Here is a 57,671-nt window from a genome sequence, read left to right on the forward strand (position 1 = left end):
TTTCGTATAAAGATATTAAATCCTTTATTTCTTGTTCAGAAAATCGAGCCAAAGATCTCTTTTCTCGATAAAGGTCATGATCTGTATCCACATCAGTTGAATTTTTAACAACTAAAAAAGTAATACTATTAGTTATTAATAATAAGAGTATAAGACTGATTATTAGTGATGATTTTTTCAATAACTCCCCCCCCTTTACCAATCTAATCATACTCTATCTATCTGTACTTTTTGACTGGTAAATATAGGGTGATTTATAGTTAGTCTAATATAATTCTTAATAATTTTTATCAATCTTTTATTAAACAATATGGCCCCATTCATAAATAAAGGCACTTCTCTTATTAAAGAAAAGCGCCAGATCGTATTATGAGATCAGCCAGTCATTTCTGGTTGACCTATTTTTTATAGGTTATTCTTTAAGTAGCCGGGGCAGAACGTAAGCGCCAGTGGGACTTGATCCCGTCCGCAATACTGTTCACCCCCTACTTGTAGAAACATGTTTGAGGCTGGTTGGGACATGGATCATTGATCCCGTATAACAAGCGAAGCTATGAAACTACAAGTTAGGTTAGGGGCTGCCGGCAAATCTATTAAAGGGAAGTGATACGACATGGATCCAGTCATTGGTCTGTTGCAAAAGGAGAAAGCCAAGTTCAAGCCTTTTTAGAAAAGAAAAATCCTTACAAAAAGAGTTTTAAGTTTAAACACGATCGAATGCGTTTACATGATTATTATTTATTTTATCAGGAGGTAGAGCAAAGAGGTGGACAATCTCCGAGTGTTATTTTTGAATCAACGGGACACTATCACGAGCCAGTCTTGCAGTTTTTAGAGGACCATGGTGTAACCTATTATTTAGTCAATCCTGTCATTTCATATGAGGCCAAAAAAGTGAGTCTACGAAAAGTCAAAACAGATGCCATGGATGCCTATCACCTCTGTGAGCTGTATTACAAAGAAGACCTAGAAGCATTTCAAAAGAAAAGTATTCAAACGCTAAACCTTCGCAATCTCAGTAGACAACATGATTCTTTTACTGGAACCTACGTACAAACCAAGTTGCAATTTCATACTATTTTAGATCAGGTTTTCCCTGAATATAAAGGCGTATTTGGAGACTTATTTTCAAAGGTTTCTCTACATACCCTACTCGCTTTTCCAACTCCTAGAGAAGTTGAAGAACGGAGTATATATGAAATTGCACATGAAATTCACCATTTATGTAAAAGTCGTTCAGAGTCCTGGGCCATGAAGAAAGCAGAGGAACTGAAATATGCCGCAAGAAATAATCCATACAAACAAACGCTATACTACAGTCATCTTATTAGTTTAAAGATGTATAGTGAAATGCTTCTACAATACCTAAAACACCTATCCCAGTTAGAGGCGGAGATAGATGCCATGGCTCAAAAGTTTGAATCCTATCATATTATTAGATCAATCCCTGGTATCGGAGGTAAGATTGCAGCCACAATCATCTCCGAGATCGGTGAAATTGATCGATTTAATAACCCTAAGAAACTCGTTGCCTTTGCTGGCATTGATCCTAGTGTCCATGAATCAGGTCAATTCAAGGCTAGAATTAACCGTATTACGAAAAGAGGCTCTACTAGACTGAGGCAGATTTTATATACAGCTGTACAATGTGGCTTGATAAACACTCGGAATCCTAGACTAAAAGAATTCTATGATAGGAAACGAGAGGAAGGTAAGCCACATAAAGTCGCAGTCATTGCTTGTGCTAATAAGCTCATTCACTGGATTTATGCTTTACTAAAACGAAAAGAGACATTTGTAATATATCCCCTACCATAATAATCAATTTAAAGAAAATGTTTCCTATTATATTAAAGGAAGATTATTTGGTATGTTTATTTTTATCTTAAACAACTAAAATAATTTTTTTAGCGTTTATTCTTGACTTCCTATTAGCTGGTATTGTTAAAGAACAGTTCATTTATAAATGATAAAAATTAAATTTATTGCAAGTATCTTGGCTGTGAACCGAATAATTTATCTGCAACTAATTTACCGTCTTCATCAAATCCCCTTACAGTCCAATTTTGCTCAGAGTAACCATTTGTTAAGAAAAAGACATAGTTTCCTTCAACTTCTCTTACTAAGTAACTATCCGGATATTGTTGAACTATATCCAATGATATAGTTTCATTTAAAGGGTCTTCTTGTTCAAGATGTTTTCCTTCTTCAAGATGATTTCCTACAGAAATATATTTAATATTGGAACCAGAAGGGATTTTTACTGCAACCATAAAATCTCCATTTTTTTCTCCATATCCTGCTACACTAAATGGCATACGGTCCTCAATTTCATAATAATCGGTTCCTCCATTATAAAAATAGATTGGACCAAATTTCTTTACTTTTGCTATACCAAAGTAATTACTATTTTTATGCTCAAATAGAATCCACTTACCGTTTTTAATGTTATAAGTTAGTACATTCTCAACATTACCGGGTATAGTTCCTGTAGGGTAAAAATTCACACCAAATAGTTTCATTCCTCCAAAAACCAAAATCAATAGAAATCCAAACGATACAACTAAAAATCGTTTCATTTTAGGAACTCCTGTCTATATAATCTTAAAGTGTTTTATACATGGAAATGGCGCTCTTCTTCAAGGAGTGCGCCAGATTGTTGAAGATCGATTTTGTAAAGGAGTGAAATTCTATCTCTATGTTTCAATTACTTTTCTTTATGAAAAAATTTTATTTTTTTCAGAATTAACAAAAAATTCCTGTTCAAATCCGTTAGTTTCGTAGTGAGCTAAACAGGAGAATAATATTATTCATTTCATCTCTTCCAATCGTTCCCAGATATTCAATTCTACTATCATATCTCAAATGCTAAATAACCCATTAATAAAATATTAGCTATTGGCCATATAATAAGATAAAACATAATATATGTCTCAAATTGTTGCTCTGCATACCAATTATTAACAATGCCTCTCCTAGCAACTATTATTTTTATTAGGAAATTAATGCCTAAAATCAATAAGTTACCCATTACTAGTAAGTAGTCTAAAAAGAACTGTTTAAAGTCGAATACACCGAAATTAACTATATCAAGTGATTTATCAACATGATAATCGGTATATATACTAAATATCAAGCTACATGCTAATAAAATAACATTGATTTTAGATGACCACTTAAGAAGTTTCAAATAGTCATTATCTGTTACTTTAAGTAGTATCATTACTCCAATTATTGATACTATCCATACTAAAAAAACTATTAAAATGATATCCATAAAACTCTCCTAATTAAGGGCAAAAATATATGTTCAAGGTTAAATACGTTTCATCACTTAAACAGTTTCAAACTTATAATTAAAATTACTTTTACGAACACTTCACATTACTTTAGGTGGATATGTTCACAAACTAATGTAGTTTTAAAATAAAGTTGCACCGTTTGTAAAGAAATCGAACTGTTTTGAATTTATCAAGACCTAAAGCGTAAAAAGTCATAAAAAATAAACGATGATACATATTATACATGACTAATATGTATCATCGTTTTACTTCTTGTTAGACAAATGCGCCATATTGTTAAATAAAAAATTTTAAAACTCACTATAAGAATCAGAGATAGTAATTAGCAATCCGAGTTTATTAATCCTTTTATGATTATATGGAATATCAACTAACTTTTTGTAATTTTCATTCCATAGTAAATAAATAAAATATGGTTTGGTTTCTAAAAATTGATTTAGATTTATATTCTCGAAACGATAACACTCATTTGGAAAAACTTCATTACAATTGAATAAATCTAGAATATCTTTTTCAATAGCTATTCCACCAATCTTAAATTGAAAGTTACAATATAGATCAGTAAGAAAGTTAGTGAAGTTAGGGAGATCTTCAACCTTTAAGCCTTTCTGTCCCCACTCTGGTGCATCAAATTCACATCCAAAAAAACAAAAATTAATCAATAGAGCATTTGAGGATACTTGTTCTATAAATAATATTGCTTTTCGTCTACCAGCAACATGAACATATAACTTAACTTTCATAGAATGTATTTGAATTGTATGTGGATCTTCTTCGTCATATGGATAACCCTTAACGAACGACTCGATCATATCATCAAGTTTTTTATCAACAACCTCAATCTGATTATGGGATTTAGACAATTTATTCAGTATTGTTTTTATTACATTTTTCTTTTCGCCTTTAAGTTCCAATAAGAAACTTACTTCAAGAAAAGGGCCACCTCGCAACCATAGTGAGCAGTCCATAAGTAACCTCCAATCCAAATACAATTATTCAATTAGTGCGCCATAGTGTTGAATAAGAACAATTCCTTTTTGAAGAATACTTTAAGCAAATTTTTTATCGATTGTAAGGCCTACTTTAAATTGGCATAGTTACATCTTAAAATACTTGCTTTGCATCAACAGATAATTTTTTTACCTGTTTAAGATATGTTGTCATATTATTATCATCATCAATTGGATATTTAAAATCGAAATGTTTAGAGACATCTTGAGATAGGGTACGAAACAGCTCACAAGCGCTAAAAATAGAATCCCACATATTTTCATAATTACTATCAGAATATGTTTTTTGATACAATTCCCAATACGATTGTGGCAAATACTTGTTAAAATATTTCCCCAGTTTCCCTGTAGACACTTCAAAATCATATCTGATTCCTATCCACCAAGAGACCATTTTATCCAAATTACTTCTTGTTGTATATTCAAACATCAATTTTGCATAAGGAAGCTCATTTCGCCATATCCCTTTAGCAACGTTTTGTGAACACCACCAAAAGTTATTTGTACAACTATTAAATTCACCTTCAGTTGGCTTTTTCACGTGATAGTCCATGTCATTGGGTAAAGGTATTGTAGGTAAGATGTTATCTTTATCCATTAATTTTAAGGTAAGCTTATCTTCACCATATTCTTCAAGCATAGCTTCCCTTGTTTGCAGGAGAAGATCAATTCTATTGCCATCGGTAAACAACATTAAATATGCATATCTACGTTCAAAATCCATATTTATCCCTATACTTTTATCTAGTTTATCTGGTTCTTGAATCATCAGTAAATTTCCAAAGACATTGAACCATTTCTCATCTTTTATGAAAGAAGCAGTTTCTGTAACCACATAAACAATATCATAATCTTGAAAAATATCTTTCGAAGCATTCGGGTTAGTCCTTGAACCATTCATATAAACTGCTCTTACACGATCATCATTTTTAGCTACTTCTTTTATCAAAGCAAACATCTCTTGTTCGTTTCTCATTATCTCACCTCGTATTTTCCATAATATATTATTGGTTCTAGATTGTAAAAGATAGATTACGCGCTGAAATCTGACAATTTTTAATCAAATTTCATTCTGAGAATTTATAATATTCATTATACGAAAATATCAATTAAAATGTTTCATTTTTTAGCTGGTACTTAATGATACTTGTACAAAAATATATGAATATAGTCCAAGTGTAATAATTAATAAGAAGTTTGTTAATTACATATTATGGGTTTCACTAAATAAGATGCTTTACACATTGACTCAGGTTCAATCGTTTATACTTTAATTTCTATACTATTCTATCTCTTATTCAACAATATGGCCCAATTGTAGAATATAAAAATTAAAAAAACTCATGAATCACATTCTGATTCATGAGTTTTGATCAACCTTTTTAACAAATAATCAATCTTTCTTTTAAAACTACAACTGTCTCACCTGCTAACTTTAAAAAAACTGTAAACAAAATATGAAGTCAATTCATAGTAGTAATGGTTTTTTTAATATACTCATCTAAGTATCTTTTAATTGATACCTACGGATGCATAACCATTTGCAACTGCGTTATATTCAGCACTGTTAGTACCATACAAATCTGCAGCAGATTGTAATAAAGCATTCCGTGCATCAATAAATTGTGATTGAGAAGTTAAATATCTCGTAAGCGCACGATAATATATTTTTCCTGATTTTTCTAGACCGATATCTGTTGCAATATTGTAGAATGCTTTATTCGGAATACCACTGTTTATGTGAACTCCTCCCCAATCCCCTTCTCTTGTATTAGGAAGTTGTACAAAGTCATCCATATGAGCAGGCTGTTTTCCATTAAGAGTTGGATCATACATATATCTCATTGCATCTCCATCAATATCTGGAGTAAAAATATCTTCCCCTAGTAACCAATCTACTGAGCCTTCATAGTCTGCCTCTATTAATATTCCAAATATATCTGAGAATGATTCATTTAATGCACCAGGCTGGTTTTCATAGACTAGATTTGCTGAATAATCAGTGACTGCGTGTGTTACCTCGTGTGCTACTACATCTAGAGATTCAGAAAAAGGAGTGTATTCATTACCATTACTAGCTATACCTCCATCTCCATAAATCCATTGTGTACCCACCCATGCAGCATTGATATATGATCCGCCTTCTGGATCTCCAACATGGACACTTGTTATAAAGTCACTTCCTCTATTATCATAACTATTTCGATTATGATTATCTAAAAAATAATCATAGGCAACACCTGCATAATGATGAGCATCTACAGCCGCTTTTTGACGTGTAGAATTAAAATTGTTATTACTATCAATAACTAGAGATCCCCTTTGATATCTATCATTAGCATCATAAGTTTTAATAATACCATCCCTTGTTACATCATATAAGTAATAAGTTCCATTATATAAATACGTATTAATGTCTCTAACTTCTCCTGAAAGTCCTGTACCCTTTCCAATTTGAGCCATATCTTCAATTCGATTATAGGATTTAAGCACATTACCCTTCTTAGCATCAATAAAGAAGAATTCACGACCAATATACGGTTCTAAAAATTGAAGCTCAACGATATATACAGGCATCCATTTCCCTTCATGATGATACATATAAAGATCAGCTGTTTGTTCCGTTGTATACGTATCCTCTTCTGGCGTAAAACTTAGTTCATTTTCAGCTACCTCAATAGCTTTTGAAGAAGAAAGTTTAATTGATTTGCTCCATTTTTTATTAACTAATTTAGGTTCTACTTGTCCATTTATAGAGATTACAACACCATTATTATCCGTGTGTACGCTTAATTCTGCTCCATAAACAGGGATGCCATCAACGGTAAATTGAGTTTTATAATGTGTCATACCAAGTTCATCAGATTCAGTCGAAATAATATCAAAATCTCCGTCTACTATATTAAATAAATCCTTATTCTCTTCTAGAAAACTTGAGATATTCATATTTTCATCTGATAGTTTACCAGAGATATAACGAGGAACACCTTTCTTTTCATCCCATGAAACTTTTAATTTGTCCTTTTTTTCCAAGGATTTCTCTTCCATCTTATTTAACTTTTTCATTTGTTTTTCATTAACATCATTTAAACCTGTTTCTGAAATGAGGGAATTTGCAGAAACATGATCAGCAATCGAAGTTAACAGCACACCAAAAGTCAATAAAGCAGCTAATAGGAATGACACCATTTTCATTTTTTTCATCTTTTGTTTCTCCTTTCAATTTTCCATAAATTAATTTACCTTTTTTAATCATATATCAACATTTTTTCATTTATTTCCTCCTCCCCTAAAATATACTTGAGCAAGTTAAATTATGTAAGTAAGTATGTAAGATCATACCTAAATAATAAATCAAGAATTATAAATATGTCAATAAATCAATGGTCCATTATTTTACTTTTAATTCATTTGATAGGTATTTTTGAAATTTTTGCACTCTGTTACCAAAAAATTCAGTTACATATATATTATCTTGACGATCTACTGCGATTCCAATGGGATTAACAAAAATTCCGGGTTCACCTTGTGTTGAATCTGAGCCAGACCATGATGTCACATACTTACCCTCTTTAGTAAATACTTGAATGCGATTACTAGAAAATTCAGTCACAAACACATTTCCTTGACTGTCTACAACAATGTCATTTGAACCGTCAAATGGCCCAGGCTCCCCCTTTGTAAAATCAGAACCAGACCATGATGTCACATACTTACCATCTTTAGTAAATACTTGTATTCGGTTACCTGAAAATTCGGCCACATATACATTATCTTGACTATCTACAAAGATACCATGAGGGTCCTTAAACCCCCCAGGTTCTCCCTTAGTAGAATCGGAACCCAACCATGATGTAATATATTCACCATCTCTAGTAAATTTTTGTATACGGTTATAGCGACTATCAGTTACATACACATTATCTTGACTGTCTACTGCAATTCCACTAGGTTCTTTAAAATTTCCAGGCTGTCCCTTTGCAGAATCAGAACCCAACCATGATGTCACATATTCACCATCTCTAGTAAATTTTTGTAACCGGTTACTAAAAAATTCAATCACATACACATTATCCTCACTATCGACAGTGACACTGCTGGGACCATCGAAATCTCCAACATCTCCTCCTTGCCAGGATCTCAGATACCCTCCCTCACAATCAAACACTTGTATCCGATTATTCCAAAAATCATTCACATATATATTGTCTCTACTGTCTATCGCGATTCCATCGGGACCATCAAAATTCTCTATACCTCCACCTTTCCATTGGATGGAAAATCTAATCTTCATAGAAAATGTTTGTTTCATCATTATCCCTCACCTTTACGATACAGTTTATCAAAATTATAACAAAAACCTCTCACAAACTTCTCACAAAACACATCAGATTAGATGGATTTATTATGTCAATAAAATCAACATTTAATTTATTTATTTTAAAATCGAAAAGCTTTTCATTTTTTGTTCAATCAATCCTACCCTTATTGTGATTATATTTTAAACAAACTACAATAACTAAAAAAATGAATGGAATATATATTGTATTTTTACTTCATACCCCCCTTTTTTAACTAAAGTTTATATTTAAAAATTAGTAAAATTATAACAGAAGTCACTCACAAATTTCTCACAAAAATATTAAAGATAGGCTTATAACAAAAAAACGGTATATTTTTGTATCCCTTCCCTCCTTAAATCATTTTCATATAAATTGTTGTATAAACTTCTGAGTTTCTATTGGTGGAGTTACTCCTAGTTCTTTCTTCAATAATTTAACATAAAAATCGTAATGACTTTTTAAACGGTTCAAATCATCAGTCAAAGAATATAACTTTAATAGTATAAGATTACTTTGATCGTGTAAGGGATATAAGGATAAAAATGCTTTTAATGTTTTCTCTACAGCCTTTAACTTTCCTCTTCTATTATAAAAATTTGCTATATTCTGAGTTAATGTACTATAATGTTCTACTAACTGTTCCTCAATTCCTATTTTCCATAAATAATCCTTCAATCCGAATAAGGGACCTTTGAAGAGGTTAAAAACTCTTTCACTTTCAACAAAGTTTTCTTTAGATACAATTGAATTGTTATTAAAGTATTCTAGAAACATATCTAAATCACTTTTAATGGTGGACATATTTAAGATATAACCTTCATTTACCTTTTCTAAAGTGACGTTTTTACTGTTTTCTTTTAGTGTTTTTTTTAATCTGTAAATCGTGGTATGTAAATTGTGAATAGCACGATGATCCTCCATCTCTCCCCATAACAATTGGGTTAATTCCCACTTACTAATCACTTGATTAGAATGAATGAGAAAGTAGGCAAACAGTTCTTCCGTTTTTCTTGTTGGCCATTTTATAATCGAGTTTTCACTCCCTCTCATTTCGAGAGTTCCTAAACATAAAATGGATTCCTCCTGTTTTTGAGGTGATCTTTCTTTGTTTATAAACAGTCTCCTGTGGTTTTTCATTAAACGCTTTGTTACTCGTTCAATCTCTTCTGGAGTCACAGGTTTTAAAATATAGTCAATTGCAGAGACTTTAAACGCTTCTAAAGCATAACGCTCATATGCTGTTGTAAAGACGATTTGAATATCCTCATCTACTTGAAGTATTTTTTTTGCTAATTCCAACCCCGTCATTCTTGGCATTTCAATATCCAAAAATGCAACATCTGGTTTTAATAACTGTAACTCGTTTAGTGCTTCAAGAGGATTGTTAAAACATCCTACAATCGATAAATGCTTGTTTTGGTCGATGACCATCTTCATTAAATTTAGAATCGGTTGTTCATCTTCTACAATCATTACTTTTAGCAATCTTATCACTCCTTTTAGCATTATTGTTACATCGCTTTAGGCAACCTTAATGTGACCTTTGAACCTTCATCTTTTACTGAATTGATGTCGATGAAAGATCCAGAAATTGATTCTAAACGTTTCTTTATATTCGTCATACCGATCCCTGCGTTGTCAATTTCACCTTGTGCGAATTGTTCAAGAATATCTTCCGACATCCCCACACCATTATCCTCTATAACTACTTCTATCCTCTCATTTTTTTCATAGATGGTTAACGAAACATAACCCTCTCCCTCTTTTTCAAAAAGACCATGGCGGATGGCATTTTCTACGAAAGGTTGAATACAAAGAGATGGAACAACATAGTTTTTCAGACTTTCTTCCATATAACAACTGAAATTAAATTGATCGAACCTAGCTTTCTCAATTTCAACGTAGGCTTTAATTAAGTCTACTTCTTTATGAAGTGGGACAAACATGGATGTTTGATCGGAACTATAAATCATTCTTAAATATTGACTTAACTTGTTTAATAAGTAGGCTGCTTTTTGTCCATCTGTATAACAATAAGAGATAATGTTACTCATGGCATTATATAAAAAGTGTGGTTTAATTTGGGCTTGTAAAAAAGCCATTTCATGATGAAACGATTCTTCCATAGAGGTTTTCATTGAAAGCAAGGTTTGAATTCTAGCTAAAATCGTATTCGTATCAAAAGGTTTAGTAATATAGTCATTCCCTCCTACATTAAAACATAATTCAATATCTTCAGGTCGATCCATCACCGTTGCAAATAATATGGGAAGTTCAGACATGGAATGAGTTTTCCGTATCACCCTACAGAGATCAATCCCTGACATGATAGGCATCATCACATCCAATATGGCAAGATCAATTTTGTTGTATTTTCCCATCTTGCTCAGTGCTTCCTTCGCAGAAAAAGCGGTGATGAGATTATATCCATACCTAGATAAAAAATGAACCAATACTTTGATGTTGATAGATTCATCATCTACGATGAGAATTGTTTTGTCATGCTCTCTTACTCTATCAAAATCATGTTCTGGCATATTAATAAAATCTATTGGAATGTGAGATTCTTTATAGGAATCATCGCTGGCTTTTTGTCTTGAGTATTCTGCTTTTGGCAGGGTAAAAGCAATTCTCGTTCCTTTTCCGACTTCAGACCAATCTACCCAGATTTCACCCTTCATTTTATCAATAAGCTGTCTACTAATATATAAACCTAATCCCATACTTTGATACTCACCTTGATGAGATAGTTTATCCAATTGTTCAAAATAACCAAAGATCTTCTCCTGCTTATCTTCTGGTATTCCAATTCCTGTATCCTCTATATAGACATACACCTTGTCATCTACTTTTTTTGAAGATACAGTAATTTTCCCATTCTCTGTATGTTTAATTGCATTATCAATCAAGTTATATAAAATTTGCCTAAGTCTATTTTCATCTGCAACAACAAATCTCGATTCGTTTATGTTATTCATTAACTGAATAGGTTTACCTTCAGTTTCAAAGGTTAATACATCACAAACAATTTGAGCAGTTACTTTAATATCAACCGTATTGGTGTATAATCTTAGTTCTCCATTTTTCAAGCATGTAACATCAATTAAATCGTTAACTAGATTGGAAAGTTTTATTGAAGAATCATGGATGAGGGAAAGGCTCTCATTGTATTCCTTTGGTATCTTACCCTTCCCTTCATCAATTAAAAAGGAAGAGATATTCATAATCCCGTGCAATGGTGTTTTTAATTCATGAGAAGTTTTTGCTAAAAATTCATCCTTCACTTGATCAACTTTTAGCAACTCTTGGGATAATTGTTCATTTCTCTTGAATGCATTAGAAAACCGTAAAGACATTAATAGTGCGAACATTAACAATAAAACAAAAGGTTCAAAAGGAATCTGAGTAAAAAAACTATCAACCCTTATGAACTTCGCAATTGAAGTTTTTATCATATGTAAACTCATTGCAAGAACCCCTACAATCAAATATACGCTACCTTCCGTTTTATTAAAAAAAGCCAAAATCATAACATACAAAGCATATAACATTAAAAACAATCTAAAAAAAGTGGTTATACTTATTACCCATAATGGAGTATATTGGAGGAAAAGTAATTCATAAAGCATAATGGTAAAACCTATTGCAACTAAAAACCACATAAACTTCTTTGAAGACAAATGTTTAAATGCTGTATGGATATATAATATTAAGGATAAGCTTGAAACCATAGAAGATCCAAACAAAAACCTTAACATAACCCAATCAGGAGTGTTAGGAAAAACCATGTGCCAGGCTACTCCCTCACCATGTAACGCATTAAATGCCGCATTGGTTAAACAATAGATTGAGAAATACAGTAAAGAATTGTCTTTTTTCCTTTGAGAATATAGTCCAAAAAAATATAGACCCATAATAAGAAAAATACTAATGGCAATCCAATCATTCATTACCGATAGATCCCTAGATTGAGATATTTGCTGTTGAGTGCCAAAATATTGAGAGGTAAAGAGACCACCTGCAATGATAGGAAAATTGTAATTAGCCACCTGCAAGATAATTTCATTCATACCAGTCTTTATAGTGAAATATCGGTTGTACGATTCAGATTCAATACTAGATGAGTAATCATTAGAATCACCACTTGAACCTATCAACTCTCCATTCACAAATAATTTATTGGGTCTAAATATACCAGATGTTCGAATACCAAAAATCTGATTTTCTTCATTTATGTTTATTATTTTCAACCTAAAAGTCGCTTTCCCTAAGGCATTCATGGAGTGATCAACGAGATCATATTTAGCCCAAGATATGTCTGGAACAGAAACCATTTGAGGTTTCTTCTCATTATGTTGACTTTTAACGAAATCAACAGGCTCTAATACTAAATTCGGATAAAACTCCCACTCTCCATCGAGAGGGACTTTTCCTTGCTCATTAAAATCCCATTGCGATAAATCTAATAGTCCTTTTTCTGCTATTGGAGTCTCTTTTTTCTTATGAGATGCAAATAAAAACATTGCTACTAGGATTGCAAATGTTAATAAGATTAGAAATAATATTGTAATCAGTTTAATTTTCATGTTCCACCTCATAAAATCCACTTAATAAAATCTTATTTAATTTAAAGTTTTTAAGCTGAAACGGAATAAAGTAATAAAATAGATGAAAACCCTAGAAAACTTACTACAATAATAAGCTCCCTCCTTTTATAAAAAGATAGTCATGCTTACATGACAGGGATTCAAAGTTTACACTTTGCTTCATTCATGACTACCCTATCGTTTAATTTTTAAATTCTATTCCTCTTACGAATACTTTTACTATTGTTTCAAGATATTGCTCACGTTGTGGAATATTGAATAAACCTTCTTCTTTATGATTTTCATTGAAAAAAAATGATCCTTGCAAACTTGAAAAAAATAAAACAGATAATAAATCATTATCATAAGGAATAACTTTTCCCATCTTTTGCATTTTCAATAAATAATCTTGAAATAAGTCATTTAATTCCTTTCTATTAGGTATAAACTCAAATGAATCCGTTCTCATAAAAAACTTCATAAAGTAATATTTATCTTCATCTATATTGATTAGCATTTTTGTAAGATCGAGCATATCCTTTTCAAGATCATAAATAACAGCATTTTTGAAATAGTTAGTAAGATAAGACTGTATGGTTATCACATTACTCAATGCTGTTTCAAGAATTTTTTCTTTAGATCCAAAATGACGATATATGGTTAACTCATTGATTCCTACATCTGCAGCAATCATCTTTACCGTTGTAATTTGATAACCGTTTTCTGCAAATAGTCTAACACTGGCTCTCATGATCTTTTCCTTTGTGTTACTCATTTTATCGCTCCTAAATATTACTATACTTAGTATAAATAACTTCATATCTTTTACTAATGATGATTTCATAGTACTATTTGATTATAAAATAATTACAATGAAAAGTGTTGTAAAATAAAAACTTTTTATGGAATTAGTTTACTAAATTTTGGTATAAATAATAAAACACCTAAATTAATAGGTGTTTTCATAATAAATTGTTTTTCACTTAAGTTTCCCAAATAAATGCAAATAACTTTATTAAGAATTCCATTATATCCCTCCTCAATTTGTATTTTATTCCTTAAAATTAACTGTAATTACATAAATATTTCTATAAAATTATGTTTTTTTCCTCTCCTTATAAGGCAAATGCTAAACTTGTAATTGTAGTTTATTCTTTAAATCCACCGTATAAGCCTCAGTTTTTTTATTCATGCCCGTTTGAAAACTTACGATAAGTAATGTATAGGGCTCGGTATGAATGATTCCCTCTTTCGTAAAAGCTTCATAGTCAAAAGGCAGAACTTCAAGTACAACATGTTTGAACATATCTTTTTCACTCAAGTGTAATTTGACAAATGAATCAGATACAACTTCAGGTTTTTCTGCAATCCGCTTCATGTAATATGCATGTTGTTTTTTATCTAAAGTTGGTTCCCACCAAATTTTACGCGGTTTATATTTATGGTTTAGAAAATAGTCTAGTTTCATTAGACCTTCAATTACTTTTATACTTCTCATGTTACGATGTTTTAAAAATGACAATAATCTTGTAAATAAGTTCTCTAACTGGTGTCCAATTTTTTGCCAACCCTGCTCTTCCCAATAATCACCGAAGTCTTGAAAAAAATCAAAAGCTGAATCAAATTCATGTTGAATTAAATATTCTAACGTATGATCCATGCGATGTGCATTCCAATATTTTTCTAATACGTCCTCCACCCTTTTAATGCGAACGATGTCTGAAAACGACATCATATCATTTTCTAACATTTCATATGGAGCCCGATCCATGTACTTATATCCATACTTATGCGCTGTATTACGCATTCCTGTTCCACGAAGCATTTTTAAAAATCCTAATTGTAATTCCTCTGGTCTTAATTCAAAAACATCGTTAAACGTTTTTCTAAATGAGGTGTAATCTTCTTTCGGCAATCCTGCAATTAAATCTAAATGCTGATCTATTTTTTTGCTTTCCTTTACCTTTGTTACCGTTCTTGAAAGCTTTTCAAAGTTTTGACGTCTTTGGATTAAATCGTTTGTTTCATCATTTGTAGACTGTACACCAATTTCAAAACGGAAGATGCCTTCAGGTGCATTTTCAGATAAATAATCCAGCACTTCTGGACGCATAATATCTGCTGTAATCTCAAACTGAAAAACACATCCCTGATGATTTTCAATTAGAAACTCGAAAACCTCCATCGCATAGTCTCTTTTAATGTTAAACGTTCTATCCACGAATTTAATCAGTTTCGCACCTGACTCAATTAAAAATAACAAATCTTCCTTTGTTCTCTCTATATCAAAATAACGGACGCCAACTTCAATACTAGATAAACAAAATTGGCAGCTAAAAGGACAACCTCTACTCGTTTCAAAATACACAATGCGATTGGTAACATTATGTAAATCTTCTTGAAATCGATATGGGGTTGGAATGTCATTTAAATTTAGTTTAGGTCGAGGAGGATTAATGATGACTTCCTGTTCTTTTCGATAAGCCATACCGTATATAAAATGATATTTTTGCTCGTTTTGTAATTCCGTTAAGAGATGATGAAAAGTCTCTTCCCCTTCACCCATCACAATAAAATCAACTTCAGGTATTCGTTTCATCCAATAATCTGTATCATAAGAGACTTCAGGTCCACCTAACACAATTTTAAGCTCTGGTTTTATTTTCTTTAACATTTCTATCACTGTAATCGTCTCTTCAATGTTCCATATATAACAGGAGAAACCTATCACATCAGCATCTTTTTGGAAAAGATCAGATACAATATTCATCACTGGATCTTTAATCGTGTATTCAGCCATTTGTATATCAAAATCTTTTTCACTAAATGCTTTTAAATATCGCAAGGCTAGACAAGTATGAATATATTTTGCATTTAACGTAGATACAACCACTTTCATATATATAAATACCTCAATTTCTATTCATTTTTAACATACTTCTTTTTGGGTATATTTTAATATTATTTTCGCCTAAAACATATGGTACCATTCTTTGAAACAAAAGCAATGATTTAGAACATTTTTCAAGAAACCAAAAAAATAGCACAGGTCTTGACATAAAACGTTTTTTCTGATAATTTTGAATGAACGTTCAATCAAAAAACTTTCCGATTGATGAGCCTGTTAGACAATGGCAAGGGGTAGTGGCACTAATACTTTTTTCATTAAAAAATTATATTAAAGTGCAAGAAAGGGGAAATACAATCCATGAAAAATAATGACAGTAATACGAAACAAAAAATAGTAGATGCTGCATATAAAGTATTAGCAGAACAAGGATATGATAAAACATCAATGAAGCAGATTGCCAAAGAAGCTGGCGTTGCTCAAGGCCTCATTAACTATTATTTTGAAAGTAAAGAAGACCTGTTATTTCAATTGTTTCATGAAGAAAGTTGCAGGTATAGTGAAGAGTTATCTAAGCTTTCTAATATTCCTATCTCTGATAAGTTTATTCATCAAGCACTGCAAGTACCTAAAAAATTAGTGATGGATCACCCTGAATGGCATCGTTTAAGATTTGAATTATTTGCGATAGGTCTCCGTTCAAATAGAGGAGCTCAAGAAATAACCCGAAGTTCAAAAATGGATCGTGAACAGACAATAAATGAACTATCAAGACTCGAAATCAATGAACAAATAAACATACAAGGACTGGCTAGAATTATTACCGCAGTGATGGATGGATTATCATTGCAAATGATGGTGGATCCAGAATTCGAAGCTGATTCAGCTTATGAGACTTTTGCTAAAATGATTGAGATATATCTCTCCAAAAAAGAGTAATTTTTTTTATTTTTAAATTGAATGAACGTTCAAACAAAGTTTAGGTTTTAGAATAGTAATAATTAGATAAACCAAATGTACAAAATAAATATATTGGAGCGTGATGGAAATGGTTTCACCTTTATTTGAAAAGTTCACTTTAAAAAATGGTACGATCATAAAAAATCGTTTTATAAAAGCTGCGATGAGTGAAGCACTTGCAAACATTCACTTTCAACCGAATGAGAAAATATTCAAGTTATATGAAACCTGGGCTGATGGAGGTGCAGGGGTTGTAATCACCGGTCATGTGATGGTCGATCGAAAAGCATTAGCAGAACCAAGAAATATCGTTGTAGACAATGAAGAGATCCTTCCCTTATTAGAAAAGTGGGCAAAAAGAGGGACTAAAAATAATACACAACTTTGGATGCAATTAAATCATCCAGGTAAACAAACATTTAAAGGAATGACGAATGAATCCGTAGCCCCTTCAGCCATCCCATTAGAGGGAGACATCGGTCGTTTTGTAGCTCCACCAAGAGAATTACTCCATGAGGAAATACTAGAAATTATACAACGATTTGGTTATAGCGCTAAACTTGCACAAAAAGCAGGTTTTACCGGTGTTCAAATTCATGCTGCACACGGGTATTTGATCAGTCAGTTCTTATCCCCTAGGCATAACCATCGCAAAGATGAATGGGGTGGTGATATTCATGGAAGAATGAAGTTTTTAATTGAAATTTATAGAGAAATACGTAATCAAACTACGGGAGCTTTTCCTATTGCAGTAAAAATGAATTCAGCAGATTTCATGAAAGCAGGCTTTACAGAAGTAGAATCTATCTATGTTGCTGAACATCTTGAAAAAGAAGGTGTTGACCTGTTAGAAATTTCGGGAGGGTCATATGAAAGCCCTCAAATGACAGGTCGTAATGTAAAGGAGAGCACTAAAAAAAGAGAAGCCTATTTTCTGGATTTTGCACAAAAACTTCGTCAAACCGTAAACATACCTTTGTTAGTTACTGGAGGTTTTAGAAGCAAAGAGGGAATGGAAAATGCACTTCAATCTAAAGCAACTGATTTTATAGGTTTAGCTCGTCCATTTGCTGTCAGCCCTCATCTACCGAATTTATTATACCAAAATAAAATACAGAAAATAGATATTATACCTAAACAAACTGGAATTAGACTTATAGATGATATTTCTTTACTGGAAACCACATGGTATGCACAACAACTAGAGAGAATAAGTTTAGGGAAAAAAGTAAAACCCAACTACCCGATCTGGTTCTCATTGCTGCAAGCTATCTTAAAAAATGGGAAGGAAGTTTTTCAGCTGCAAAGAGCGAAATGATCAAACTACATCAACCATAAAAGGCTACAATAATAAACACACAAATATTATTTTACACGAGTGCATAAACTATGTTATATTGGTAATGTTGTTAAAAAATGGTACATTATTCATCTATTTTACCAAAGATTGAATGGTATCATGGCAACAGTCCGTTATAAGAGGGAAATAACGGACTGTTGTTTTTTTTTAAGTATATAAAAATAATTAACCCAACCTTCCTCCATTGTTTTTCCACCTTATCATTGTTATGATGTAAAACAGAATAAATAATAAAGACAAACCCAATTCAAATAAAACGGAGAGAGTTTTCATGGAGAAGAATAAGAAAAAATTCATCACAACCTCTGCAGCTCAAGAATTAAAAACCGGAGAGTTGCTTGTTGTTACTATAAAAAAGATCGGTATTAATGGTGAAGGTGTAGGGTATTACAAACGGAAAGCGGTTTTTGTTGAAGGAGCTCTTCCAGATGAGGTTGTAAAAGCCAAAGTAATACAAATTCAACCGAACTTTATCAGAGCTGAATTAGTAGAAATTGAGCAGAAATCAGAACATCGTATAAAACCTCATTGTTCCATTTATGAAGAATGTGGAGGTTGTCAGCTTCAACATTTAGACTACAAAGAACAGTTACGTGTAAAAGAGGATATTATTCGAGAATCCTTCAATCGTTATACAGATAAAACCAAAATAAATATCCGACCTGTCATCGGCATGGAGGACCCTTGGGGATATCGAAATAAAGCACAATATCAGGTTGGATTTCATAAAGGTTCTGTTCAAACAGGACTCTATTCCGCAAGATCCCACAAGCTTGTTGATATTTCTGGATGTCCTATTCATCATCCAACGATCAATCAAATTGTTGAAAAAACAAAAAGAATAGTGCAAGAGTTACGGATTCCGATTTATGATGAAAAAAATAATAAAGGAATCTTAAAAACAATCGTTGTACGTACAGGATTTAAGTCCAATGAGAATCAATTAACTTTAGTAACAACAAAAGAACAAATCCCAAAAATGGATCAACTTATTCATTTAATTCGAGAAAATATTCCAGAAGTTTCAACGATAGCCCAGAACATTAATTCTGCAAAAACTTCCATTATATTTGGAAGTAAGACCAATATCCTATGGGGCAGAAGACAAATCAAAGAATCGTTGGGAAATGTGAATTTCTCTTTATCACCAAGAGCCTTTTTCCAATTGAATCCTGAGCAAACCATTAAACTATACAACACAGTGAAGAAAGCTGCTGATATCAGAGGACATGAAAAAATTGTGGATGCTTATTGCGGCACAGGAACGATTAGTCTATGGTTAGCTCCTTACGTAAAAGAGGTTCGTGGGATTGAAGAGATTCCTGAAGCCATCAATGATGCTAAAAAAAATGCAAAACTAAGTGGAATTGATAACGCACAATTTTATGTAGGAAAATCTGAAAACTTACTACCAAAATGGATGAATCAAGGATTCCGCCCAGATGTTATTGTCGTTGATCCTCCTCGTACTGGATGTGACTACAAGCTACTTCAGGCTGTAGTAAGAGCAAAGACTAAAAAATTCATTTATGTTTCATGTAACCCATCAACCTTAGCTAAAGACAGTTCATACTTATTAAGGAATGGTTACCATCTGAAATGGATTCAGCCTGTAGATATGTTTCCTAATACATCACAAATTGAGAGTGTAGCTGTGTTTATCAAAAAATAATTCACCATGAGCAAATTAACTATAAAATTAAATTAAGGCTCAAGCATCGTTTTGCTTGAGCTTTATTTTTGATGAAAGTTAAAAAATAATTATATGATTGGTAGGTTTATAGTAAAGATTTATTACATTAACGGAGGATTTAATTATAATGAACCATTCCGTAAACATCATAGCTTTAACGGCAGAAATTATTGCTTGGATTGTTATTGCAAAATTAGTATTTAATAGTTATAAAAAATTAAAAAACAAGCTAAAAATATGGAAAGTTATCTTCGTTACTTTAATTGGGTTATTGTCTTTTACAATACATTTAGAACTATTTGATACAGTCCTAAAAATTCCAATATTACCTCTTGGTGTGTGGATTTTATATGGATTTCTCAAACGAAAAAAAGAGCGCTGGGTAACATATCGTTCTTTTGCTTGGATCGGATTTTTTGCTAATTTTATATTTATTGTATCAACTTTCATTGCTGTTCTTATTCATCCAATTTTATACCCAACAAATCAAATTTCAACATACATTTCAAATGCGGATAAAGCAACGATTATTAAAAGTCATCCTTCAGCAGAGAATATTAGCCTAAATAAAGATAGATTGAAACAAATAAGTAATTTAAAACAAAGTACAATCAATAGTGAACAGTGGTATGAAGATACTATTCTTAACAAAAAAAGAGAAAGATTCCCCTATCTACTAGTTGGAACTTCACCTAAATGGGGAAGCGGTCTCAACACAAGTATTCATATTGAAGCAGATGGGAAAGGGATTTTACTCATGACAGAAAAAGGACAACTTTATTTTCGTTCAGAGCATTCAATTTTAGAGGAGGGAAAATAATGTTGACTGATAAGAAAAAGCTGCTATTTGTTATAGGCATAAGTATCATTCTATTTTTGTTTTATTGGTTCTATTTGGCTAAACCTAATGCTATACCATCCAACGATCAATTAATAGAGAAAATGAACAAATTTCCTGAAACATCTGTAAATAACATACAAGATAAAATCCTTCTTGACGAAACACATCTATTTGTTCCTTTTATTTCTGACAGCAATGATTATGGAGCAAGCTTTTGGGTTTGGCAAAAGCATAAATGGGAAGTTATGTCCATTGACTTAAAAGGACGACCAAGTGTTTGGAAAATAAATAAAAAAGACTTCTCGACGTATTTCTTTGTTTGGAACATACATCCTGAAGATCGTGTGCAACATTTAAAATTCTATCTCATTAAAGATAGGGGATATACAATGGCAAATGGTATAGAAAAATATCATCCAAAAATTCAAATGGAAACAACGATCTCCATGGAAACAACGTCTTATGGAATCAATCCATTACCAACAGAGTGGATTCATGTAATGGATTCATTCACACACATAAAATCAAATAAAGCTATTGAGTTCTTTATTAATCAATTATTTCCAAAACATGACTTGTATTTTGGTTGGAATTCATATGATCAATTTAATAAAAATTCGTTCCCTAATCATTTATTTTATGGAGGTGGATATTCAAACGGTAATTATAATAATATAGATGAACTTTACTATTTAAACGAATCTGAGTTAGAGTTTAAATCTTCAGGATAGTAAACCTCTACACATAGATTTATTCTTTTGATTACTTTAATAAATTTCAAACACTTTTCAAAGAACAATACAAGAAATGAAATAAGTCAAAGAACTACTTTTTACTTATTTCATTTCTCCTGTATTTTATAAGCCCACTTTATTTTAATGCATATTTAACTTTATTCTAAACATTGTCATGATTTGTGACCAACTCTCCACTTATAGTCTAACCCTCTACTAAATACTTTCAATCATATATTCGTTGAATAAAAAAATTATCGCTTTTTGTCGAACTTTATAACTATTATAATTTAATAAATGATATAATATAGTATGAATTCTAAAATCAATATACTAACTGCATAACATTTGATGAATATAGTGAATGATGGAGGTAAAAAATGGAGAAAAGTCAAGTCCATGAATTGATATATAAAGGAGCTGTATTATTATCTCAAAAAAAAGATGAGTTAAATGGAATAAATGTTTATCCAATCCCAGATGGAGACACAGGGAGTAATTTGAGTTATCTTATGAAGCGCTTAAAGGAATGTTATGAAACACAACCTTTTGAAAAAGCGAATGTACCCCAACTAAGTGATTGTATCATACGTCATTCAAGAGGGAATTCTGGGGCGATATTCTCTCAATTTTTATTACGATTACTTGAAGGAATTGAACATGAAAAATTCTCTTATCAATGCTTCCCTAAATTAGTTGAAAAATCTACAAAAGCTGCAGCGGATTCTGTTGCTGAGCCTCAAGAAGGAACAATTTTAACTGTCATGAGAAAATGGGCAGAGAACTTAAATCAATTTTTGCAAGATTCTAAAAATGAATCTTTAGAATATCGAATTCAAAAATCCCTAACCCCTTTATTTCAAGCTGTCCAGGAAACCAAAGAATCTATCTTTCTTTGGACCAAGCAAAACTTTGTAGATGCTGGGGCATTAGCATTTTATTATTTTATAAAAGGCATGACTCAAAAAACTAAACTATTGGAAGTAGTTACATCTGAACAAACATTTGAAGATATTTATGAGAGTGATGATCATTCTAGTTGGAACGAACATGATCATAGATACTGCTCAGAATTTCTAATTCAGCCAAAAGTATCTACTAATATGATAAAAAAGTCTCTATCATCACAATCCAGTTCTTTGATCGTTGTTGGAAACAAGAAAAAAATAAGAATTCATTGTCATACAGATGATCCAGAAGAGATTATGGAATCATTAGAAAATTGCGGAAAAGTGATTGAACATAAAATAGAAGATATGCTTAGACAGTATCAAGCCAAACATCAACGACTGTCACCAATTGCAATTGTAGTGGATTCTGCTTGTGATCTACCTCAAGAGTGGATGGACAAGCATCATATCCATGTCCTGCCTATTCAAATTGATTTAAATGACACGATCTATTTTGACAAACAAACTATAACGCCTGAAACATTTTATAATAAACTGGAGAACTTGAATTATCAGCCAAAAACATCTATGCCTTCATCTGGGCAAATACAATTTCTATATGAGCAATTACTTACACAATATGACCAAATCATTTCACTCCATGTATCACAGGCACTCAGCGGAACTTATCAATCTTGTAAAAATATAGCGAGTTCAATAGATTCTAAGAGGATTCATGTTGTTGATTCTAAAAACTTATCTGGAACATACGGATTATTAACACATCGACTAGTAAATCTGATTCAATCAGAAACAGACATGACAAACATATTAGATCAATTAAATCAGTGGATGGATAATACGGAGATCTTGGTGTCTGTTCCAACCTTAAAACATATGGTTGCAGGAGGACGGGTTAGTCCTCTTAAAGGAAAAATAGCATCATTGTTGAATATAAAACCTATCATTTCATTGAATGACAAGGGAGGTTCTAAATTATATAGTGCTACTTTTTTTCGTAAAAGCAATTTAAAAAAGATGTTTAAACTAATTCAAAAAATGAACAAAAATTATGAAATTCAAGATTATGTTCTATTACATGCAAATAGTCCCGTATTGATTCAGGACATGCAATCTTTTATGGAAAAAACAACTGGAAAAACAGCCTTATTTACATCGAACGTATCACCTGTTATTGGAGCACATGCTGGAAAAGGCGCTGTTAGTATTGCAATGATGTTTAATAAAAAAAATACAAGGGAGTTGAATGTTACACATGGGAGAACTATATCTCATTAATAGCTTAGTTATTTTTGTTTATATGGTGATGTTATTCCTTATTGCTCTAAAGATTAAGGATAATTCTATTATTGATATTAATTGGGGGTTAGGTTTCGTTATCATAAGCTGGTCAAGTATGATCATAACTAACAATATCTCGATTACTGCTATCATCGTTAACAGTTTAATTACATTGTGGGGTATTCGATTAGCCACCCATTTATGGATTCGTTCAATAGGAACAGGAGAAGATTTTCGTTATGTAAACATGCGTAAAGCATGGGGTAAAAACGTTGTCTTCATTAGTTTTTTTCGCATCTTCATGTTTCAAGGCGCAATTATGTTACTATTATCGTATCCAATAATGAGAGCAAATCTATCTGGTATTGACTCTATAAACTTCTTCATGATTGCAGGAATTGTTGTCTGGTTCATAGGATTTATATTTCAAGTTGTTGGAGACTATCAATTATCGCAGTTTAAGAAAAATCGAATCAATAAAGAGCAAGTATTAAATACAGGACTTTGGAGATATACACGCCATCCGAATTATTTTGGAGAAGCTACCATGTGGTGGGGAATTTTCTTAATCATAGTTACACTAGATTATGGATGGATTGGTTTGTTTAGTGCTTTATTTATTAACTTCTTACTGCTCAGAGTATCCGGCGTTCCTTTTTTAGATCGTCGTTATAAAAACAATGTAGAATATCAAAAATACAAACAAGAGACAAGTCGATTTATTCCCTTGCCTCCAAAAAAAATATCATCGCAGTCATAATTGACAATTAAAGAACAGAGAATTGAATAAATTAATTCCACTTTAGAAATGATGGGTAATATACCATATAATATCAAAAGGATGTGAAGTAGGTATTGGAGACAAATATGAGTCCAGAAGAAGTGCTTACTCAAATTGTAGAATTGCATAATAATGGTGAAAAATTAGCCAAAAAAAGTGTAAAAAAAGCGCATCCCGATTTAATGAAAAATGCTCTGTACTACTTTCCTAATTGGGAACAAGCCATGGAAAAAGCTGGGCTGCAATAAAGTTTAGGATAATTGAGAAAAAACGCCCAATACTGAGTTTTAATATACTCCCCTAAAGGTAGATAGATTAAATCTAACTACTTGAAGGGGAAATTTTTTGTTTCTTATCACTCTTTGGACTTCATTTTTCTTAGATGAGTTCATATCTTATGTAAAAATAATTTCCATAGTTTTTATTATCTTTATTCACTATCGTATTGAAATCCCAAATAATGCCATGTAAAGCTAACATCAGATAATTCATGAATGTCATCAAAAGAAAGCATCCAAGCACCACCACCTACATTAGGCATTTTAACATTTTGTTGCACTCCATCTTTAGTATAATGCATAATCACATAATCAGCTTGATAACCTTGGCTTACCCAATATGCACCTGCATCTGGATCTACTTTACTCCAACCAATATAAATATTTCCAGGATTTGTATAGTTTCCTGCATTAAATGTTGCTATATTTGAAGGTTCTGACTCGTTTCCGTTTACATCCACTGCGGTTACATAATAATATCGAGTTGTATTTGCATAAACACCTTGAGGGTCAATGAATTCAGTCGTTGTAGGATACGCTGCATGTAATCTAATTGCATTTAAATCAACACTAGAGTAAACATTAAAATGGTCAATGTTTGATAAATCTGAATAATCCCAGTTTAAAACAACTTTTGAATATTCTAAGTCCGTTGATATGCTAGTTTGTAAATTTGTAGGAGCTTGTATTTCTATTGTTTCAGTAGCTAATGAAGGAGAAATATTAACAACAATTATCATAAAAGATGTCAGGAATATTACCATTTTTTTCTTAAATAAAGATGTAAACATATAAATCCTCCTAATTTTTGTCTGAAAGTTGGCCATACTTTCTATTCTATGTCATTATAGTTTACATAGTTAAATATAGTAAAATTGAATATACAGCTGTATAAATTGAATGAAGCGTATACATTTATGATTTAGAACTATTTTCCTTTAATTATCTTATATTTCCTTATAGTTATAAATTTTTATGTATAATGCCGAAACTACCAATTCACTAATAAATATTTTTTTAAAATATATAACAAAAGAGGGACCTTAAAAGATCCCTCTTTTTTGTCACCACTATTTCATATTAATGTAATGTGTGCATTAATTACGTCAATATAACATTTTCTATCTTTTACCTAAGATAATTTCCTATCTGTTGTTTAATGATCATATCCATATGACGGAGTATCATAGGCTGGAGTTCCAATTGTAAATGTATAGAAAAAGTCTACGTGACTCCCTGGATTTAAACCATTCACTGTGTACTCCCATGTACCGCCATTGTTAGAAGTCGCAACATTAAGTTGGCCCCCATTATCCACAATATAATGTAAGTCCACAAAGTTAGAACCTGTATTGGGTGTAAACATAAACAGTGCACTTGTTGAATTTAAGCTTTGAATTTCAATTGTATAATCATCCGTAACAATAATCGTATTTCCTGATGGAGCATCCGTTGTTACAGTTACTATATTACTTGAGCCTGATTCATTTCCAGCAGCATCCAAAGCTCTCACATTGTAATTATACGTCGTAGAAGAAGAAAGTCCTGTATCTTGGAAAGAAGTTGTGGATGTTGAACCTACTTCTGATCCGTTTCGATATACTTTGTATCCTGTAACCCCAACATTATCCGTTGATGCTGACCAAGAAAGATCTACTGTTGTATCTGATTGACCAGTTGAGCTTAATGATGGTGTTGTAGGAGGTGTTGTATCTGGCTGACCACCACCTCCAGAACCAAATGTAAATTGATAATCAGGTGAATTATATGCTGGTGTTCCAATGGTATAAGTGTACCAGAAGTCAATCACATCTCCTTGACTCAGTCCAGGTATCGTATATTCCCATACACCACCATTATAAACTGTCCCTACATTAATTTGTCCGCCATTGTTCACTTTATAATGGAAATCAACAAAATTGGATGTTCCTGATGTAGGAGTGAATTTAAATAAAGCCGAATTAGCGTTTGTTTCTACCATCTCAATTGTGTAATCGTTCTCAATAATGACGTTTCCAGATCCAACATCACTTGTAGTCGCTTGAACAGCACTACTTGCAGTAGAGGAATTTCCTGCTGCATCCTTGGCAACTATTGTATAACTATATGTTGTATTGGCTGTTAAACCAGTATCCGTATAACTCGGAGTAGCTGATGTTCCTGCTAAGCTACCATCTCGATACACTTCATAACCTGTAACTCCCTCATTATCTGTGGACGCACTCCAAGACAAACTTATACTATCTGAAGTCGCTCCCGTTACAGCTACATTTTCAGGTTGGCTAGGAGGAGTCTGGTCATTGGATTGATCAGTTGTCCCTTGAACAGAACTACTAGGAATAGACGTATTCCCTGCTCCATCCTTGGCAACTACAGTGTAAGTATATGTTGTGCTTGCCAAAAGACCATTATCAATAAAAGATGTTGTACTGGATGACCCTGCTAAACTTCCATCTCGATAAACATCATATCCTGTCACACCTACATTATCTGTGGAAGCATTCCAAGATAAACTTACACTACTTGAAGTAGTTCCTGTAACCGTGACATTCGTTGGTTGACTCGGAGGGATAGTATCAGCTTGCCCATTACCAATATTAAAGCTATTTGGTTGAACAACGATGGAAGTCCCATCGGAGAAGTTTACGGTTTTCACACTATTAGACATATTATAAGCAATATACGTCATTGTATTTCCTTTTTTAAACACAGCATATAAAGGATAATCAGCTGTAATTGAAATATCTATTGTTCCTATTGCATTTAGATTATGAATCCAATGATACATATTAGCTTTAGAATTCCCTGCTTCTGGTGTAAATACATTGGCTCGTGCATTATATTGACTTAGTGCATCAGCTGGGTCTTCTATCGCTCGATACATCCAAATGAGATCTTCCCATGCATCCCAGTTTGTGCCTCCGTTTTCACTAATCAAAGCGTTATAGTTTAATTCAGTATAAGCTGGAAATTGTGTTAAATATAAAGATCCTGACTGGAAAGGAAGCCAATTAATACCGTGGATTTCTTCAGGATTCCCTGTCCACCAAACACCATCACCAACGGTTTTCCCCCCCCATAACATACTCGCTGTCTCTCGGTTAAAACCATCATGATGATTTTCACCTGACACATCAAACCAGTATTCATTAATGGCATTCATCTCCGTTGTATAAAGATAAATTCCTAAATCACGGAGAGCTGTATCACCCGTAGCCTCACCCCATAATATCATTCCTGTCCAAGCGTTCATGCCCTCAGAAGAAGATTCGTTATTATTGCCATCTCCAAAGTTTGCATTACCTGAAGCCCAAGAATGACCAGCATAAATATCAAAATTTCTCAAGAAAGGAAACATGTTATCGTTCCGATCATCACTTGCGATATCACGAATTAATAAATCTACCATACCACCCCAATTGGATGTTGATGACCAGTTTGAATCCAACCTTGCAATTTCCGCAGCAGAACGAATAAAATAACCGTAATGAAAATGATGATCATTTAAATCTGTTACAGATCCATAACTATCTGGATAACCAAACATCGTACCCCAATTATCGTTATAATAAAATACTTCAGTACTTCCTAAATTGCCACCTGGTTCACTTGCTGTAAACCAATCTTCTAATCTATCTTTAATTTCATTTCTAAACTGATTCGCTGCGCTTGTATCCCCTACTTGGTCGGCAATCGTTGCAAGAGTAGTAATTTTACCCAAGCGTTTACCTACCCAATACGTATCAATGAGACCAGAGTAAACCTCACCTTCAGCTTCATTCACGTATCCAGCTAAAACATTCATATCATAAGTCCCTAAATCAGGTATAGCCGGTATCACCCCATTAAACGTCATATTCGTTTGGAATGAATCTCCTTCTGCTACCTTCATCATGCCACGCACTGAATCGTAAGTATAACTCAGCAATGATTTTGAAGTATTCTTCCATTGATGTGGATATAAAGCAAAAATAGTACCTGTTTGAGATCCTTCCTTTTGATTTGTTGTATAAGTATAAGTTGTTGTGACCTGGCTCGTATTTTCGTTATAAGACCAAGTTACCAATGTATCTGTAACATGCGAATATGCGTATTGAGTATATTTATTTAGAGTTGCCACTGAATTATCTGGAAGAGCGGCAACTGAAAAGTAATCGCTTCCATTTAAGTTGTTCGTCAATGTAGAACTTCCAATTCCTGACCAAGTGGAGCCAGAAGGACCAAATAAAGCATAATGTCTATTGTTAATTGTAATCCCTAAGACAGGACTATTAGCATTTCCAGACCAAACCGAGGGAGTAGCAGGGAATGTTAATCTAGGATTTCCACCTGAATAAGTAAAATAAACATATGGTGATCCATGACCATAAGATACTTTCATCGTATTGGAACCACTTGCAAATAAATTAGTGACAAACCAATCACTGTAACTATCTACTCTGGTATCTGGGAACGCACCAACATTACTATGTCCAACTGTAAAATCATTCCCATCCGTTTCTCCCATCCAGCCTTTAATAAAACCATTTAAACCTTCAATTTCTGGGGATGGATTAAAAATTCTTAGACCATTCGATCGATTCCATACAGCTAATGGATGCGGGTATTGTCTTTCGGAATAGGCTTGAAAAGCAGTGGAGCTCCACCAGTCGTTTGTTGGCATAGGTCCCGTCACATTCGAAGTTTTATATATCGCTGATTGTATATTCGTTGCGCCTGGGGGTAGTACTTCAGAATAACTCCCCTGACCTACATTCACTTCACCATTAAAACCTAAAGATGTTAATGGAAAAACAACAAGAATAAGGGACAATGACAATAAAATCATACTAATTTTTTTCAAATGTATACCTCCCAAAAAATTTGAATTTGAACACACAATATTGAAATCGATTTCAATATTGTGGTAAAGCTACATTCACCTCTTTCTTATCAAATTCTTAGCAGGTTTCTCAATGACTTGATGTATAACGATTACGCAAAAATTGTAATCGCTTACAACATGTTTTATTTTTAGTATACAGTAACTTATAGTAGCTGTATAGGAAAAATATGCAAAAAAATTGAAATATATTAAATTAATTAATCATAGAGTATCCACGCTTTTTTTATATATTGTTTGAGATATAGCAGGGTCCTGTCTGAAAGAAGCTACTGCTATCAATAGTAAAAATAAAACAAAGGCAACGATGTGAAAAAAACTGATTGATTTAAAATATTGTATGATAATACCACCAAAATAAGGTCCTGCTAAACTACCTACACTATAAGCTACACCGCATAATAAATTCCCCGCTGGCAATAAATTTTTTGGCAATAAATCAGTCATATAACTAATCCCTAATGAAAAAGTTGATCCAACAACCATTCCTGCAATGAACAAACAAATCGTAAGAGCCAATAATGAATGTTCTAGTAAACTAGCAATTAGAAAACTAATCATCCCTAAAAATAAAATCGTAATTAATACACTTCTTCTACCAAGCTTGTCGCTTATCATTCCTAGAGGAAGTTGTAATACGATCGCACCCAAAGCAAATGCAAAAAGCAGAAGTGATATATTTTCTATATTAAACCCAATGCGTAGTCCATATACTGGAAAACTTCCATTTAATGAGGCCTCTAAAAAACCGTATCCAAGAGGAGGTAGAATGGCTACCCATCCATATTTCCATGCTTTTGAAAATCGATTCATCATTTCTCTAAATGAATCCGAATCATTCGTTTTCTCTGGATATTCATTCCTTAATATAAAAATCAACATCCAAGTTATAAAACATAATAAAGAAGACAACATAAATGGTAATGCCTCACTGATTTGAACGAGAGGTGTCATTAAAGGGCCTGCGGCTAACCCAATGCCAAAGGATAGTCCATATATTGAGATATTTCGACCACGTTTATTTGCTTCTGAGGTTGTAGTAATCCATGTTTGTGTTGAAAAATGAAGAGCATGATCTCCAATGCCAATGATGAATCGCAACACAAACCAAAACCAAAAAGTTTTCCATAAAGGAAATAACATTAAAGATATGATAATGAGCAAACCTCCAAAAATAATGATCGGTTTGTATCCATATTTCCTTAATTGAGGTTCCATAAATGGTGTAATAAATAAAATTCCAATATATAATGCAGCTGCGTTCAGTCCATTAACAGAAGAAGGAACTCCATCATTTTCAAAAATAATTGCAATTAAAGGAAGAAGTAATCCTTGATTAAATCCAGATATGGCTACAATGCCAATGAGTATCCAAAATCGAAAGTTCATAAGTTTGCCCTCGTTTATGTTCATTTCATACTTCTTATATATACAATGAAATATTTACTTTATTACTAATAGTACCGATGTTACTGTCCATATTACTATTAAAAAATCCTGCAGATTAAGAAGCCGTGGAAGACGAAACATTTTAAATCCTTATAGTGTTAAGTAGGCTTACCAAGTCTACTCTATTATTTCATGGATAGAGTGATCAATATATAACTGTTCACCTTTAGCAACATTCCCTTGACCTTGTGTAAAATCAATCATATTTGCAATAAACTGTTCAGCTTCAACAGCTAATGGTAAACATACAAGCGTTACTTTATCTGTAAACAGAATCTCCTTTATCATCATATCACGATTACGTAATTCATTCTCCACTTTTCCATGCCAAGTATAATCCACCTCTACATTAACTTCCTGGTGAAGCTTCTTAAAAATGGGTTGTGATGCTTCAATTCCAACAACCGCTCCTTCTGTATAAGCTCGAATAAGCCCCCCAGCTCCAAGCATGATTCCACCATAATATCTTGTAACTACAACAGCGATATTTTTCAACCCTTGATTTTTTATCACTTCCAAAATGGGTTTACCAGCAGTTCCACTTGGTTCTCCATCATCTGACTGTTTCTGAAATTGATCTCTATCTCCTATGATATAAGCAAAGCAGTTATGTGTTGCAGCAGAATGCTCTTTTCGAATTTTAGTAATAAACTCGAGTGCTTCTTCTTCAGTTGTTGCGGGTGCTGCATGTCCAATAAACCTAGATTTTTTGATGACAATTTCTGCTGATCCTGATTGTTTCAATGTTTTATATGAATCTAACTCCATCTCACAACCTCCAAACGAATTTTCCCATCAAAAAGCAGTCCACAACAGTGAACCGCTTTATAAATTTATAACATTTATTAAGTAACTCCATCAAACCTTTATTCAATTAAACGGGATTCTAATTCTTCTTTTTCTTTTTCAAATCCTGGTTTTCCTAAAAGGGCAAACATATTTTTCTTATATGCTTCTACTCCAGGTTGATCAAAAGGATTTACCCCCATTAGATATCCGCTAATACCACACGCTTTTTCAAAGAAGTATGCTAAATAACCAAACCAATAAGGAGAAATCTCAGGAATCGTTATGATTAAGTTAGGCACGCCACCATCTGTATGTGCTAACATCGTACCTTGAAATGCCTTTTTGTTTACAAAGTCCATTGTTTTACCAGTTAAGAAGTTTAACCCATCTAAGTTGTCTTTATCTGATTTGATTTCGATTTCAACAGTCGGCTTTTCAACTTGAATGACGGTTTCAAACAGGTTTCTAGTTCCTTCTTGAATAAATTGCCCCATAGAGTGAAGGTCGGCAGAGAAATCTACAGATGCTGGGTAAATGCCTTTATGGTCTTTTCCTTCACTTTCCCCGTACAACTGTTTCCACCATTCAGAAACATAATGTAGTGAAGGTTCATAATTTACCAAAATTTCAATCGCTTTACCTTTACGATATAAAGCGTTTCTTACTACTGCATACTGATAGCTTACATTTTCTTTTAAATTTGGATTGCTAAATTCTTTCTGTGCTTCAGCGGCACCATTCATCATATCTTCAATATCAATACCCGCTGTTGCAATTGGTAATAGTCCCACTGCCGTTAACACGGAATATCTTCCACCAACATCATCAGGAATCACAAAGGTCTCATAACCTTCTTCTGTAGATAGCTTTTTCAAAGCTCCTTTTTCCTTATCTGTTGTTGCATAAATGCGTTTTCGTGCTTCCTCTTTACCATATTTATTTTCTAATACTTCCCGAAAAATACGGAATGCAATTGCCGGTTCAGTTGTAGTTCCTGATTTAGAAATCACATTGACTGAAAAATCACGATCACCGATAAGCTCCAATAAATGTGTTATATATGTAGAGCTGATATTGTTCCCTGCAAAGTAAACCTCTGGCGTTTTACGAGTGTCCTTTGTCAGGTTGTTATAAAAATGATGTGAAAGCATTTCTATAGCTGCTCTCGCACCTAAATAAGAACCACCGATACCAATAACGACTAGTACTTCAGAATCAGATTGGATCTTTGCTGCCGCTTTCCCAATTCGTATAAATTCTTCTTTATCATAGTTTGTGGGTAGGTCTATCCAACCTAAGTAATCAGATCCAGCGCCTGTTTTTTCATGTAACTGGTTGTGTGCTAATTGAACAGCATTTTCTAAATAATCCACTTCGTGCTGCTGTAAGTATGGTTGTGCATTACTGTAATCAAATTGAAGCTTTTTCAAATGATTCTCCTCCTACTCAATCTAATTTCTTTTTCTCTACCTTTAAGCATACTTTAAGTAACAGGTTTATTGCAAACTTAATTAAACTATTCTCTAAAAGGTTTAAGTTTTTCATTTAAATCCTTTGTCTGAGGATAAATATTTTTATATACTTCATATAATTGTTTATATTTGTTAACATGATCGTCAATAGGTTGGAATGTTTTGGAAACCTGAATGAACTGATTTGAACAAACTTCTAATGAAGAAAACCACTCACAACCTAAAGCCGCTAACATTGCTGCTCCCATACCCGGTCCTTGCTCATTTTCTAACTTAAGTATTTCGGTATTAAAAATATCGGCTTGCATCTGCAGCCAAACATCGTTTTTAGCTCCCCCACCTATAGATATCATCTTATCTACTTTTTTTCCAGCATTTCTAAACAATGTTATCGATTCATTTAAAGAGAAAGTAATGCCTTCCATTATGGAGCGCACAAAAGCATCTCTATTATGTGAACTATCCATTCCAATAAAACTCCCTCGAATCACAGCATCTGCATGAGGTGTACGTTCACCTACTAAATAAGGTGTAAATAAAAGTCCATTAGCTCCTATAGGTACATGATTCACATCTTCCACGATATCTTCAAAACTTTCAGAATGAGCAAATGTATCCTTAAACCAACTTAAGCTGTGTCCTGCTGAAAGAGTAACACCCATCACATAATATGCATCTTCTTTACCGTGATTAAAAAAATGAATCTTTCCTTTAAAATCCCTGTTCCGATCTTCTTCATAAGATAAAATCACGCCGGATGTTCCAATGCTGCATAACCCTACACCTGGTGTTAAAATTCCAGCACCAATTGCTCCACAAGCATTATCTGCCCCACCAGCGAAGATTTTTGTTTCCTCTTTTAAACCTGTTTGTTCAGCGATTTCAGATAATAAATTCCCTACTAAATCATGAGACTCTACTAATGGAGGACCTAAACTAATATTAACATTTAATAATTCACAAATTTCCTTACTCCACTCTTTATTCACAACATCTAATAATAACGTACCCGCTGCATCAGAATAATCCATATGAATTTGTCCCGTTAATCGATACCTCAAATAATCTTTGGGTAATAAAAATACAGCCGTCTTTTCATAAAGCTCAGCTTCGTTTTCTTGTACCCATAAAATTTTAGGCAATGTAAAACCCTCTAATGCGGGATTTTTAGTAATCTTAAACAACTTTTGCCCAAGTTTTGTTTTAATTACATTACACTGTTTAGTCGTGCGGGTATCGTTCCAAAGGATTGCATTTCGAATCACTTCATAATTCTCATCTAGTAATACCAATCCATGCATTTGCCCCGAAAAACTAATTCCTTCAATATCTTCAGGATTAACATTCCCATGATCAACTAATTCTTTTAATGCTAAAATGGTTTGTTCCACCCAATCTTCAGGATTTTGCTCGCTATACCCTGACTTTTCATGTATCAAAGGATATTCCTTCGCGCATTCAATACAAACTTCTCCTTCTTTATTCACTAATAAAACCTTCACAGCACTTGTACCTAAATCAATACCAATGACATACTTCATCATTTTATTCCTCCTTACATATCAAATAGAGATTCGCAGTAACTATAAAACTCCCTCTGTTAACAAAGGGAGTTGCTGCTCATCAGTGATAGTTCTCATTTGAGAATGACTTAAAAAATATATTCATTTAAGATTGAGCGAAGTTGTTCTAATCTACCTGATTTATTTCTAATTTCATTATTTTGCAATGCATATTGTTCTAATGTGTGAAAATTGGCTTTGCCTGAAATAATCTCTAAACCAATGCCACTTTTAAAACTGTCATAACGATTCTCAATCACCTCATCCAATACACGATCTTCTATTAATTTCCCAGCTGACCTGAGACCTCTTGCAAAACTGTCCATACCTGCAATATGTGCATAAAATAAATCCTCTGGATCCATTGAAGCTCTTCTTACTTTAGCATCAAAATTCACACCACCTGATCCTAATCCACCATTTTTAAGAATTTCAAACATCGCTAAAGTGACAGAATATAAATCTGTAGGAAATTCATCTGTATCCCATCCTAGTAATAAGTCCCCCTGATTCGCATCAATCGAACCAAGCATGCCATTAATACGGGCCACTCTTAACTCATGTTCAAACGTATGACCAGCTAAAGTTGCATGATTCGCTTCTAAGTTTAATTTAAAATGATGGTGTAAATCATATTTTTGTAAAAAGGCAATTGTAGTAGCCGCATCAAAATCATATTGATGTTTTGTAGGTTCTTTTGGTTTTGGTTCAATTAGAAATTGTCCTTTAAATCCGATTTCCTTAGCATAGTCAATCGCCATATGATAAAACCTTGCTAAATTATCTAACTCAAATTCCATGTCCGTATATAACAAAGATTCATATCCTTCACGTCCACCCCAGAACACATAGTTTTCTGATTCAAGTTGAACTGCTGTTTCAAGACCTTTCTTCACTTGTGCTGCAGCATAAGCATATACATCTGCATTGTTTGTGGTTGCAGCCCCGTGGACAAATCTTGGGTTTGTAAACATGTTCGCTGTATTCCATAATAACTTCACTTTGCTTGTTTTCATTTGATCTTGTATTTGATTTACGATTTGATCTAAAATTTCGTTTGTTTCCTTTAAGCTATTTCCTTCAGGTGCAATATCTCGGTCATGAAAACAGAAATAAGGCATCCCTAATTTTTCAAAAAACTCAAATGCTGCTTCTACTCTTGCCTTTGCCAAACTCACTCCACTTTGAGTATCCCAAGGACGAAGCATGGTTTCTGAACCAAATGGATCTGCTCCTGTTCCTGTAAATGTATGCCAATAGGAGCATGCAAACCTTAGATGCTCTTCCATTGTTTTTCCCAGCACAACTTCAGAAGCATTATAGTGTTTAAAAGCAAATGGATTTTTTGAATCTTTTCCTTCAAACTGAATTTTGCCTACGTTATTAAATATACTCATAATCAAAATCCCTCTTTCACAATTTGTAATATGTTTATTAGTACTAGACTGTATGATGGTTTAGATCGACTTTGTTTAATTTATTTTAACATTAATCTGTTACTTTGTACATTCAATAAACAAAGTCGTATATTTTTCTTCCATTTCATGTTAATATTAATGAATATCTAACTTTGAGGTGTATTATGAAGATTACAGGCGATCAAAATTTAATCAAAAAAATGAACAAAACCATTGTTTTAGATGAAGTTGTCAATCATAAAATGATTTCCAGAGCTGAGATTTCGGAAAAAACAGGATTAAATAAAGGGACTGTATCAACACTTGTTAATGAACTATTAGAAAACCATTTAGTGTATGAAGCAGGTCCTGGAAAATCAAGCGGTGGCAGAAAACCAGTAATGTTATTATTTAATAAACAAGCAGGTTATGCAATCGGAATAGACCTTGGTGTAAATTATATATTATCTATGATTACAGATTTATCTGGAAATATTATTGTTCAACAAAAAAGCTCTCTTCATTCACTTTCAACAGATGACGTTATATTTACTCTAATTGAAAGTATTCATAATTTAATTCAAAAAGCTCCAAAAAGTTCTTATGGAATAATTGGAATTGGCATTGGTGTTCCAGGTATCGTAAATGATAAAGGTACCATTCTACATGCTCCCAATTTAGGATGGAGGGATGTTCAGCTCAAGCAAATTTTATTTGAAGAATTTAAAGTACCCATCGTGATAGATAACGAAGCCAACGCGGGTGCATTAGGAGAAAAAGAGTATGGAATAGGTAAAAACATAAAAAACATAATATATATTAGCGCTGGGATTGGCATTGGAACCGGAATGATATTGACGAATGAAATTTATCGTGGTTACTCAGGTTATGCAGGTGAACTAGGTCATATGACGATTGAAGCAAGCGGTGAACAATGCAGTTGTGGTAATACAGGTTGTTGGGAATTATATGCTTCAGAAAAAGCGCTATTAAATCAAAATCAATCTTTCTCTCATGATGAGCATAAACTCCAACAATATGTTCAGCAAGCTTCTCAAGGAGATCAACAAGTAATTGAAAAATTCAATAAAGTAGGGACTTATTTAGGCATTGGAGTTTCTAATATTATAAATACCTTTAATCCAGAATTAATCATTGTTGGGGGTCGGTTAAGTACTGCTGAACCATGGATGAAGGACACTCTACTATCCACGGTAGAAAAACGAGCGTTAACTTACCATAGGCAAACCACAAAAATCATCTTCTCAGATCTTGGAACAAAATCTGCAGCTCTAGGTGCCGCTTCATTAGCAATTTCTAGTTTCTTTGCAGAACATGAAGAACTGATTTAATCCACCACCAACCAGTTATTAGGTGCAGTAACACCAATGGTTTCATACAATAGCCGCTTTAGAGCGGTAGGGATCAAAGTCTTACAAAAATAGACCGTTTAACCTTTGGGCAGAAGGCGGTCTGTTTTTGTGCTTAAAAGACAGAAAAGTCACTATAAGCAACCCAAAGGTTATCATTAAGTAAATGGATTCAAACTGTCATGGCATCCCCTCTCCATAAAAATGAGGGATCAGCCTACCGCCTTGTCAACTATTGTACATAGCCTCAATCAGTTAAATGTAAAATGATTTAACATGGATTTCAATATTTCACAAATGCATTATCCAGAATGACCTTGTATTGAGACTAACAAATTGTTGGGGTTATATGAATAATATCAATATTTGACATAAAGAATATTCATTTTATTTATCATAATTTATCTAGTATGATTTTAGCAAAGAGAAACAATCTTAGACAAAATTAATATAACAAACTTATATATTGTTGAACCAAGCATCGTAACTTATAACTTCTTTGAAAACGCATACATTAACAGCTCAGATTCTAAATTGTTTTTCTTCATTTACATAATCTATAAAATAAAGGAGGTTTTTATAAAAAATAACACTCATTTAGTGTAATTAACACTTTTACCAAAAACATTACTTATTTGGGAGGAAACAATCATTATGAATAACAAACTGTCTAAAAAACTATTGATTGCTCTATTAGCATTTACTATGATTTTTTCAGTTAGTCCAGTATTTGCTCATGAATCTGACCTTGATGATGAAACACATACCCTCTTGCATCTGCTTGAACCAAATATTCCATCTCCAAGTTTTCCTTATTGCGGACAAGAACCACCCGGCTATGAAGGACCTTGCGAATGGTTTGTCTCCCCTTTTCCAATACCTTTACCCCCTTTACCACAACCACCTTCACCAATAATACCAATACCATCCCCAGAATCACCATTGCCTCCTCTACCTTACTAATATAGTAAATAATAGACACCTGTATGGGTGTCTATTATTTACTTTAAATTTTTGTATAATAGCAAAAAATAATTATTTGAATTATCAGAAATATAAAAGTATAATATTTTAAAAGAATTTAGATCTACTCTGCTTCAATTAAGATAGATCCTAGAAAACGTTCCATCACTTTTGGAGGTTGGACAACATGACATATATACAACTTGAAATTTTTCTTAAAGTTGTTGAATTAGGAACATTTACAAAGGCTGCAAAAGCTCTTCATTTAACACAGTCTAATATAAGCCATTCAATTGCAGGATTAGAGGAAGAATTAGGGTTTACTTTATTAACGAGAGGACGTAATGGCGTTTATTTAACAGATATAGGTAAGCGGTTACTCCCCCATATCCAAGAGAGCCTTCATCATCTGGAATGTGTTAAACAAGAAGTAGCAGATATAAGAGGATTAAAAATTGGAACTTTAAAAGTAGGCTGCTTTCCTAGCTGTCCTACTAATTTGCCCCCTAAGATTATAGGTGCCTTTCATAGTTTATATCCAGGAATAGAACTCGACATCCAACAAGGGTCATGTGAAGAAATTAAACATTGGCTAGTCTCAGGAACCATTGATACGGGGTTTATCACCCTCCCTAATCATAATTTTGATACTGTACCTCTCATAACAGATTATTTTAGTGCACTGTTTCCTATTAAACATCCATTGTCTTCAGAAACAACCGTTTGCGCTGAGAAGCTTAGTCTTGAACCCATTATTATGCCAAGAGGGGGATGTGAAATCTACATCAAAGACTTCTTTAAAAGCAGTGGTTCTGTCCCAAATACGAAGTTTGAAATATGGGATATCAACACGATTATTTCTATGGTTCAAGAGGGAATGGGAATTACAATCTTGCCAGAAATGGCTTTACCCAAAAATTTAACTGGAATCCACGTTATTCCACTGAGCCCACAGATGCAACTTCAAATTGGTTTAGCCGTTCGATCCTTTAAACACATGTCTCCAGCTGTTAAAATTTTTATTGAGGAAGCCAATAAAGCTAAAGTTAAATGATAATTTTAATACTCCTATATTTTCTTAGTAAGATTAATAAAGTTATTTCCAGAATGATGCCACTAATAGATGCCACTAAAACATATGTAAATAATAAGTCTCTTGTCATATTCATCATAAATGTTTGAAATAAGATTAGAATCAGAGACACAGACACATAAACAGTAAACGTTTTAGAAGTTCTTCTAATTAATGCTTCTTCACCCGACTTGTTTACAATGTCCATCATCAACTGAAAAGTATAATAAACTAAAATTAAGTTTAGCAACCCTAAAGAAGTATTATAAATTGACCATATCAATAAATTGGGAACTTGACTTAAGGTATTAAATATATCATTTTGATAAAACGTTGTTGGAAGAGTTGCAATGCTTAGCAGAATGGCGACATTTTTCACTCTTTGACTAGACGGAACATATACAGGTAACAACTTTACACCTGCATATATAAAATAATAACCTAGTGGATCAGGAAAGATATCTATTATAATGATATGGATATCAATAAAAGTTAATAAAACTCCCCAGAATATTTTGTTAAAAGCTTGGCTCATTCTGATACCACTCCTTGCTTTGCTTCTATAATTTCATTAATATTCTTTTGACTTAAATGTGGATAATCGTTAATAAGGACTCGTTCTACAAAAGGTTCCCCATTTTCTGTAACACCTTCAATGCGAATCCCGAATTGAAAGTAACTTTTATGATTCGGATTGAAAGCCATTTGCAATTGCATCCAATCCCCCGCCCTTATTTTTAAAGGAAACAACTGCTCTTTAGTAGATACACCTTCCAATTCATTCCAATCTTTTTTTCTTTCATCATCAAACCAAGCAGGAGAATCCCCTCCATATTTGAGAACCTTTAGTTGCTTCAATTTTTCTTGATTTAGATTTACTTTAATTTCTACTTCATCTATCAGTTCTTCAAAAGGAACAGAGATGTTGCTTATGTTCAACGACTGTAATGCAGTCATAATTTTATATTCTCTATGCTGGTTACTGCTTCCGCTAACTTGAAAATCAAAAATCTTGTCCGTTGATGGTTTAGTGTAAATATTTATTTTACCAATCTCGGCATTGATATCTTTATGATCATAAAAGGATACAATCATGTTTTCAATGGACCATACTTCTTCTAAGCTTTCAAAAGATGATATAGAGCTATACGGTATTGAGAAAGTTACAGACTTTAAGTAATGATGTGTAAACTCTTGTTCATACTGTTGTGTATTATTTGGTAACATTGAGAAACCACCATATGAGACTGGATATACTTCAACACCATTAATTAAAGCATTTTTGATCTTAAAAGTATCATTTTTATTGGTTAAATAATAAAATGTAAGGTCAATATCATTGTTATTATAATTCTCAAAATCATAATAGTGATCTAAAAAAATAGGTTCTTTAAGTTGTTCTGATTGAAAAAATAAATAATTACCTATGAAACTTAAAATACAAATCGCAATACCTACCCAAAAAATACTCTTTTTCAAATTCGTTGCCCCCACTAATCCAGCTGTATTGAATATTTTATATTTTTGTAAAATCACTCTCATTTTTTTATCTAGATATTAATACCACTCACCACAAATAAAGTTTCTTTTTAATTGTTGAAAGTTAAGGTTGATTCATTATTAAATAATAGTAACAATTAAAGCCATCACGGAATCCATGATGGCTTTAAACTAATTTAACCAAATCACTTTTTTGTCTTATATGGGATAACTCCTTAATTTTAAAATTCCAATAGTGTAACATCCCATAACAATATATTTGAATCATTAAACGTTATTTTAAGCTCGTTTGCATTCTCTAAACCAATTGTAAAATATCCTGGAGGTGAAGGAGGTATATCTTTACTATAGGATTGATTCATCCTTTCTTTCCCATCAACAGAAATAACTACACTACCTTGATAGTCATTAATATCATCAGGGATACCAACAAAACCAGAAAGTTGTGTATACTTACCCTCTAGTTGATATGTATACTGATTGAAATTTTCACCTTTACTACTATACACATTTAATTTAGGATTAATATTTTCATCCGCTACTTCAAAACTAGAGAAATTATTGTCTTCTACTAAATTGCTTTGACTTTCAGTTAATTTATGCAGTGCTATAACACTCGGTGATGGGTTGAATACATCTGCAACAACGAGTACACCAATGGATAAGATAACTGTTGTTACACCTGTGATAACAATTTTTTTTAAAATGTTGTTTGAACGAATCCCAATTTTATAAGCAAAAAAACCTACGGTAGCCCCTAGTGTATTTACAATGACATCGTTTATATCAAAACTTCCAAGAAAAGTTAACGTTTGTAAGGTTTCCAGTATAAAAATAGAAGAGCAAAATAATACGATAAATTGAATAAAGTTATAACGAAAGAACAATGGAATGAATATTCCGAAAGGGATGAAAGCTGCAAAATTTCCAAAATCAAAAAGCCATAATGTAAAGTTAAAAGTCTCTTGGGGGAGTCCGAAATAAGGAAGTTGCAAAGGAATACCAGTAGGAATTAAATTAAAAATATATTCTTGTCTTCCATCTATGGTAGATCTTCCGAATCCAAAAAACATAAAGAAAATGATTAAAGATGTATAAGTTACTAATATTGTTAGAATGATGTTACGATGTTTTCTTTGAATAATAAAACTTCCTTTCTTATTATGCTAATTCTATGTTGTATTATTTCCTACTTTACCACATTAAATATAATGAATAAAACTTAAAACGTAATAATTAGCAATAATGAAAGCCATCATATTATATCATGATGGCTTTCAATTTAACTATCATTCAAACTGAAGTTATTATTAGATATACAATTCCTTATATCACTTTCTTATACAGGATAAACTGGATGTTTTCGATTTGTGAACACCATATATTTTGACATATAGGTTTCAAATCGATTGACTAGCTCACCACGTAATGAATTTGCAGGAACAATACCATCTATAATCATTTCCGATGCTAATCTATATATGTCTATATCTTCACGATATTCTTCTCGTTTTTCCTCTATAAAAGCAGCTCTTTCTTCCTCTGGTAATGCAGCTATTTTGTTTGCATATACGGCATTCACAGCTGCCTCAGGTCCCATAACAGCAATCTGAGCAGTTGGAAGTGCAAGACAACAATCAGGTTCGAAAGATGGTCCTGCCATTGCATATAAACCAGCTCCATACGCTTTTCTAACAATGATAGATATCTTTGGAACGGTGGCTTCAGACATTGCAGCAATCAATTTGGCACCATGTCGAATAATCCCTGCTCTTTCAACTTTTGTACCGATCATAAATCCGGGTACATCAGCCAGGAATAAAAGGGGTATATTGAAAGCATCAGCTAATGTAATAAATTTTGCTGCTTTATCAGAAGAGTCATGAAATAGAACCCCACCTTTTACACTCGGTTGATTTGCAATGATGGCAATAGATTGTCCATTCATTCGAGCAAACCCAGTAATTAATTCAGGAGCAAATAATTTTTTAATTTCAAAGAAACTGTCCTCATCAATAATTCTATGAATGAGCTCATACATATTAAAAGGAACATTCTGGTTTTTAGGAATAATTTCTTCAAGTGTTTTTTCAAACTGCTTTGGCGAAATTGCCTCTTTAACGGATGGCTTTTCTGAATAATTTGCAGGAAAGTATGTAATATAATCCCTCGTTAAACTGATGGCCTCTTCTTCAGATTTAGCAAGTATATCTCCAACACCAGAAACAGAGCAGTGCATTCTAGCTCCACCCATTTCTTCTAATGTTGTTTTTTCACCAATCACCATCTCTGCCATTCTTGGAGAGCCTAGATACATTGAGGCATTGCCTTCCACCATAATGACGATGTCACAAAAAGCTGGAATATACGCACCACCAGCAGCTGACGGGCCAAACATGATACATATTTGCGGGATCTTCCCTGAACATTTTACTTGATTATAAAAAATCCTCCCTGCTCCACGACGTCCTGGAAACATTTCCACCTGATCAGTAATTCTAGCACCTGCTGAATCCACCAAATAGATAAGCGGTACTTGCAGTTTTTCAGCTGTTTCTTGTATTCTTAATATCTTCTCTACCGTTCTAGCACCCCATGAACCAGCTTTGACAGTAGAGTCGTTAGCCATAACACAAACGACTTGACCATGAATTTTCCCTACAGCAGTTACAACTCCGTCTGCTGGTAAATCATTTGCCATATTATTCGCAAACAAAGCATCTTCTAGTTCAATACCATCATCAAATAACAATTCTAAACGATGTCTAACAAATAGTTTCCCTTGTTTAGCATTTTTCTCATGATATTTGCTCGCTCCACCTTTTTGTATTTGTTCAACTCGCTCTTGCAACTTCTCTTCTAATGACATTGTCCCTACCTCCCTGTGCTTCTTTTTCCTATTAAGATTTTATGAATCGATTTATTCACCTTTATATACAGGTTTTCTCTTTTCCTTAAATGCCTGAAGACCTTCTATTCTATCTTTTGTAGGAATCGTAATTTCATAAGCATTCTGCTCAATGGCTAAAGCTGTGCTTAATTCAACATCATAACCTTTGTCTATTGCTTTTTTAGCTTGAGATAATGCTATTGGCGCATTTTTTACAATCTCTATAGCTACTTCATTTGCTTTATCTATTAAATTCTCTAATGGAACTACATACTCTACTAAACCTATCTTCTCTGCTTCTATTGAATCCACTTTTCTAGCTGTAAAAATAAGTTCTTTCGCTCGTCCTTTTCCGATCAATCGAGGTAGGCGCTGTGTTCCGCCTGCTCCTGGAATGATTCCTAGTGAGGTTTCTGTTAAACCAAATTTTGCATTCTCTGAAGCAATTCGAATATCACATGCTAAGGCTAGTTCCGTACCTCCCCCAAGAGCGATACCATTAACAGCTGCAATAACAGGTTGGGGTAACTCTTCTAAATCATTTATATTTTTTCTAATCAAGGATACAGTCTTACGTACTTGTATAGGGTCCATAGTTGCGCGTTCTTTAAGATCAGCGCCAGCACAAAACACCTTTTCACCTGCACCAGATATAATGACACATCGAACAGATCTATCATATTTTATATCCATAATGATTTCTTGAAGTTCATTTAACATCTGAAGAGACAATGCATTTGCTGCTGTTTGACGATTTAAACAAATATTGACTATGCCCTCTTGAGATTTTGAAACAACGACTTGTTTATCCATGTGTTTCCTCCTGGTTTATCACTGATTATCATTTTGTTAATCTAGCTTGTAGATTATGACTTGGTAACAAGCGATCAAGTTTTTCTTGAATAAATTTCGCTGCTAAAAAGAGTTTTGCTTGATCTACCCCAGTTTTAATATCCATACCATCAAGCATATACGCTAAATCATCAGTAGCTAAATTGCCTGATGCACCTGGAGCATAAGGGCACCCTCCAAGTCCAGCAACAGCACTATCAAAGTTTGTTATCCCCATTTCTAAGGAAGCTAAAATATTAGCCAAAGCAGTTCCACGTGTATCGTGAAAATGCATTGCTAATTTCCCTGGAGGGAAACGTCGAAGCAACATTTCTAAAAGCTTCTGAACTTGTTTAGGATTAGCCACTCCAATGGTATCACCAAGTGATAGTTCACTAATACCCATATCAAATAAAGCCTCTGATATCCACAAGACTGAATCAATATCTACACTATCCTCGTACGGGCATCCAAATACTGTAGAAACATACCCTCTCACTGTTTTTCCAGCAGAAAGTGAATCTTGAACTACCTCTCTTAAAATAGGAATCGTATCTTGGATAGATTTATTAATATTTTTTTGATTATGAGTTTCACTTGCTGACATAAATACAGCGATTTCATCAATGTTTGCTTCTATTGCACGTTCAAGTCCTTTCTGATTAGGAACAAGTGCGGCATATGTAACTCCCTCAACACGTTGAATGCCATTAGCTACTTCTAAAGCATCCGCTAGAGCAGGAATCCATTTAGGATTAACAAAAGAAGTAATTTCAATATACTTAAGCCCTGATACAGATAATTGATTAATCCAGTTGATTTTATCTTCTGTTGATATAAACGACTTTTCATTTTGTAATCCATCACGAGGCCCGACTTCTTTTATTGTAACCTTCTCCGGCCATTTCATCATTCTAATCCTCCTAACCCTCTACTCTATAATGAAATGACTATTCTAATTCTACTAAAACATCACCCTCATTAACAAAATCACCTTCATTGACTTTAATTTCCTTCACTACTCCACTTGATTCAGCTGCTAATGAGATTTCCATTTTCATAGATTCTAAAATGATTAAATCCTGACCCTGTTCTACTTTGTCTCCTAGTTTAACTACTATTTTCCATACACTTCCTGCCATGTTTGATACAAGTTTACTCATTTTAATTCCCCTTTTAGATAATATATTGAACTTTTTATTTGTTTTGAAGATACTTGGAAACAAAATTCGTTGTTGTGTCTCCATCTTTGTAAGCTTGATGAGATATTACTTCTCTCAACATCGGAATATTTGTTTTTATACCTTCTATTTCATATTCAGATAGTGCATGTTCAAGATGAGTAATCGCCTCAGCACGATTCTTTCCCTTAACGATTAACTTACCAATCATTGGATCATAAAAAGGTGTAACAACGGATTGTTCCTCAATCCCCAATTCATGACGCACTTCTGATCCTGTAGGTAAAGATAACTTTGTAATCTTCCCTGGTGAAGGGAAAAATGTTTTAGGGTCTTCAGCATAAATACGAACTTCAATTGAATGTCCATCACGTTTGATATCTGATTGTGTAAATTTTAATACTTCATCAGCAGCGATCCTAATCTGCTGTTCAACTAAGTCAATGCCTGTAATCTCTTCTGTTACCGGATGTTCAACTTGCAAGCGTGTGTTCATTTCTAAGAAGTAAAAATTTTTATTTGAATCTACTAAAAATTCAATGGTGCCAGCATTACTATATCCAATTGATTTAGCTGCTTTTACAGCTGCAGCACCCATCTTAGAACGAGTTTGTTCATCTAAAATGACTGAAGGAGCTTCTTCTACAACTTTCTGATGACGACGTTGAATTGAACACTCACGTTCCCATAAGTAAATCGTATTACCTAATTTATCAGCTAGAATCTGAATTTCAACATGCCTAGGATTCTCAATATATTTTTCAACATACATTGCTCCATCTCCAAAAAAGTCAGTTGCACGTTTTTGATTGCCTGCAAAAGCTTTTTGAAGCTCTTCACGATCTTGAGCAATTTGCATCCCTATACCACCGCCGCCAGCAGAAGCTTTTAACATAACGGGATAACCCATACTACTTGCAATTTTAACTGCTTCATCAGCATTAGCTAATGGATAAGTTATGCCGGGTACAACGGGTATACCTACTTCCTCCATTGCTTTACGAGATTCTATTTTGCTTCCCATACGAGTGATCACTTCAGGTGAAGGACCAATAAATATAATTCCTGCCTCTTCACATTTTTGTGCGAACACTGCGTTTTCTGATACAAGACCATATCCAGGATGGATAGCTTCAGAACCTGTTTCCTGTGCGATCTCAATAATTTTATCTATGTTTAAATAACTTTCATTCACTCTTGCTCCTCCAACAAGAAAAGCTTGATCCGCTTTTTTCACATGTGGAGAATCTTCATCGGCTTCTGAATAAATAGCAACGGTATGAATATTCATTAGCTTACAAGTACGAATGATACGAAGTGCAATTTCTCCCCGGTTAGCGATAAGAATTTTCTTAAACATCTGTATTACTCACCATCCTTATGCAATTAAATCTTCTATTTACAGTCCCAATTGTCTAGATAGTACTAGTCTCTGAATCTCAGAAGTCCCTTCACCGATTTCTGTTAATTTTGCATCGCGTAAATATCTTTCAACGGCATATTCTCTCATATAACCATAACCACCATGTATTTGTATGGCTTGATTCGTAATTCTTGAAGATGCTTCTGAAGCATATAATTTTGCCATTGCAGCTTCTTTAGCAAATGAACGATCATTATCCTTTAACCATGCTGCTTTATAAATCATGTTTCTTGCTAATTCAAGCTCCATAGCCATATCAGCAAACTTAAACTGAATCGATTGAAATTTGGAAATACTTGTTCCAAATTGTTTTCTTTCCTTTGCATATGCAAAAGCGGCATCATAAGCTGCTTGAGCGATACCAAGTGCTAAAGCTGCGATGGAAATGCGACCACCATCTAAAGTATACAAAAATTGTTTAAATCCTTTATTGGGATCTCCAAGTATATTCTCTTTTGGCACTCTAACATTTTCGAAAACTAATTGTGATGTATTAGAACCTCGAACACCCATCTTGTCATAGTTGTTAGTGATTTGAAAACCTGGTATACCTGTAGGAACAATAAGTGCAGAAATGATGTTTTTACCCCTCTCATCTTTTCCCGTGACAGCGGTTACAATTACGGTCTTAGCAAAGCCAGCATTCGTAATAAAGGTTTTCTCTCCATTAATTACATATTCATCACCATCTAAAACCGCTTTCGTCTTCGTACCTCCTGCATCAGAACCAGCGTTAGGTTCGGTCAAACCAAAAGCTCCTAAAGCCTCTCCTGATGCTAAAGGAACTAAAAATTTTTGTTTTTGCTCTTCTGTTCCAAAATAGTATATTGGTGCTGCCCCTAGAGAAATTGCAGCTGCATAACTTAGGCCAGTACTTCCACAAGCTCGACCTATTTCTTCTACTGCTATGGCATAGGATATTGTATCTCCACCAGATCCACCATATTTTTCAGAAAAAGGGATACCTAATAACCCTAGTTCACCCATTTTCTTAAATGTATCAATTGGAAATTCACCAGTTTTATCAACATGTTCAGCTTTTGGTGCAATTTCATTTTCTGCGAACTTCCTAACCATCTCTTTAATCATTAATTGCTCTTTCGTTAAATCAAAATCCATTTTTTGCTCACTCCTGTCATGTGAAACGAATTTTAGGAAATTTATACAGTACAATATTGATTATAATAAAAATTGTTAAATATACATAGAGTTATTTTTTAATATTTTGAAAATTTCAAATAAAAAACATCTCTTTATCCTCCTTTTAATAAGCAAGGACTAAGAGATGTTGTTTTAAATTAAAAGACAGATTATTTAGTTATTTAGTACATTTTCTTCAAAGTATTTTCCCCAGTCAGGTTGTCTACCATCGATATCTTTAAAACCATACTCCCTTGAAAGCTCCCAAGAACTTAACGCTTTGCCATTTTTCTCATAAACATTTGGATCACTTGCTAAAGCTGCAGCGGCTCTTCCAACAAAAAATGGGGTTTCTGAAGCAATAAAGTGAGGATCTTTTTTTGCACCTTCTTGCCAATTTTCCTCTGTAACTTCAAACAAGTCCAGCATAGCCTCTGAACGTAAAAATCCAGGAGTCAGCGCAACGGATGTTATATCATATGCTTTTAATTCAGCAGCCATAGACTGAGCTAAGTGAATTGCCGATATTTTAGCTAAACTATAAAATAAGTTACCTCTATAATCATAACTAATGCCGTCCGTTATTTCGATAATAAGACCTTTTTTGTTTTTTACCATAAGTGGAGCTCCATAGTAACTCGTTTTAATATGAGAATGTACTGCTCTTTCCTGCATAAGTAATCCGTTTTCCAAATTGTGTTCCCAAAATGGAATCTCCCATTGTGTAAGAGGATCCCCACCCCATACATCATTCACTAATATGTCTAACTGTCCATCCTGATCTTTTTTTACTTTATCAAACAATGCCACAATATCTTTATCAACCGTATGATCCACTCGTAAAGGAATTCCTAAACCGCCTGATTCAGTTACAAGCTCAGCAGTTTCTTCAATCGTTTCCTTTCTCCCCATAGAAGATAAATTTCCTCTAGTACTTCTACCGGTCACATAAACCGTTGCACCTGATTCACCCAACATTCTTGCAATTCCACGTCCTGCTCCACGAGTAGCACCCGCAACTACAGCAACTTTACCGCTTAATGGTTTCAATTCAAACCCACCCTTTCTTATATACTCGAAAAGTATACAAGACTAATATGTCACTTTCTGACGTAATTCATGAATTTCTTTGCAACTTTGTTATAAACACATCTTTCACTACTTCTATGTCTGCCACTTCGGTAAAACCAAATTTTTGATATAGTTTTTTGGCAGGTTCATTATCCCTACCTGTGGATACTATCATTTTTTTCACCTCTAAATTTAAGTCAAGAAGGTAATTTAATAATGCAGATGCGATACCTCTACGAAAATAATCAGGATGAACAATCATGCGACATATTGTAAGGATTGAAGCTTCAATTTCATATGAAATTGCACCAGCTAATTGTTCACCCACATAATATCCTAAAAAAATCTCATCACATTTTTGTAATGTTTGTACGTTATCCTTTAGGGGTGGAATATCATAAAAATCGATCATTTCTGCTTCTATTTTGTAGGAAGGCAACTGTATTTTTAATACTTCTCTTGCAACTTCTTCTCTCGTAATATCGAGCTTTTTGATCATTCAATATTCACCTCAATTACCGGTATTCTACTTTTATTTATTATTTTCTATTTTAAAATCAAACTACTATTAGCTAATTGAAAAATCTTAATTATAATCTATTGCTCTAGCTTATCATAGTCAAGTTTTAATCTTTTGATATGTATATATAAAAAGGGAAATATGCTATCTTTAATAATGAAGGAGGGAATCAATGAACTACATCACTCGTTGGATTTTTTTAATGATTCTAATCTTATTTACAGTTTTATTAGCTTATAAAGGAATTACATTATGGTCTATAGGGACCGATGTTGATGGCGCTGGTATTGGAATATACTTTTTAGGTTTAGAAATAAATGATAAAGTTCTAGAGGAACGTATTCCTCCGTATGCCTATGGTTTTCTTATAACAAGTTTAATTACTCTGTTAATTAGCATTATTCTTTTGATAAAAAATCTTAAGATACACCAACCTAAATAGCATAAAAACTTTATTGTTTCATTGATACGATATTCAAGAACAAATATATATAAATTCGGATGTTGTAAAAAACAGGCAGCTAGGAATGTTAGTTCCAGTCTGCCTGTTTTTAATTTAATTTAACTAGTTTAAATTCTTTTAATTCAACAATGCTTTCACTTTTGAAACCACATTCTCTACTGTAAAACCATATTCCTCAATCACTTTTGGACCTGGAGCAGAAGCACCAAAGATATCTATGCCAAGAATGTCTCCTTGATCGCCTGTATAACGTTCCCATCCAAGCGGTTGTGCCATTTCAATTGCTAAACGAGCTTTTACATTTGGTAAGATGACAGAATCTTTATAAACTTGATCCTGCTTCTCAAATAACTCCCAGCTTGGCATGCTGATCACACGAACTTGAATTCCTTGTTCCGCCAATGCTTTTTGAGATTGTATTGCTAAAGCAACTTCTGATCCAGTAGCAATTAATTGAGCCTGTGGTTTACCATCTGCTGCATCAGATATAACGTATGCTCCACGAGTTAAATTTCCATTTGCATTATTCGTTCCTGCTAATTGAGGAAGATTTTGACGAGTTAATACTAATGCCACTGGTTCAGCTGTATTTTCAACTGCATAACGCCAAGCAGCACTTGTTTCATTTCCATCCGCTGGACGAATCACAGTTAAATTAGGAATTACTCTTAAAGCAGGTAATTGCTCAATAGGTTCATGAGTAGGGCCATCCTCACCTACTGCTATACTGTCATGTGTTAACACATAAATAGCAGGTAAATTCATCAATGCTGCTAAACGAACAGCAGGACGCAGGTAATCTGAGAATACAAAGAAGGTACCACCGTAAGGTCTAACTCCACCATGCAATAAAATTCCGTTCATTGCTGCTGCCATGGCAAATTCACGAACACCAAAGTAAATGTTTCTTCCGCTATAATCAGCTGGTGTATATACTCCTAGATCTTTCATATGCGTATTAGTAGAAGACTCTAAATCAGCTGAACCACCAAATATAGTCGGTACTTTGTTAGCTAGTGCATTTAAAGCATTTCCAGAGGCTACTCGTGTAGCAATGGCTTTATCTTCAGGGATATAGGAAGGTAAATCTGCATCCCATCCTTCAGGAAGCTCATTGCTCACTGCCTGTTCAAACTGCTGTGCTAACTGTGGGAATTGTTGCTTATAGCTATCAAACATACTGTGCCAAGCTTTTTCTGCTTCAACTCCATTATTTTTAATAGTTGCAAAATGTTCTCTTACTTCGTCTGGCACATGGAAATTAGGTTCATTAGGCCAGCCGTAAGCTTCTTTCGTAAGTACTACTTCATCTGTACCTAATGGAGAACCATGTGGACCAACCTTACCACCTTTACCTTGTTTGTTTGGACTACCGTAACCAATCACTGTTTTTACCTCAATGATCGTTGGTTTATTTAACTCCGCTTTAGCTTGATTAATTGCTTGATTTATTTCTGCTAAATTATTTCCATCCTCAACACGCAACACCTGCCAACCATGACCTTCAAAACGAGCTGTTACGCCTTCTGAAAAGGAAAGATCAAGGTCTCCATCTAAAGAAATATCGTTGGAATCATACAACATAATAAGCTTTCCTAATTTTAAATGTCCTGCTAAGGAAGCTGCTTCACTAGAGATGCCTTCCATTAAGTCTCCATCACCACATATGGAATACGTAAAATGATCGATCACATTAAAATCCTCTTTGTTATATGTAGCTGCAAGATGAGATTCTGCAATCGCCATCCCTACTGCCATCGCTACACCTTGTCCAAGTGGACCCGTTGTGGCATCTACACCTGCTGTATGTCCAAACTCTGGATGTCCAGGTGTTTTACTCCCCCACTGACGGAAATTTTTAATTTCCTCCATGGGAAGGTCATATCCGCACAAATGAAGCAAGCTGTATAATAACATGGACCCATGTCCTGCAGACAATACAAATCGATCTCGATTGATCCATTTTGGATTATCTGGATTATGCTGCATAAATTTTGCCCACAATTCATACGCCATCGGTGCCGCTCCCATTGGCATGCCTGGATGACCTGAATTTGCTTTTTCAATTGCATCAATCGCTAAAGTACGAATTGTATTTACACTTAATGTTTCTATACTTGGTGTTTGACTCATCATAAAAACCTCCTAGTTTCAATTTCTATTGTATATTTGTAATATTGCTAACTACTGCCATATAAGGATGGATTCCGGGCAAATGCCTGATGTTTATGTACGATTTTCAGTTCATGGATAAACTGATGTACACGTTAATCACATGGATATGGTTGAACTTAGTGGACCAACATTGCTTTACGTCAGCCAACTCTTTTATATTCATCCAATGCTGTTTGAAAAACTTGTTTAAAAGATACTCCTGCACGAGCAGCACATTTGATTCCCACATCAATTTCAGAAACTTTCTGAGTTTGAATCATAAACTACTATGGAATTCCTCAAAATAAACAAATGGAGTTACATTCGTTATTAATCCCCATTTTTCAGTACAAATAACAATTATTACATCATGTTTTAATCATTGTATTGGTAATGAAGTTGTTGCGACCTTTTGTCACCCAAGAGAAGTTACTTCTTTTTCTGAGAAGAACACCCTCTAACTGATGATTCTGCAAAAAAAGTTTTATTTTCATTGGATTTTCAATCAGGAAACTTCACCTACCTTTCATGAACCATTCTTATAATGAAATACAAACTTCATTAAAATTAACACTAATTGTAACACTTGAAAACTATCTTTTCTACTTTAAATGAATAAAGTAGGGTATTTAAATTTTAAAAAATGAAATATGATTTAAAAAAAGTGTAGCTAGTTAAATACAACTGTTTTATTTTCATGAACTAAAATTCGATCTTCTACATGCCAAGATACAGCTCTTGCTAAAACAATTCTTTCAATATGTCTACCAATTCGTTTCAGCTCATGCACGGAATCCCTATGACTTACTCTTTGTACATCTTGCTCAATAATTGGACCTCCGTCAAGCTCTTCTGTCACATAATGAGCAGTAGCACCTATGATCTTTACTCCTCTATTAAAAGCCTGTGTATAAGGCTTTCCTCCTACGAAAGCTGGCAAAAAGGAGTGATGTATGTTAATCATTCTATTTTTAAAAAATTGAAGGAACTTTGGTGAAATGATTTGCATATATCTCGCTAAAATAATCGTATCTACTTTTCCTGCTGTTACTTCAAGGTGTTTCGCTTCAGCTTCAGCTTTCTTATCAGCTGTCACAGGAATATGATAATATGGAATTCCAAAAGATTCTACCAATTCCCTCATGTCAGAGTGGTTACTTACCACCATCTCAATATCCGCATATAAATCTCCTGCTTGCCATTGCCATAACAATTCAAGTAAACAATGGTCTTCTTTTGAAACGAAAATAGCTAACTTTTGTTTCTTGTGTGCCAAACTTATTCTCCAATTCATTTGAAATTCATCTGCAACATTAGCAAAATCTTTTTCTAACGACTCAAGTTTAGACTCTAAATTAGGCAAATCAAATTCAATTCGAATAAAAAACATACCGCCTTCAGGATCCATCGTGTATTGATCAGATTGAACGATATTTGCTTCATGTTGATGTAAAAACTTGGAGACGGTTGCTACAATACCAGGTTGATCTGGACATGAGATTAACATTCGAGCTCGATGTTCACTTGTTTTATCTGACCATTTATTCAAATTAGGTGTCAGTGGTTTCATGTTTTAAGATAACGCTCCTTCTTTAGCAAAACTAACTGTTAAACGTTGATTGATCTGCTCTTCAGATAAATCTGAAAGCAATTCTGCTTCCATCACTTGATCATACAACCTTTCCATCGGCTCACGAGGGTCTTGTTTTCTTAATTTTGCATCACTTTTTAACGTTTCCCATGTATTTAGTATAAATTCCCTTTGATCAATTAAATTTTTATTAAAAAAATGATTTAATTTTTCAACGTCTTCAATAAATTCAGAACCAAATCGTTGTTCTATATTTCCTCTAAGCAAAGCAATCTCTGCTTCGTACATCGGTCTTTGAGATTTTTTATCTTTACCGATCCATGGTGTTTCTAAAATCATAGGAAGATGTTTTAACTTTTCATGATGAACGATGTTGTTCATAGCATTAAATCCAATAAACCCAGAACCTACCGGGGCATGACGATCTTTCCCTGCTCCGCGGGGGTTTTTACTATCGTTTAAATGAAGGACTGCGATGCGATCTAATCCAACGATCTTATCAAATTGATCTAAGACACCATCAAGATCATTTACAAGGTCATAACCTGCATCATGAACGTGACATGTGTCAAAGCAAACGGTTAACCGCTCATTACTTTGTACTTTATCTATAATGGAGGCAAGTTCTTCAAAACTTCTTCCGATTTCAGTTCCTTTGCCTGCCATCGTTTCTAGTGCGATATTTACATTTGTTCCTTTTGTTCCTTCTAGAACTTCATTCAACCCTTCGGCAATACGTGCAATTCCATATTCAGCATCTTTATCGGTATATGCGCCAGGATGAAGTACGATATTTTTTACACCTAAATAATCTGTTCTATTCATTTCTTGCTGTAGAAAGTCAACAGCTAATTGAAACGTATTGGATTTATATGAACCTAAATTAATAATATAAGGGGCATGTACAACAATTTCATGTATATCGTTTTTCTCCATCACTTGCTTGCCTTCTTCAATAAACTGCTCTTCAATCGGTTTTCTTCTTGTATTTTGAGGAGCTCCCGTATAGATCATAAAAGTGGATGAACCGTAAGTTTCAGCTTCCTCTGCTGCATTCAACAATCCTTTACTAGAAAATGAAACATGTGAGCCTATTTTTAACATATTTATCTTCTCCTAAATCTATTTTTTATAAAAATAATGTAAAAAAATCTGCTTTTTTTTTGCACTCTACTAAACATATCTTTATGATCATGTAAATCTATCAATAATTCAGTACATACTATATTATTGTACTCCTAATATCCCTTTGCCGCAATTGGTGCAATTCATCCAAATATTGAGGATTTAACAATTCAATAAATTCTTTTAGAGCAGGCGACATCCATTTTTTCTTGTGCACAACAAGTTGAACATAGACTTCGATACTAGGTTCATCTAAAGGAATCAAAGATAGAGATTCCTCCTCCAACTCTTTTTCTACTGTAATCTTAGGTAATATAGCGATTCCAAGTCCAGAAATGACACATCGTTTTATCACTTCAATCCCATTGAATTCCAATGATGAACCGCAACTTACACCTTCTCTTTTTAATGCTTGCTCCAACATTGTACGATATGTACAGCCTTTTTCTGTACATATCACCGTCTCTCCTTGCAAATCTTTCACAGTTACTCTTTTCCTTGTTGCTAATGGATGGTTTTTAAATCCAACTAGAACCATTTCTTCTTTTCTTATAATTAATTTATTCAGGTCCTCATGATGTAGGGTTTGATCCATTACCAGTGCGATGTCATAGGTTCCATCTAAAACTTTTAGATACATATCGGAGCAAATATTAGATTCAATTGATAATTTAATTTGAGGGTGTTTGATATTAAATTGTTGGAAATATTTAACTAATTCAAATGTAGCAAATGATTCTACTGTTCCAATGGATAATGATCCATTTAATTCCATTTTAGAAGTTAGACGTTCTTTGGCTTCATCTTCCAATGAGACTAATTTTAAAGCATATTGATACAAATGCTCTCCTGATTGTGTGAGTTGCATCTTTCGTCCCATTCTTTCAAAAATTTTAACCCCATAGTCACCTTCCATCTTTTTAATTTGTGTAGTCACACTAGACTGTGCATATCCTAACTGTTCCGCTGCTTTCGTATAATTTTTCCATTTTACAACTTCTATAAAAGTACGATAAACATCTGTATCCACTTTTAATCATCACCTTTTCCGATAGTAACTATCAATAATTATAGCTAACGTTGATAGTTGTGTCTATGGTATTGTATATTTCACAAAGTGATTTTTAGGCAAATAAAAATATAGGGTCATAAGCTCAAATTAAATACATCAATTTTATTTGATTAATACTTGTGCATTTTAGGAGAGATGACATTGATTAACAGAAAACTAAATGCTGTACAATTAAGCGGTCTAATTATTGGCCCGATCTTAGGTTCAGGTATTATCCTACTCCCTCCGATTATTTATGATGTTGCAGGAGATTATGCCATATTCTCATGGATTATCATTATGTTGATCAACTTTTTTTTTGCTTTTTTATTTGGTCAATTGAGCATTAAATTCCCCGGTGAAGCTGGAGTGACGCAAGCCGTTGAGGTTGTGTTTGGTAAATATATAAAGTACTTAACCTCCTTCTTTCTAATAGGAGCTGTATGTTTTGGTCCTATCGCTGTACTAATGACTGCTGCTCAATTTCTTCAGATTGACGGATTTTCAACAAAGTGGATGGCTGTTCTATTAATGGGTATTACGATTCTAATTTTGCTACTAAATGTTTCTTTTATCGGTAAAATTGCTTTTGTTTTGTCTTCAGTATCAGCAATATTGTTGTTTTCAGGAGGGTTGACCTCTTTAATCCAATATCCAAAAACAGATCTATTTACTACAAGCTTTGATTTTTCAACATTTGGATATAGTTTGTTATTGTTGTTTTGGACGATCGTAGGCTGGGAAGTAATTGGAAATTACAGTAATGAAGTTAAAGATGTACGCAAAACGATTCCAAAAGCGATTGGTTTCAGTGCTCTGATCATTACAATTGTTTGTTTATTAGTAG

Annotated in this window: 47 protein-coding genes and 1 pseudogene (1 of these 48 running past the window's edge); 14 read left to right on the plus strand and 34 right to left on the minus strand. The window is 33.5% G+C overall.

The annotated features are described in order from the left end of the window. Nucleotides 1–181, minus strand: a 181-nt coding sequence (locus ERL59_RS20925) for a hypothetical protein (protein ID WP_210767454.1), incomplete at its 3' end; no start/stop codon positions are given. Nucleotides 182–606: 425 nt separating this feature from the next. Between ERL59_RS20925 and ERL59_RS08850 the strand changes: the two genes are divergently transcribed. Beyond that, nucleotides 607–1,818, plus strand: coding sequence for an IS110 family RNA-guided transposase (locus ERL59_RS08850; RefSeq protein WP_407925699.1), 1,212 nt, complete (start codon nt 607–609; stop codon nt 1,816–1,818). Nucleotides 1,819–1,982: 164 nt separating this feature from the next. On the opposite strand, the gene ERL59_RS08855 is transcribed toward ERL59_RS08850, so the two are convergent. The 10 genes from ERL59_RS08855 to ERL59_RS08900 all read right to left on the minus strand — a co-directional run bounded on the left by ERL59_RS08855 (nt 1,983) and on the right by ERL59_RS08900 (nt 16,140). Continuing rightward, nucleotides 1,983–2,579 (minus strand): hypothetical protein, encoded by a 597-nt coding sequence (locus tag ERL59_RS08855; RefSeq protein ID WP_160645850.1) that lies wholly within the window; start codon nt 2,577–2,579, stop codon nt 1,983–1,985. Between the two features lie 275 nt (nt 2,580–2,854). Then, nucleotides 2,855–3,277, minus strand: coding sequence for a hypothetical protein (locus tag ERL59_RS08860; protein WP_160645851.1), 423 nt, complete (start codon nt 3,275–3,277; stop codon nt 2,855–2,857). Between the two features lie 315 nt (nt 3,278–3,592). Then, nucleotides 3,593–4,270, minus strand: coding sequence for a hypothetical protein (locus tag ERL59_RS08865; protein WP_160645852.1), 678 nt, complete (start codon nt 4,268–4,270; stop codon nt 3,593–3,595). A gap of 136 nt (nt 4,271–4,406) precedes the next feature. Beyond that, entirely contained in the window at nt 4,407–5,288 is an 882-nt protein-coding gene (locus tag ERL59_RS08870) for an aminoglycoside 6-adenylyltransferase (protein WP_160645853.1), read from the minus strand. Between the two features lie 536 nt (nt 5,289–5,824). Beyond that, nucleotides 5,825–7,516, minus strand: coding sequence for a M4 family metallopeptidase (locus tag ERL59_RS08875; RefSeq protein ID WP_160645854.1), 1,692 nt, complete (start codon nt 7,514–7,516; stop codon nt 5,825–5,827). 187 nt (nt 7,517–7,703) lie between these two features. Next, nucleotides 7,704–8,624: an NHL repeat-containing protein gene (locus ERL59_RS08880; protein WP_160645855.1), complete on the minus strand. Its 921-nt coding sequence runs from the start codon at nt 8,622–8,624 to the stop codon at nt 7,704–7,706. Between the two features lie 394 nt (nt 8,625–9,018). Next, complete coding sequence (locus ERL59_RS08885; protein WP_160645856.1) at nt 9,019–10,140, minus strand: response regulator; 1,122 nt, start codon at nt 10,138–10,140, stop codon at nt 9,019–9,021. Between the two features lie 26 nt (nt 10,141–10,166). Continuing rightward, nucleotides 10,167–13,241 carry an ATP-binding protein gene (locus ERL59_RS08890; protein WP_160645857.1) on the minus strand — a complete coding sequence of 1,025 codons (3,075 nt, stop codon included), beginning with the start codon at nt 13,239–13,241 and terminating at the stop codon, nt 10,167–10,169. A gap of 202 nt (nt 13,242–13,443) precedes the next feature. Then, nucleotides 13,444–14,016, minus strand: coding sequence for a TetR/AcrR family transcriptional regulator (locus ERL59_RS08895; protein ID WP_160645858.1), 573 nt, complete (start codon nt 14,014–14,016; stop codon nt 13,444–13,446). Between the two features lie 354 nt (nt 14,017–14,370). Continuing rightward, nucleotides 14,371–16,140, minus strand: a complete 1,770-nt coding sequence (locus ERL59_RS08900) for a B12-binding domain-containing radical SAM protein (RefSeq protein WP_160645859.1) — start codon at nt 16,138–16,140, stop codon at nt 14,371–14,373. 309 nt (nt 16,141–16,449) lie between these two features. Between ERL59_RS08900 and ERL59_RS08905 the strand changes: the two genes are divergently transcribed. The 8 genes from ERL59_RS08905 to ERL59_RS20745 all read left to right on the plus strand — a co-directional run bounded on the left by ERL59_RS08905 (nt 16,450) and on the right by ERL59_RS20745 (nt 24,898). Continuing rightward, nucleotides 16,450–17,028: a TetR/AcrR family transcriptional regulator gene (locus tag ERL59_RS08905; protein ID WP_160645860.1), complete on the plus strand. Its 579-nt coding sequence runs from the start codon at nt 16,450–16,452 to the stop codon at nt 17,026–17,028. 109 nt (nt 17,029–17,137) lie between these two features. After that, entirely contained in the window at nt 17,138–18,367 is a 1,230-nt protein-coding gene (locus tag ERL59_RS08910; protein WP_160645861.1) for an NADH:flavin oxidoreductase/NADH oxidase family protein, read from the plus strand. A gap of 313 nt (nt 18,368–18,680) precedes the next feature. Further along, nucleotides 18,681–20,081, plus strand: a complete 1,401-nt coding sequence (gene rlmD, locus ERL59_RS08915; RefSeq protein WP_160645862.1) for a 23S rRNA (uracil(1939)-C(5))-methyltransferase RlmD — start codon at nt 18,681–18,683, stop codon at nt 20,079–20,081. 148 nt (nt 20,082–20,229) lie between these two features. Further along, complete coding sequence (locus tag ERL59_RS08920) at nt 20,230–20,922, plus strand: hypothetical protein (RefSeq protein ID WP_160645863.1); 693 nt, start codon at nt 20,230–20,232, stop codon at nt 20,920–20,922. Beyond that, nucleotides 20,922–21,674, plus strand: a complete 753-nt coding sequence (locus ERL59_RS08925; RefSeq protein WP_160645864.1) for a hypothetical protein — start codon at nt 20,922–20,924, stop codon at nt 21,672–21,674. The genes ERL59_RS08920 and ERL59_RS08925 overlap by 1 nt, the downstream gene beginning before the upstream one ends. A 383-nt stretch (nt 21,675–22,057) precedes the next feature. After that, a complete protein-coding gene (locus tag ERL59_RS08930; RefSeq protein ID WP_160645865.1) occupies nt 22,058–23,866 on the plus strand; it encodes a DegV family protein in 1,809 nt (602 codons plus the stop codon). After that, nucleotides 23,844–24,629, plus strand: coding sequence for a DUF1295 domain-containing protein (locus ERL59_RS08935; protein ID WP_160645866.1), 786 nt, complete (start codon nt 23,844–23,846; stop codon nt 24,627–24,629). Before ERL59_RS08930 ends, ERL59_RS08935 begins: the two co-directional genes overlap by 23 nt. Before the next feature lie 107 nt (nt 24,630–24,736). After that, entirely contained in the window at nt 24,737–24,898 is a 162-nt protein-coding gene (locus tag ERL59_RS20745) for a hypothetical protein (protein WP_201763517.1), read from the plus strand. A 182-nt stretch (nt 24,899–25,080) separates the two neighbouring features. Here the strand turns inward: ERL59_RS20745 and ERL59_RS08940 are convergent, their stop codons facing one another. The 7 genes from ERL59_RS08940 to xylA all read right to left on the minus strand — a co-directional run bounded on the left by ERL59_RS08940 (nt 25,081) and on the right by xylA (nt 36,479). Beyond that, nucleotides 25,081–25,719, minus strand: coding sequence for a fibronectin type III domain-containing protein (locus ERL59_RS08940; RefSeq protein WP_160645867.1), 639 nt, complete (start codon nt 25,717–25,719; stop codon nt 25,081–25,083). Nucleotides 25,720–26,084: 365 nt separating this feature from the next. After that, nucleotides 26,085–29,771: a glycosyl hydrolase gene (locus tag ERL59_RS08945; protein ID WP_160645868.1), complete on the minus strand. Its 3,687-nt coding sequence runs from the start codon at nt 29,769–29,771 to the stop codon at nt 26,085–26,087. 243 nt (nt 29,772–30,014) lie between these two features. Continuing rightward, nucleotides 30,015–31,199: an MFS transporter gene (locus ERL59_RS08950; protein WP_160645869.1), complete on the minus strand. Its 1,185-nt coding sequence runs from the start codon at nt 31,197–31,199 to the stop codon at nt 30,015–30,017. Nucleotides 31,200–31,376: 177 nt separating this feature from the next. Next, a complete protein-coding gene (locus ERL59_RS08955; protein ID WP_160645870.1) occupies nt 31,377–32,027 on the minus strand; it encodes a YigZ family protein in 651 nt (216 codons plus the stop codon). 98 nt (nt 32,028–32,125) lie between these two features. Beyond that, nucleotides 32,126–33,478 (minus strand): glucose-6-phosphate isomerase, encoded by a 1,353-nt coding sequence (locus ERL59_RS08960; RefSeq protein WP_160645871.1) that lies wholly within the window; start codon nt 33,476–33,478, stop codon nt 32,126–32,128. Between the two features lie 86 nt (nt 33,479–33,564). After that, nucleotides 33,565–35,061, minus strand: coding sequence for a xylulokinase (xylB, locus tag ERL59_RS08965; protein WP_160645901.1), 1,497 nt, complete (start codon nt 35,059–35,061; stop codon nt 33,565–33,567). A gap of 110 nt (nt 35,062–35,171) precedes the next feature. After that, entirely contained in the window at nt 35,172–36,479 is a 1,308-nt protein-coding gene (gene xylA / locus ERL59_RS08970) for a xylose isomerase (protein ID WP_160645872.1), read from the minus strand. A gap of 185 nt (nt 36,480–36,664) precedes the next feature. On the opposite strand from xylA, the gene ERL59_RS08975 reads away from it, so the two are divergent. After that, on the plus strand, nt 36,665–37,831 hold the full coding sequence (locus ERL59_RS08975) for an ROK family transcriptional regulator (RefSeq protein WP_160645873.1): 1,167 nt from the start codon (nt 36,665–36,667) through the stop codon (nt 37,829–37,831). 81 nt (nt 37,832–37,912) lie between these two features. Here the strand turns inward: ERL59_RS08975 and ERL59_RS21595 are convergent. Continuing rightward, nucleotides 37,913–38,023, minus strand: a pseudogene (locus ERL59_RS21595) (putative holin-like toxin); the annotation flags it as partial. A gap of 480 nt (nt 38,024–38,503) precedes the next feature. Here ERL59_RS21595 and ERL59_RS08980 point away from each other — a divergent pair. Together ERL59_RS08980 and ERL59_RS08985 are read left to right on the plus strand one after the other, a co-directional pair. Next, nucleotides 38,504–38,812, plus strand: coding sequence for a hypothetical protein (locus tag ERL59_RS08980; protein WP_160645874.1), 309 nt, complete (start codon nt 38,504–38,506; stop codon nt 38,810–38,812). Nucleotides 38,813–38,999: 187 nt separating this feature from the next. Beyond that, on the plus strand, nt 39,000–39,866 hold the full coding sequence (locus ERL59_RS08985; RefSeq protein ID WP_160645875.1) for a LysR family transcriptional regulator: 867 nt from the start codon (nt 39,000–39,002) through the stop codon (nt 39,864–39,866). Here ERL59_RS08985 and ERL59_RS08990 read toward each other — a convergent pair. The 11 genes from ERL59_RS08990 to ERL59_RS09040 all read right to left on the minus strand — a co-directional run bounded on the left by ERL59_RS08990 (nt 39,859) and on the right by ERL59_RS09040 (nt 50,419). Next, nucleotides 39,859–40,419 (minus strand): hypothetical protein, encoded by a 561-nt coding sequence (locus ERL59_RS08990; RefSeq protein ID WP_160645876.1) that lies wholly within the window; start codon nt 40,417–40,419, stop codon nt 39,859–39,861. The genes ERL59_RS08985 and ERL59_RS08990 overlap by 8 nt on opposite strands. After that, a complete protein-coding gene (locus ERL59_RS08995; protein WP_160645877.1) occupies nt 40,416–41,363 on the minus strand; it encodes a hypothetical protein in 948 nt (315 codons plus the stop codon). The genes ERL59_RS08990 and ERL59_RS08995 overlap by 4 nt, the downstream gene beginning before the upstream one ends. Nucleotides 41,364–41,605: 242 nt before the next feature. Further along, on the minus strand, nt 41,606–42,529 hold the full coding sequence (locus tag ERL59_RS09000) for a VanZ family protein (RefSeq protein ID WP_328699924.1): 924 nt from the start codon (nt 42,527–42,529) through the stop codon (nt 41,606–41,608). A gap of 194 nt (nt 42,530–42,723) precedes the next feature. Beyond that, nucleotides 42,724–44,253, minus strand: coding sequence for an acyl-CoA carboxylase subunit beta (locus ERL59_RS09005; protein ID WP_160645879.1), 1,530 nt, complete (start codon nt 44,251–44,253; stop codon nt 42,724–42,726). Between the two features lie 51 nt (nt 44,254–44,304). Beyond that, nucleotides 44,305–45,087 carry an enoyl-CoA hydratase gene (locus tag ERL59_RS09010; protein WP_160645880.1) on the minus strand — a complete coding sequence of 261 codons (783 nt, stop codon included), beginning with the start codon at nt 45,085–45,087 and terminating at the stop codon, nt 44,305–44,307. Between the two features lie 28 nt (nt 45,088–45,115). After that, nucleotides 45,116–46,015 (minus strand): hydroxymethylglutaryl-CoA lyase, encoded by a 900-nt coding sequence (locus ERL59_RS09015; protein ID WP_160645902.1) that lies wholly within the window; start codon nt 46,013–46,015, stop codon nt 45,116–45,118. 40 nt (nt 46,016–46,055) lie between these two features. Next, a complete protein-coding gene (locus tag ERL59_RS09020; RefSeq protein ID WP_160645881.1) occupies nt 46,056–46,268 on the minus strand; it encodes an acetyl-CoA carboxylase biotin carboxyl carrier protein subunit in 213 nt (70 codons plus the stop codon). Between the two features lie 34 nt (nt 46,269–46,302). Beyond that, nucleotides 46,303–47,646 (minus strand): acetyl-CoA carboxylase biotin carboxylase subunit, encoded by a 1,344-nt coding sequence (locus ERL59_RS09025; RefSeq protein WP_160645882.1) that lies wholly within the window; start codon nt 47,644–47,646, stop codon nt 46,303–46,305. Nucleotides 47,647–47,685: 39 nt separating this feature from the next. Continuing rightward, on the minus strand, nt 47,686–48,828 hold the full coding sequence (locus tag ERL59_RS09030; RefSeq protein WP_160645883.1) for an acyl-CoA dehydrogenase family protein: 1,143 nt from the start codon (nt 48,826–48,828) through the stop codon (nt 47,686–47,688). Between the two features lie 195 nt (nt 48,829–49,023). Next, nucleotides 49,024–49,899 (minus strand): SDR family oxidoreductase, encoded by an 876-nt coding sequence (locus tag ERL59_RS09035; protein ID WP_160645884.1) that lies wholly within the window; start codon nt 49,897–49,899, stop codon nt 49,024–49,026. A 67-nt stretch (nt 49,900–49,966) separates the two neighbouring features. Then, entirely contained in the window at nt 49,967–50,419 is a 453-nt protein-coding gene (locus ERL59_RS09040) for a GNAT family N-acetyltransferase (protein WP_160645885.1), read from the minus strand. 193 nt (nt 50,420–50,612) lie between these two features. Between ERL59_RS09040 and ERL59_RS09045 the strand changes: the two genes are divergently transcribed. Continuing rightward, on the plus strand, nt 50,613–50,882 hold the full coding sequence (locus tag ERL59_RS09045; RefSeq protein ID WP_160645886.1) for a hypothetical protein: 270 nt from the start codon (nt 50,613–50,615) through the stop codon (nt 50,880–50,882). A 138-nt stretch (nt 50,883–51,020) separates the two neighbouring features. On the opposite strand, the gene tkt is transcribed toward ERL59_RS09045, so the two are convergent. The 4 genes from tkt to ERL59_RS09065 all read right to left on the minus strand — a co-directional run bounded on the left by tkt (nt 51,021) and on the right by ERL59_RS09065 (nt 56,803). Then, complete coding sequence (tkt, locus tag ERL59_RS09050) at nt 51,021–53,036, minus strand: transketolase (protein ID WP_160645887.1); 2,016 nt, start codon at nt 53,034–53,036, stop codon at nt 51,021–51,023. Between the two features lie 691 nt (nt 53,037–53,727). Continuing rightward, entirely contained in the window at nt 53,728–54,627 is a 900-nt protein-coding gene (gene purU, locus ERL59_RS09055) for a formyltetrahydrofolate deformylase (RefSeq protein ID WP_160645888.1), read from the minus strand. A gap of 3 nt (nt 54,628–54,630) precedes the next feature. Next, the gene (locus tag ERL59_RS09060; protein WP_160645889.1) at nt 54,631–55,752 is read right to left on the minus strand and encodes a deoxyribonuclease IV; all 1,122 of its coding nucleotides are present in this window, start codon (nt 55,750–55,752) and stop codon (nt 54,631–54,633) included. 118 nt (nt 55,753–55,870) lie between these two features. Further along, complete coding sequence (locus ERL59_RS09065) at nt 55,871–56,803, minus strand: LysR family transcriptional regulator (protein ID WP_160645890.1); 933 nt, start codon at nt 56,801–56,803, stop codon at nt 55,871–55,873. Nucleotides 56,804–56,986: 183 nt separating this feature from the next. Here ERL59_RS09065 and ERL59_RS09070 point away from each other — a divergent pair, with 183 nt between their 5' ends. Next, nucleotides 56,987–57,671 carry the 5' portion of an APC family permease gene (locus ERL59_RS09070; protein WP_160645891.1) on the plus strand. The gene runs 584 nt beyond the window's last position, so the window shows 685 of its 1,269 coding nt (coding positions 1–685); its start codon is at nt 56,987–56,989; the stop codon falls past the right edge of the window.

This window comes from Chengkuizengella marina (genome assembly GCF_009910845.1).
Lineage (GTDB): Bacteria > Bacillota > Bacilli > Paenibacillales > KCTC-33759 > Chengkuizengella > Chengkuizengella marina.

Excerpts from the sequence above, each read along its gene's own strand:
- ERL59_RS08855 (WP_160645850.1), bottom strand. The coding sequence starts at position 2,579 with ATGAAACGATTTTTAGTTGTATCGTTTGGATTTCTATTGATTTTGGTT.
- ERL59_RS08860 (WP_160645851.1), bottom strand. The coding sequence starts at position 3,277 with ATGGATATCATTTTAATAGTTTTTTTAGTATGGATAGTATCAATAATT.
- ERL59_RS08865 (WP_160645852.1), bottom strand. The coding sequence starts at position 4,270 with ATGGACTGCTCACTATGGTTGCGAGGTGGCCCTTTTCTTGAAGTAAGT.
- ERL59_RS08870 (WP_160645853.1), bottom strand. The coding sequence starts at position 5,288 with ATGAGAAACGAACAAGAGATGTTTGCTTTGATAAAAGAAGTAGCTAAA.
- ERL59_RS08875 (WP_160645854.1), bottom strand. The coding sequence starts at position 7,516 with ATGAAAAAAATGAAAATGGTGTCATTCCTATTAGCTGCTTTATTGACT.
- ERL59_RS08880 (WP_160645855.1), bottom strand. The coding sequence starts at position 8,624 with ATGAAACAAACATTTTCTATGAAGATTAGATTTTCCATCCAATGGAAA.
- ERL59_RS08890 (WP_160645857.1), bottom strand. The coding sequence starts at position 13,241 with ATGAAAATTAAACTGATTACAATATTATTTCTAATCTTATTAACATTT.
- ERL59_RS08895 (WP_160645858.1), bottom strand. The coding sequence starts at position 14,016 with ATGAGTAACACAAAGGAAAAGATCATGAGAGCCAGTGTTAGACTATTT.
- ERL59_RS08900 (WP_160645859.1), bottom strand. The coding sequence starts at position 16,140 with ATGAAAGTGGTTGTATCTACGTTAAATGCAAAATATATTCATACTTGT.
- ERL59_RS08905 (WP_160645860.1), top strand. The coding sequence starts at position 16,450 with ATGAAAAATAATGACAGTAATACGAAACAAAAAATAGTAGATGCTGCA.
- ERL59_RS08910 (WP_160645861.1), top strand. The coding sequence starts at position 17,138 with ATGGTTTCACCTTTATTTGAAAAGTTCACTTTAAAAAATGGTACGATC.
- rlmD (WP_160645862.1), top strand. The coding sequence starts at position 18,681 with ATGGAGAAGAATAAGAAAAAATTCATCACAACCTCTGCAGCTCAAGAA.
- ERL59_RS08920 (WP_160645863.1), top strand. The coding sequence starts at position 20,230 with ATGAACCATTCCGTAAACATCATAGCTTTAACGGCAGAAATTATTGCT.
- ERL59_RS08925 (WP_160645864.1), top strand. The coding sequence starts at position 20,922 with ATGTTGACTGATAAGAAAAAGCTGCTATTTGTTATAGGCATAAGTATC.
- ERL59_RS08930 (WP_160645865.1), top strand. The coding sequence starts at position 22,058 with ATGGAGAAAAGTCAAGTCCATGAATTGATATATAAAGGAGCTGTATTA.
- ERL59_RS08935 (WP_160645866.1), top strand. The coding sequence starts at position 23,844 with ATGGGAGAACTATATCTCATTAATAGCTTAGTTATTTTTGTTTATATG.
- ERL59_RS20745 (WP_201763517.1), top strand. The coding sequence starts at position 24,737 with ATGAGTCCAGAAGAAGTGCTTACTCAAATTGTAGAATTGCATAATAAT.
- ERL59_RS08940 (WP_160645867.1), bottom strand. The coding sequence starts at position 25,719 with ATGTTTACATCTTTATTTAAGAAAAAAATGGTAATATTCCTGACATCT.
- ERL59_RS08950 (WP_160645869.1), bottom strand. The coding sequence starts at position 31,199 with ATGAACTTTCGATTTTGGATACTCATTGGCATTGTAGCCATATCTGGA.
- ERL59_RS08955 (WP_160645870.1), bottom strand. The coding sequence starts at position 32,027 with ATGGAGTTAGATTCATATAAAACATTGAAACAATCAGGATCAGCAGAA.
- xylB (WP_160645901.1), bottom strand. The coding sequence starts at position 35,061 with ATGAAGTATGTCATTGGTATTGATTTAGGTACAAGTGCTGTGAAGGTT.
- xylA (WP_160645872.1), bottom strand. The coding sequence starts at position 36,479 with ATGAGTATATTTAATAACGTAGGCAAAATTCAGTTTGAAGGAAAAGAT.
- ERL59_RS08975 (WP_160645873.1), top strand. The coding sequence starts at position 36,665 with ATGAAGATTACAGGCGATCAAAATTTAATCAAAAAAATGAACAAAACC.
- ERL59_RS08980 (WP_160645874.1), top strand. The coding sequence starts at position 38,504 with ATGAATAACAAACTGTCTAAAAAACTATTGATTGCTCTATTAGCATTT.
- ERL59_RS08985 (WP_160645875.1), top strand. The coding sequence starts at position 39,000 with ATGACATATATACAACTTGAAATTTTTCTTAAAGTTGTTGAATTAGGA.
- ERL59_RS08990 (WP_160645876.1), bottom strand. The coding sequence starts at position 40,419 with ATGAGCCAAGCTTTTAACAAAATATTCTGGGGAGTTTTATTAACTTTT.
- ERL59_RS09005 (WP_160645879.1), bottom strand. The coding sequence starts at position 44,253 with ATGTCATTAGAAGAGAAGTTGCAAGAGCGAGTTGAACAAATACAAAAA.
- ERL59_RS09010 (WP_160645880.1), bottom strand. The coding sequence starts at position 45,087 with ATGGATAAACAAGTCGTTGTTTCAAAATCTCAAGAGGGCATAGTCAAT.
- ERL59_RS09015 (WP_160645902.1), bottom strand. The coding sequence starts at position 46,015 with ATGAAATGGCCGGAGAAGGTTACAATAAAAGAAGTCGGGCCTCGTGAT.
- ERL59_RS09020 (WP_160645881.1), bottom strand. The coding sequence starts at position 46,268 with ATGAGTAAACTTGTATCAAACATGGCAGGAAGTGTATGGAAAATAGTA.
- ERL59_RS09025 (WP_160645882.1), bottom strand. The coding sequence starts at position 47,646 with ATGTTTAAGAAAATTCTTATCGCTAACCGGGGAGAAATTGCACTTCGT.
- ERL59_RS09030 (WP_160645883.1), bottom strand. The coding sequence starts at position 48,828 with ATGGATTTTGATTTAACGAAAGAGCAATTAATGATTAAAGAGATGGTT.
- ERL59_RS09040 (WP_160645885.1), bottom strand. The coding sequence starts at position 50,419 with ATGATCAAAAAGCTCGATATTACGAGAGAAGAAGTTGCAAGAGAAGTA.
- ERL59_RS09045 (WP_160645886.1), top strand. The coding sequence starts at position 50,613 with ATGAACTACATCACTCGTTGGATTTTTTTAATGATTCTAATCTTATTT.
- tkt (WP_160645887.1), bottom strand. The coding sequence starts at position 53,036 with ATGAGTCAAACACCAAGTATAGAAACATTAAGTGTAAATACAATTCGT.
- purU (WP_160645888.1), bottom strand. The coding sequence starts at position 54,627 with ATGAAACCACTGACACCTAATTTGAATAAATGGTCAGATAAAACAAGT.
- ERL59_RS09060 (WP_160645889.1), bottom strand. The coding sequence starts at position 55,752 with ATGTTAAAAATAGGCTCACATGTTTCATTTTCTAGTAAAGGATTGTTG.